Genomic DNA, 54925 nt, shown 5'->3' with positions numbered 1-54925 from the left:
GAAGGTCTCGACGCCCTTGAGGTTGCGCTTGGCGATGCCGGTGAGCACGCCGGCCGGCGGCAGCTCGAGGACCCCGGTCACGCCGAGGCCACGCATGGTCTCCATGCACAGGTCCCAGCGCACCGGGTTGGCGATCTGGCCGACGATCCGCTCGAGGACCTCGGCGCCGTCCCGCACGACCTCGCCGTCACGGTTCGAGATCACCGGGATGGCCGGGGACTGCGTCGCCATGCCGGAGGCGAGCTTCTCGAGGTGACCGACGGCCGGTGCCATGTGCTCGGTGTGGAAGGCGCCGGCGACGCTGAGCGGGGTGAGCCGGGCCTTGGCCGGCGGGTCGCCGGCGAGGGCCTCGAGCTGCTCGCGGGTGCCGGCGGCGACGATCTGTCCCGGCCCGTTGTCGTTCGCGGGGGTCAGGCCGTGCCGCTGGAGCGTGGCGAGGACGTCGTCACGGTCGCCGCCGAGGACGGCGGTCATGCCGGTGGGGGTGGCAGCGGCGGCCTCGGCCATCGCGTTGCCGCGCTCGCGGACCAGCACCATGGCCTCGTCCGCGGTGACGGCCCCGGCGATCGCCGCGGCGGCGAGCTCGCCGACGCTGTGGCCGGACACGGCCCCGACGCCGTCGGCCGGGGCGAGCACGTCGAAGGCGGCCAGGCCGGTGGCGACCAGCAGCGGCTGGGCCACCCGGGTGTCCCGGATGGTCTCCGCGTCGGCCTCGGTGCCGAAGTGGACGAGGTCCAGCTCGGCGGCGGCGGAGAGCGGCTGGAACCGCGAGGCGAAGGTGGCGTCCTCGAGCCAGGGCGTGAGGAAGCCTGGCGACTGGGCGCCCTGACCGGGAGCGACGATGACGAGCACGACATCAACTCTGCCGTGCCGGGGCCGCTGCATCGCCTCGGGCGCGCACGAATCTGCAGGGGGGTTCTTTGTAGGTTTCCTACAAATCAGGCGGAGGGGGTGGCGGGCTCCTCGCCGCGACCCGACTGGCGACCGAGGACCAGCGCGATCTCGAGGGTGAACGCGTCGCGGGGCTGGGCAGGCGAGTAGCCGGTGAGGTCGGCGACCTGGCGCAGCCGGTAGCGGACCGTGTTGGCGTGCACGAAGAGCGCTCGTGACGCCGCCTCGATGGAGGCGCCGTGGTGGAAGTAGGCGCCCAGGGTCTCGATCAGCGTGCCCCTGGCCCGCACCAGCGGCAGGTAGACCTCCTCGACGAGGTACCGGCGGGCGTGGCCGTCGCCGGCCAGCGCGCGCTCGGGCAGCAGCTCGCTGCTGCGCACCGGCCGGGGCGCCTCGGGCCAGCCGGCGGCGGAACGGTGGGCCGAGACGGCCGCCCGCGCCGAGATGTGGGCGTCACCGAGGTCGTCGGCCACCGGGCCGACCACGACCGGCCCCTCGCCGAACAGGTGCACGACCGACTCGGCGGCGGCGCGCGGGTCGGTGACGCCGCCGAGGAGGACGACCAGGCGCTCGCCCTGGACCGCGCAGAGGGCGTCCATGTCCGCCGACCGCGCGCTGCGGCGTACCTCGTCGAAGAGGTCGGTCTCCGTGCGCTGCGCGGGCACCGAGCCGAGCACGACGGTCACGTCGCCGCGGGCGGTCCACCCCAGGGCGCTGGCCCGGGAGAGCAGCGTCTCGTCCGCCTCCGAGCGCAGCACGGCGTCGACGACGAGCGCCTCGAGCCGGGCGTCCCACGCACCGCGGAGCTCGGCGGCCCGGGCATAGACCTCGGCCGTGGCGAAGGCGACCTCGCGGGCGTAGCGGAGCACCGCGGCGTGCACGTCGGGGGCGTCCTCGGGGTCCACGATCGAGTCGATGTTGCTCTCCACCACCTCGATCGAGAGCCGGACCAGGTCCACGGTCTGCCTCAGGTTGATCACGCCGGCGAGCGCCCGGGGCGCAGCGCCGAACACCGAGGCGGCCACGGCGGAGCCCCCGCCGTCGTCGGGCTGCCCGCTCTCGAGGCGGTACCAGTCCACGAAGCCCCGGATGCCGGCCTGCACGATCAGTCCCACCCAGGAGCGGTCCTCGGCGCTGAGCTCCCGGAACCACCGCATGTCGGCCTCCATCCGGGCCATGGCGGAGGTGCTCATCGCGCCCGTGGAGCGCTGGAGCGCATCGGCCGCGCGCCTGCTGGGTACGACGGGCGACGTGGAGGGCACGGTTCGAGGCTAGTCGAACAGCCGATCCACGTGACACCCCGGTGAAATAAGGGTTTCAGGGTCCCGAACTGCAACCAGTTCTGGTTGAATCCTTCATCGAGCCGGGTCGTTCCGGCATTTCAGGAGGGTCGGTGTCCAGCACGCCGCACGAAGTCCAGTACGTCACGCTCCACGGCCACCGGCGCGCGTTCGTCAAGGCCGGCCAGGGGCCCGTCGTGCTGCTCCTGCACGGCCTCGGCTGCGACCACACGACGTGGGAGCCGGTGATCGACTCGCTGGCCAGGCGCTACACCGTGATCGCGCCGGACCTGCTGGGGCACGGCCTCTCGGACAAGCCGCGTGCGGACTACAGCGTGGGCGGTTACGCCAACGGCATGCGCGACCTGCTGACGGTCCTCGGGATCGACAAGGCCACCGTGATCGGCCACAGCTTCGGCGGTGGTGTGGCGATGCAGTTCGCCTACCAGTTCCCCGAGCGCACCGAGCGGCTGATGCTGGTGGCCTCCGGCGGTCTCGGTCCCGAGGTGAGCCCGGCGATCCGCGCCATCACCACCCCCGGGTTCCACCAGGTGATGGGCCTGCTGACGCTGCCGGGGGTGCGGCACGCCGGCAAGGCGGGGCTGCGCACCCTGTCCCGCGCGCCGTGGAAGCACACCCGGGACCTCGACGAGGTCGCCGAGATCTTCGACTCCTTCAAGGACCCGCACGCGCGGCACGCCATCCGGCACGTCGTCCGTGCCGTGGTGGACTGGCGCGGCCAGATCGTGACCATGGCCGACCGCGCCTACCTCACCGAGGCGATGCCGATGGCCGTCGTGTGGGGCCGCGACGACCGGGTCATCCCGGTGCGGCACGCCAGCAACGCGGCCGCGCTCGCGCCCGCGGCCCGGGTCGAGGTGATCCCGAACGCCGGCCACTTCCCGCACAAGGACCACCCGCACCGCTTCGCCAAGATCGTCCACGAGTTCATCCGCTCGACCCAGCCGGCGGCGTACAGCCGGGTGCGGTTCCGCAACCTGCTCAGGAACGGCCACGCCAGCGCGCGTCCGACCGCCACGGTCACGGCGCTCCCCAGCGCCTGAAATCGCCGAGTCGGCGTTGCTCGACGCCCTCGAGGGGGTCGAAGCAACGCCGACTCGGCGTGCGCGGGTGACTCGCGTCAGGCGTCGCCGCCCTCCTGCTTCACGCCGGCGACCGCGGTCGGGTCGTCGATGCGGTACTGCGCGAAGGCCTTCTCGACCGTCTCCCGCTCGACCTCGCCGGCGTCGGCGAGCGCCTGCAGGGTCTGCACGACCACCGACTGGGCGTCGATGTGGAAGTAGCGACGGGCCGCCGGGCGGGTGTCGGCGAAGCCGAACCCGTCGGCGCCGAGGACGCGGTAGTCGCCCGGCACCCAGCGCGCGATCTGCAGCGGGACGGCCCGCATGTAGTCCGAGACCGCCACGACCGGTCCCTGGACCCCGGCCAGCTTGTCGGCGACGTAGGCCGTGCGCGGGGACTCGCCCGGGTGGAGGAGGTTCCACTCCTCGGCCGCGGCACCGTCGCGGGCCAGCTCGTTCCACGAGGTGACCGACCAGGTGTCGGCCTGCACGCCCCACTCCTCGGCCAGGATCCGCGCCGCCTCCTTCACCCACGGGAAGCCGACACCGGAGGCCAGCAGCTGGACGCGCGGGCCCTCGCCGTCGGCGGTGGAGACGCGGTGGATGCCCTTGAGGATGCCCTCCACGTCGACGCCCTCGGGCTCGGCCGGCTGCTGCACGGGCTCGTTGTAGACGGTGATGTAGAAGATGACGTCCTCGCCGTGCGGGCGCGCCTCGGTGGAGCCGTACATCCGCTCGAGGCCCGACTGCATGATGTGGCTGACCTCGTAGGCGAACGCCGGGTCGTAGTGCACGACCGCCGGGTTGGTCGCCGCGAGCAGCGGCGAGTGTCCGTCGGCGTGCTGCAGGCCCTCGCCGGTCAGCGTGGTGCGACCGGCCGTCGCGCCGATCAGGAACCCGCGGGCCAGCTGGTCGGCCATCGCCCAGATCGAGTCGCCGGTGCGCTGGAACCCGAACATCGAGTAGAAGATGTAGAACGGGATCATGTGCTCGCCGTGCGTGGAGTACGCCGAGCCCGCAGCGGTCGCGGAGGCCATCGCGCCGGCCTCGGAGATGCCCTCGTGCAGCATCTGGCCCTGCTGCGACTCCTTGTAGGAGAGCAACAACTTCCGGTCGACCGACTCGTACTTCTGCCCGGCGGGGTTGTAGACCTTGGCGCTCGGGAACATCGAGTCCATGCCGAACGTGCGGTACTCGTCCGGGGCGATCGGCACGATGCGCTTGCCGATCTCCGGGTCCTTCATCCAGTCCTTGAGCAGCCGGACGACCGCCATCGTGGTCGCGATGGAGTTCTTCCCCGACCCCTGCTTGAGCTCGGAGTAGACGCCGTCGCCGGGCAGCTGCAGGCTCTTGGCCCGCACCACCCGCCGCGGGACGGACCCGCCGAGGGCCTTGCGCCGCTCCATCATGTACTCGATCTCGGGGGCGTTCTCACCGGGGTGGAAGAACGGCGCCGCGCCGGTCTCCTCGTAGGAGCGCTCGAGGTCGCGGTCGGAGATCGGCAGGTAGAGACGGTCCCGGAACCTCTTGAGATCGTCCTGGGTCAGCTTCTTCATCTGGTGGGTGGCGTTCTTGCCCTCGAGGGCGTCGATCGTCCAGCCCTTGATGGTCTTGGCCAGGATCACCGTCGGCTGGCCGACGTGCTTGCTCGCCGCGTCGAACGCGGCGTACACCTTGCGGTAGTCGTGGCCGCCGCGGGGGAGCTTGCGGATCTGCTCGTCGCTCATGTGCTCGACCATCTTGCGCAGCCGCGGGTCACCGCCGAAGAAGCTGTCGCGGATGTACTCGCCGCTCTCGACCGAGTAGGTCTGGAACGCGCCGTCCGGGGTGTTGTTCATCCGGTTGACGAGCACGCCGTCGACGTCGCGGGCGAGCAGCTGGTCCCACTCGCGGCCCCAGACGACCTTGATGACGTTCCAGCCGGCGCCGCGGAAGTTGGCCTCCAGCTCCTGGATGATCTTGCCGTTGCCGGTGACCGGGCCGTCGAGCTGCTGCAGGTTGCAGTTGATGACCCAGGTGAGGTTGTCGAGCTCCTCGCGGGCCGCGATCCGGATGGCGCCCAGCGACTCGGGCTCGGCCATCTCGCCGTCGCCGAGGAAGGCCCACACGTGCTGCTCGCTGGTGTCCTTGACGCCGCGGTTGTGCAGGTAGCGGTTGAACCGCGCCTGGTAGATCGAGTTGATGCCGGTCAGGCCCATCGAGACCGTCGGGAACTCCCAGAAGTCCGACATCAGCCGGGGGTGGGGGTACGACGGGAGGCCGGCGCCGGGTCCGTGCTGGACCTCCTGGCGGAACCGGTAGAGCTGCTCCTCGTCGAGGCGGCCCTCGAGGAACGCGCGGGAGTAGACGCCGGGGGAGGCGTGGCCCTGGATGTAGATCTGGTCGCCGCCGCCCGGGGCGTCCTTGCCCTTGAAGAAGTGGTTGAAGCCGACCTCGTAGAGGCTGGCCGAGGACTGGTAGGTGGCGATGTGGCCGCCGACCTCGAGGCCCTTGCGGTTGGCGCTGGACACCATGACGGCGGCGTTCCAGCGGATGAAGGCGCGGATCCGCCGCTCGATCTCCTCGTCGCCGGGGAACCACGGCTCGCGCTCGGGCGGGATCGTGTTGATGTAGTCGGTGCTGCGCAGCGCAGGCACGCCCACCTGGGTCTCCCGGGCGCGCTCGAGCAGCCGCAGCATGACGTAGCGGGCACGCTCGCGGCCGCGCTCGTCGACGAGGGAGTCGAAGGAGTCGATCCAGTCCTGCGTCTCGTCGGGGTCGATGTCGGGCAGCTGGGTGGGCAGACCCTCGTGGATCACCGAGGGGATGGAGCCGCTCCGCTGGGTGTCGGAGCCCGTGCCAGGACCAGTGCCTGAACCAGTGGTGGAGTCTTCGGTCACCGTCTCATCGTTGCACGCGTGCCGAGCACACGAAATTTACCCGGCGGTAGGTCCGTCAGGCGGGCGGCGTGCACGCCTGAGACGGGGGTCGGGACGGCTCCCGCGGTGTTTTGGTCCCCAACATCCTGCGGACACGGGTTGCGCCGGGGCACCACTTCCGCTGGACTACTCCACACCTTGCGACAACGCCACCCGGGAGCCGGGTGGCTGATCCGACGCGACTGGAGGATTCAGTGAGTTCGACCGCGGGTGGCGGGTCCACCCAGACTGATGGACCTGCTGCCGGTCCTGCGGACCGGCTGGGCTTCAAGCCCGGCATGGTCATCCAGGAGCTGGGCTGGGACAACGACACCGACGACGGGCTCCGCGTCGCGATCGAGGACCACATCGACGCCGACATGGTCGACGGCGACTACGGCAACGTCGTGGACGCGGTGCTCCTCTGGTGGCGCGCCGAGGACGGCGACCTGGTCGACGGCCTCGTCGACGCGCTGACCGACCTGGTGGGTGGGGGCGCCATCTGGCTGCTCACCCCCAAGGTGGGCCGCCCCAACTCCGTGGACGCCGCCGACATCGCCGAGGCCGCGCCGATCGCGGGCCTGTCCCAGACCACGACGGCGGCCGTCAGCAAGGACTGGCAGGCCACCCGCCTGGTGGCCCCGAAGACGCCCGCCTGACCTCGCGGCTCGTAACGCCGGGGGGCTCGCGCAGTTAGGAGCAGCGTGATCCGACAAGTCCTCGGCAGGGCGGCCGCCGCCGGCACCAGCCTCAAGGTCCTCACCGAAGCCGGGATCATCCGGCCCTACTCGCCGGTCGTGCTGGCCGGGATGGCGCGCGCCCTGCGCCAGTGGGGGACCGGCCCGGCGGGCGGCTTCACCGCGCTCGCGATCCGGGCTCCCCACCAGGAGGGCCTCGTCGACGAGCTGGGCTCGTTGACGTTCGGGGAGCTGCACCGGCGCTCCAACAGCCTGGCCCGGGCCCTGGCCGAGCGCGGCGTCTCGGAGGGCGACGGGGTCGCGGTCATGTGCCGCAACCACCGCGGCTTCGTCGACGCCAGCGTCGCCGCTGCGAAGCTCGGCGCCGACATCCTCTACCTCAACACCGCGTTCGCCGGGCCCCAGCTGGTCGACGTCCTGGAGCGGGAGAAGCCCACCGCGGTGATCCACGACCAGGAGTTCACCGAGCTCCTCGCCGGTGCGGACATGCAGCACCGGATCGTGGCCTGGACCGACGGCGAGGTCGACGCCGAGACGCTCGAGGACCTGATCGACGCGCACCCCGGCGACGACCTCGAACCGCCCGAGCGGCACTCCCGCATCGTGATCCTCACCTCCGGCACCACCGGCACCCCCAAGGGCGCGCCGCGCAACGAGGCCGGCATCGACGCGGCCGTCTCCCTGCTCTCGCGAATGCCGCTGCGCCACGGCTGGCGCACCCACATCGCCGCCCCGCTGTTCCACACCTGGGGGTTCGCCCACCTCGCGATGGCCATGCTGCTCGGATCCACGGTGGTGCTGCGGCGCCGCTTCGACCCCGAGGAGTGCCTGCGGGTCACCGAGGCGGAGCGGTGCGACTCGCTCGCCGTGATCCCCGTGATGCTGCAGCGCATCATGGCGCTGCCGGAGGAGACGCTGGCGAAGCACGACCTCTCCACGGTCAAGGTCGTCGCGGCGTCCGGCTCAGCGCTGCCCGGCGACCTCGCCCTGGACTGGATGGACCACTTCGGCGACAACCTCTACAACATCTACGGCTCGACCGAGGTCGCCTACGCCTCGATCGCCACCCCGGTCGACCTGCGGGAGGCCCCGTCGTCCGCCGGCCGGCCGCCGTGGGCGACGACGGTCAAGATCCTCGACCCCGACGGCAAGGAGCTGCCGCACGGCGAGGCCGGCCGGATCTTCGTCGGCAACGGGCTGCTCTTCGAGGGCTACACCGGCGGCGGGCACAAGGAGGTCGTCGACGGGCTGATGTCCAGCGGCGACGTCGGCCGGATCGGCGACGACGGCCGGCTCTACGTCGAGGGCCGCGACGACGAGATGATCGTCTCCGGCGGGGAGAACGTCTTCCCCAAGGAGGTCGAGGACTGCCTGGCCCGGCACGAGGCGGTGGCCGAGGTGGCCGCGATCGGGGTCGACGACGACGACTACGGCAAGCGGCTGCGCGCGTTCGTCTCGCTCAAGGACGGCAGCTCGGCGACCGAGGACGACCTCAAGGCGTGGGTGAAGAAGAACCTCGCCCGCTACAAGGTGCCGCGCGACATCGTCTTCCTGGACGAGCTGCCCCGCAACGCGACCGGCAAGGTGCTCAAGAAGGACCTGGTGCAGCACGACTGAGCGCCGTACCGCCCGATCGGCGGCCTCCGGCGTGGGTCTGTCGGGGGCGGGTGCAAGGATGGCGGCATCATGAGTGAGCTCTCCCCGGGCGGTCCGGCGCCCGACTTCACCCTGCGCGACCAGTTCGGGCAGGACGTGTCGCTGTCCTCGTTCCGCGGCCGCAAGGCGGTCGCCCTCGTGTTCTACCCCTACGCCTTCTCCGGGGTCTGCCAGGGCGAGATGGCCCAGATCCGGGACCGGCTCGCCGAGTTCATGACCTTCGACACCGAGATCCTCGGCATCTCGTGCGACCCCGTCTACTCGTTGCGTGCCTTCGCCGACCAGGACGGGCTCAACTTCCCGCTCCTCTCGGACTTCTGGCCGCACGGCGAGGTCTGCCGGGCCTATGGGGTCTTCGACGAGAAGAAGGGTTGCGCCCGGAGGTCGTCCTACGTCATCGACAAGGAGGGCGTGGTCCGCTGGGCGGTGCACAACGCCATGCCCGAGGGACGCGACCTCGACGAGCACCTCAAGCAGCTGCTGGCGGCCGCGTAGCCCGTCGCGCCGGTCTGGACAAGGTACGGCGACCTTCAACGACTTCTCCGGATTTCGCTGACAGGGCTTGGGTGGCACCCGTAGTCTTGTCCTCGTCGAACCGCTGGTGACCCGAGACGCCAGCGGTTCGACTCATTTCGGCACCTGGTCCCGTGTTCGCGGGCAGGGCTCTCGCTCGCTACTCTGTGCGGGCTTCGAGGGCGTATAGCTCAGCGGTAGAGCGGTCGGCTTACACCCGGCTGGTCGGGGGTTCGATCCCCTCTGCGCCCACTCCTGCGCGGCCACCGGTGCTGCGTCTCATGCACGGCGGACGATCCGCCGGCACGGCCCGACGGCGTACCTTCCGGGGATCTCATCGGCCGAGGAGGGCGTCATGACCGCATTCACCGTGTGGAAGTTCGAGAGTCCCGAGGGTGCGCAGCACGCGGAGTCGTTGCTCGAGGGCGCTCAGGCCGACCACCTGGTCAGGATCGTCGACCATGCCGTCATCTCGTGGCCGCTCGGCGCCAAGCACCCCACGATGCAGCACGGCCGCGAGGAGACCAAGCGCGGAGCAGGCTGGGGTGCGCTCTGGGGACTGCTGGTCGGAGCGCTCTTCACGGTGCCCGTGCTCGGTGTCGCTGCCGGAGCCGCGTTGGGAGCCTTCAGCAAGGCGACCCAGGGGCTCGGCATCACCGAGGAGCAGCTCGAGCTGATCCGCGGCGAGGTGGTCGAGGGGACCTCGGCGCTGTTCGTGGTCACCGAGGAAGGGAACCTCGACCGGGTCGCGGAGCGCTTCCGAGGCGTGCACACCAAGCTCGTGGACTCCAACCTGACCGAGGCCGAGCGGGCCAGGCTGCTCGAAGCGTTCGGCGAGTGAGGAGAGCGGCCACCGCGGCCGCTCGTCGTCGTACCGCCACTACTCTGCGCGGGTGGACGCAGCCGACCTCACCCTCGTCGCCGCGGTCCGGCAGGCGCTGGCCGGCGCCGGGGACCCCGAGCGGGCGGTGGCGCAGCAGCGGTACATGAAGTCCGAGATGCCGTTCCACGGGATCAGCTCGCCCCAGCTCAAGGCACTGCTCAGGCCGCTGCTGGCGACGTACGCACCCGCGTCGCGTGCCGAGTGGGAGGCGACGGTGCGGACGCTGTGGGACGGGGCCACGCACCGTGAGGAGAGGTACGCCGCGCTGGCGCTGGCCGAGCACCGCCGGGCCCGCGCGTGGCGCGACCCCGCGCTGGTGCCGCTCGTGGAGCACCTCGTGAGGACCGGCGCCTGGTGGGACCTCGTCGACGACGTGGCTGTGCACCTCGCCGGCGCCGTGCTCGCCGGGCACCCGGACGAGATGGGCCCGGTGGTGCGGGCCTGGGCGAACGCGGACGACCTGTGGCTGCGGCGCACGGCCGTCATCTGCCAGCTGGGGCGCCGCGACGCGACCGACCTCGACCTGCTGCGGCACGCGGTCGAGGCGAACGTCGACGACACGTCGTTCTGGCTGCGCAAGGCCATCGGCTGGGCGCTGCGCGACCTCGCCCGGACCGACCCGGACTGGGTGCGCGCCGAGGTGGACCGGCTCGACGGCCGGCTCTCGGGCCTGTCCCGGCGCGAGGCGCTCAAGCACCTGTCCTGAGGTGGTGAGAGGGCTCTCATCGCGGGCTCACGGCCGGCTCACCGCCACCCGGCACCGTCCTTCTCGACAGCACACGAGGGCCTCGGCCCGGACGAGAGGACACACCATGAACAAGCTGCTGACCATCGCGTCGACGGGCATCGCCGGGCTCCTCACCGCGGGGGTGGTCGGCACCGCGGTTCCGACGGCGTTCGCCCACGGGGGCGACGACTCGTCCACGGTCACGCGGACCGCCGACGACCGGGGCCGTGACCACGCCGAGGACGGGGCCCATCACGGCGGCCGGCACCACGAGGCCGGCGACGACCACGGGCGCCACCACGGTGGGCGCCACCACGGTGGGCGCCACCACGGTGGCGACGACGGTCGGCGGGACGACCGCGGTCGTGACCACGCCGAGGACGGGGCCCACCACGGCGGCCGGCACCACGAGGCGGGTGACGACCACGGTGGCCACCACGAGGGCGGGGACGACCACGGCGGGGGTGGCCACGGCTCCGACGACTGAGCCGCCGACGACCCCACCCGACGAGGGCACCGCGACGACCGCGGTGCCCTCGTCGGGGCGCCCGGCGGCGGGGATCAGGTGGTGAAGCGGTAGCCCATGCCGCGGACCGTCTCGATCGCCGCGGCCCCGAACTTGCGACGCAGGTAGCCGACGTACACGTCCACGACGTTCGAGCCGGGGTCGAAGTCGAAGCCCCACACCTGGTCGAGCAGCTGTTCGCGGGAGAGGACCTGGCCGGCGTTGAGCATGAAGATCTCCGCGAGCGCGAACTCGCGGGCCGAGAGGTCGACCTGCCGCCCGTCGACCGTTGCGCGGCGGGTGCGCAGGTCCAGCCGCACGCCGCCGGCGTCGAGGGCGTCGTCGCGGGGTACGCCGTCGGCCGTCCCCGGCGTGCGCAGCCGCAGCCGGACCCGGGCCAGCAGCTCGGCGAACCGGAAGGGCTTGGGCATGTAGTCGTCGGCGCCGCCCTCGAGCGCCGAGACCGTGTCGGTCACCGAGTCGCGGGCGGTCAGCACGACCACCGGCACCGTCGAGCCCTGGGCGCGCAGGTGCTCCAGCACCTCGAACCCGTCCATGCCCGGGAGCCCGATGTCGAGGACCACGAGGTCGTGGTTGCCGCTGAGGGCCTCGTCGAGGCCCTCACGGCCGTCGGCGACGACCGTCGCGAGGTGTCCGTCGGCGCGCAGGCCCTTGGCGACGAACGACGCGATCCGCGCCTCGTCCTCGACGATCAGGATGCGTGCCACGGGGCCTCCTCGCTGTCCGGGCCGGCCACGGGCAGCGTGACCACGAACCGTGCGCCGTGGGGGGCCTCGTCCTCGACCCGGACCGTGCCGCCGTGCGCGGCGACGATGGCCGAGACGATCGACAGCCCGAGGCCGAAGCCCTCGTCACCGTCGGGCACCGCGCTGCGGCCGAACCGCTCGAAGATCCGCTCCCGGTCCGCCGCGGGCACCCCGGGTCCGCTGTCGCGCACCCAGATCCGGGCGGTGCCGCCGTCGTACGACGAGCCGATGGCGACCACGTCGCCCGGTGCGGTGTGCTTCACGGCGTTGTCGGCGAGCTGGAGCACCGCCTGGGTGATCCGTTGCTCGTCGACGACGACCTTGACGTCGGCGACGCCGTCGAGCTGCCAGCGCCGGTCGCCGAGCCCGCGCGCCTTGGCGAGGAGGTCCTCGGTGAGCCGGGACAGGTCCGCCGGGCGGGTGGTCACGAAGTCCGGGCGGTCGCTCTTGGCGAGCAGGATCAGGTCTCCGACCAGCCGCGACATCCGGTCGACCTCCTCGAGCAGCAGCTCCCGGGTCTCCGCCACGTCGGCGGCGTTGGCGGTGTCGAGCAGCTCGAGGTGGCCGCGCAGCACGGTCAGCGGAGTCTTGAGCTCGTGCCCGGCGTCGTCGAGGAACTCGCGCTGACCGACGAACGCGGCCTCGAGCCGCTCCAGCATGCCGTTGACGGTGCGGGTGAGCGCGGTGATGTCGTCGTTGCCCCGTACCGGCAGGCGCCGGGACAGGTCGGTCTCGCCGATCTCCTCGGTCGTCTCGCGCAGCGTGCGCAGCGGGGCGAGCAGCCGACCCGAGAGCCAGCCCGCGAACGCGGTGACGAGGAGCAGCGAGAGCAGGGCGACGATCGCGTAGGTGCGCATCGTCGCCATCAGGTCGGCCTGGGCCTTCTCGAGGTAGGTCACCACGACCAGCGCCCCGGTCGACCCGGGGTCGGCCACCGTCTGGACGGTGACCAGCGCGTCGCCGTACGACGGGACCTGCACGTGCACCGTGTCGTTGCGGCCTACCAGGGGAGCGACGGTGTCGCGGAAGGCCCGGCTCTCCAGGTAGGCCTCGCCGGTGCCGGAGGCGCTGACGTAGCGGGGCTCGCCACCCAGCCAGGCGACCAGGATCTCGTTCTCGTCGGGGACCTTGCTCTCGAGGAAGCCACGCAGCAGCGGCTTCACGCCGGCGTACGGCTGCTGGGTCGCGGGGTCGACCCCGGTCTCCTGGAGGGCGGTGAGCTCGGCGATCTCGTGGTCGACCTGGGCGTACATTCGCTCGTCGATGCGCCGGGACTCGATCACGTAGACGATCGCCCCCGCGGCGGTCAGCGTGATCAGCACGAGCAGGGCGACGGCGGCGGTGATCCGGGTGCGCACCGAGACGCCCGACCGTGCCGGTCGGGCGTCGGGACGAGGTGGGGGCGGCTCAGCCGTGGCCACCACCGCCGGAGTCGTCGGAGCCGCCGCTGGAGACGCTGTCGTCGCCGCGCCCCTCGCCGTCGTCGCGACCGTGTCCGCTGGTGTGGTCGTCCCGGCCGCTGTCGTCGCTGCCGTGGCCCCCACCGTCGCCGGCGCGGTCGCCCCCGTGGTCGTCGCCGAGGTCGTCGAGGCTGGGGGTCACGACCTCCGGGCCGTCGTGGTGGGTCTCGCGCGAGGGGCGCGAGGACGGGCTCCGGTCGTCGTGCGGTGAGGCGGAGCGGGTGGGGGAGTCGCGGATGACGATGGTCTCCCGTGGGCCGGGGTCCTCGGCGCCGGACGCGGCGAGCGACCCGGCCACGAAGGCTCCCAGCGGGAGGACGAGGCCGAGCGTGACCAGGATCTTCGCCAGCGTGCTCATGCCAGCCACGATCCTGCCCCATCGTGGGTCCGGCGTGAGAGCTCGATGAGAGGACTCTCATCGAGATGAGGCAGGTCAGGTGGGGCTCCGGCGGCCAACCTCGGACCGACGTTGCCGTGGCTAGAGTGGCGGCGATCACGTCCGGACGCAGGAGGCAGCATGATCGTCCCGTTCAGTGTTTCCGACTTCATCGACCGTGCCGTGCAGGTCTACGGCGAGCGGGTCGGGGTCGTCGACGAGCCCGCCCAGCCGGCCGCGCCCCTCGGCGGCGGCGAGCTGACCTACGCCGAGATCGGGGCGCTGGCCCGCCGGCAGGCGGCGAAGCTCGACGAGCTGGGCATCGGGTTCGGCGACCGGGTCGCGATCGTGAGCCACAACAGTGCACGGCTGCTGACCTCGTTCTTCGGGGTCACCGGCTTCGGCCGGGTGCTGGTGCCCGTGAACTTCCGGCTGCGTCCCGACGAGGTGCGCTACATCGTCCAGCACTCCGGCGCCCGGGTGCTGCTGGTCGACCCCGAGCTGGACGAGGAGCTGGCCGACGTCACGGCCGAGCACCGCTTCGTGCTGGGCCAGGACGACGACCTCTTCGCCCCCGAGGGCAGCGAGCCGCGGCCGTGGGAGCCGGACGAGAACGCGACGGCCTGCATCAACTACACGTCGGGGACCACCGCACGCCCCAAGGGCGTGCAGATCACCCACCGCAACATCTGGGTCAACGCCGTGACCTTCGGGCTGCACGCCGGTGTCACCGATCGGGACGTCTACCTGCACACGCTGCCGATGTTCCACGCGAACGGGTGGGGGATGCCGTTCACGATGACCGGCCTGGGCGCCAGGCAGGTCGTCATCCGCAAGATCGACGGCGCCGAGATCCTGCGGCGCGTCGAGCAGCACGGGGTGACGGTGATGTGCGCGGCCCCGGCCGTGGCCGCCGCCGTGCTCGAGGCCGCCCAGACCTGGGAGGGCGAGATCCCCGGGCGCGACCGGGTCCGCATCATCATGGCCGGAGCGCCCCCGCCGACGAAGACCGTGGCGAGGGTCGAGGAGGAGCTCGGCTGGGAGTTCATCCAGATCTACGGCTTGACCGAGACCTCGCCGCTGCTCACGGTCAACCGGACGCGGGCGGAGTGGGACCACCTCTCCGCCGAGGAGCGCGCCGGCCGGCTCACCCGCGCCGGCGTCCCGGCGATCGGCGTACGCCTCGACATCGGTGGGCCCGGCGAGCACGAGGGCGAGGTGCTGGCCCGGTCGAACGTCGTGCTCGAGGGCTACTGGGACCAGCCCGAGGAGTCGGCTCGCGCGCTCGAGGGCGGCTGGTTCCACACCGGCGACGGAGGTGTCATCGGCGACGACGGCTACCTGACCATCCAGGACCGCAAGAAGGACGTCATCATCACCGGTGGCGAGAACGTCTCGTCGATCGAGGTGGAGGACACGCTGTTCTCGCACCCCGACGTCGCCGAGGTGGCCGTGATCGGGGTCCCGAGCGAGAAGTGGGGCGAGACCATCAAGGCGCTCGTCGTGCTCGCCGAGGGTTCCACCGTCACCGAGGCCGAGCTGATCGCGTGGTGCAAGCAGAGGGCGGCCGGCTACAAGGCGCCGACGTCGATCGAGTTCCGCGAGGTGCTGGCCCGCACCGCCACCGGCAAGCTGCAGAAGTTCAAGCTGCGGGCGCCGTACTGGGAGGGCCGCGACCGGCAGGTCAACTAGCGGCGTCCCGTCCGGGCTGCACGTCGAGGACGACTTCGAACTCCAGCAGGTCCGCGCCGGAGGCGACCGGCTTCGCGCGCTCGCCGGCGTGGGCCTGGCGGGCGTCGCCGTCGCGCCAGGCGAGGAACGACGCCTCGTCCTCCCAGTGCGTGACGACGAAGTAGCGCTCGTCGCCCTTGACCGGCCGGAGCAGCTGGAACCCGAGGAAGCCCGCGGCCTCGTCGATCGTGTGCGCCCGGGCGGCGAAGCGGCGCTCGAGCTCCTCGTGGGCCTGCGGCGGGACGGAGATGGCATTGATCTTCACGACGGACATGCCTCGACCCTAGGCCGGGGCGGTGAAACTGCGACGGGTCGGTGTCGTACGGCGTGAAGTTGCGACGGGTCGGCGTCGTACGGCGTGAAGCTGCGACGGGTCGGCGTCGTACGGCGTGAAGCTGCGACGGGTCGGCGATAGCCTCGCCGCATGCCGAAGATCAGCGACGTCGTCGACCTGCTCCACGGGTGGTACCCGCCTGCGACGGCGGACGGGTGGGACGCGGTGGGGCTCGTGTACGGCGACCCGGGCGCGGACGTCGGCAAGGTGATGTTCGCCGTCGACCCTGCCCTCGAGGTGGCGCGGGAGGCGGCTGCGTGGGGTGCCGACCTGCTGGTGGTCCACCACCCGCTGTTCCTCAAGCCGGTGCACGGGTTCGCCGCGACCACGCCCAAGGGACGCACCCTCGCGACGCTCGCCGGCGCCGGGTGCGCGCTGCTCACCGCACACACCAACGCCGACCGGGCGGTCGGCGGCGTCTCCGAGGCGATGGCCACCGCGCTCGGGCTGACCGACCTCGCCCCGTTGGTGGCCGGCGGGGACGGCCCGCAGGACAAGCTGACGGTCTACGTCCCGGTCGCTGACGCAGACCGGGTCCGGGCCGCTCTCGCCGACGCCGGCGCGGGCCGGATCGGCGACTACGACCAGGCGTCGTTCTCCACCCCCGGCGAGGGCCGGTTCCGTCCCCTCGAGGGGGCCGCGCCCTCGATCGGGTCCGTGGGCACCGCCGAGGTCGTCGACGAGGTGCGGGTCGAGGTGGTGCTGCCGCGCGGGCGGCGCACGGCGGTGGTGGCTGCGATGCTGACCGTCCACCCGTACGAGGAGCCGGCGTACGACGTCGTGGAGCTCGCCGACCCCGGCACCGCCCCGACCGGCGCAGGACGGATCGGGAGCGTCGCGGAGACGACCCTGCGGGGCTTCGCCGAGACCGTGGCCGGGGCGCTGCCCGCCACCGCCCACGGGGTGCGGGTGGCCGGGGACCCCGACCGGGTCGTCCGGCGGGTCGCGGTGTGCGGCGGAGCCGGCGACTTCCTGCTCGACACGGTGCTGCGGACGGACGCGGACGTCTACGTCACCAGCGACCTGCGGCACCACCCGGCGGGGGAGTTCCTCGAGAAGGACGGCCCCGCCCTGGTCGACGTCCCGCACTGGGCCGCCGAGTGGACCTGGCTGCCGGTGGTCCGGACGCGGCTCGCCGAGGCGCTGGGCGATACGGTGGAGACCCGGGTCAGCACGGAGTGCACCGACCCGTGGACCTTCCGCACCTGACCGACCCCGACCGAGGAGCCCACGCTGAAAGCCGACCCCTTCGCCCAACTGAAGCTGCTCGACGTCCAGGGCCTCGACCTGCGCGCCGACCAGCTGCGCCACCAGCGGGCGAACCTGCCGGAGCTCGCCGAGATGGCCACGCTCCAGGCGAGCCGCACGACCCTGGACAACCAGGCGCGCGACGCCCGGATCGAGGTGGACGACCTGACCGCCGAGCAGAAGAAGGTCGACGCCGACGTCGAGCAGGTCAAGGCGCGCCGGGTGCGGGACCGCGACCGCATGGACAAGGGGCTGATCACCAACCCCAAGGACCTCGAGCGGATGCAGCACGAGCTCGTCTCGCTGGAGCGGCGCATCTCCTCGCTCGAGGACGACGAGCTCGAGGTGATGGCCCGTCTCGAGGACGCCCAGCGCTCGCTCGACGAGCTGGCCGAGCAGGTCGACGCCGCCGATGCCCGGCTCGCCACGCTCGCTGCGACCCGGGACGAGAAGCTGGCCGAGATCGACGCCGCGCTGACGCAGGTGGCCGCCGAGCGCGCCACCGCCGTCGAGGGGATGCCGGCGGACCTGATGGCCCTCTATGAGAAGCTGCGCACCCAGAAGGGCGGCGTCGGCGCGGCCGCGCTGCACCAGCGCCGCTGCACCGGCTGCCAGCTCGGGATCGACACCGCGGAGCTCGCCGTCATCAAGAAGGCGCCCAGCGACGAGGTGGTCCGCTGCGAGGAGTGCTCGCGGATCCTGGTCCGCACCCCCGAGTCGGGGCTGTGAGGGGACCGACGCAGTGACCCGTCGCGCCGTCCTCATCGAGGCCGACGGCGGCTCGCGCGGCAACCCCGGCCCCGCGGCGTACGGCGTGGTGCTCAAGGACGCCGACACCGGCGAGGTGATCGCCGAGGAGGGCACCACGATCGGGGTCGCGACCAACAACGTCGCGGAGTACTCCGGCCTGATCGCCGGGCTGCGGCTGGCGCAGGAGCACGCCCCCGAGGCCGAGGTCGAGGTCCGGATGGACTCCAAGCTCGTCGTCGAGCAGATGTCGGGTCGCTGGCAGGTCAAGCACCCGGACATGAAGCCGCTGGCCAGGGAGGCGAGCCGGCTGGCGCCGTTCGGCACGACGTACACCTGGGTGCCGCGGGCGCAGAACTCCCACGCCGACCGGCTCGCCAACGAGGCCCTCGACGGGATCCGCAGCGGCGTCACCGTCGTGGGCGAGAACCCCTCCGCGGAGTCGTTGATCGAGGAGATCGAGAACCCCGAGGAGACGCCGACGCGCGGCTGGTCGGCGCCGTCGGGGGAGCCGACGACGGTGATCCTGGTGCGCCACGGCGTCACCGCCCACACCGTCGAGAAGCGGTTCTCCGGTGGACTGGCGAGCGCCAACCCCGGGCTCAGCGACGAGGGCCGTGACCAGGCCCGTGCGGTCGCCGACTGGCTGGCCCCGCTGGCCGAGGCGGTCGACGCGGTCATCTCCTCGCCGGTCCGGCGCACGCTCGAGACCGCGGAGATCGTGGCCGAGCGGCTCGGTCGCACGGTGGAGGTCGAGCACGGCTTCGCGGAGATGGAGTTCGGCGCCTGGGACGGCAAGACGTTCGCCGAGGTCGCCGAGCAGCACCCCGACGCGCTCGACGCCTGGCTCGGGTCACTGGACGTCGCGCCCGGGGGAGGCGAGTCGTTCCGCGTGGTGGAGAAGCGGGTGCTGGACGGGCTGCAGCGGCTGCTCGACCAGCACGGGAGCAAGACGGTGGTCGTGGTCAGCCACGTGACGCCGATCAAGACGCTCGTCGCGCACACGGTCGACGCTCCGTTGTCGTCGGTGTTCCGGATGGAGCTCTCGCCGGCGTCGGTGACGGTGCTGTCGTTCTTCCGCGGCGGCCGGGACGGGTCCGAGGAGCGCGCGTCGCTGCGGATGTACAACGCGCTGCCGCCGGGGAACGACGTGTTCGGCGCGGGCGGTCGCTGGTAGGAGCGCCCGGGTGCGCGCGCCCGGGTCGGTCCGGCTGGCGGTGAGCTGGGCACCTTTTCCGGGTCGGAAACGGTGGCTGGCTGACCGCCCGGGTGTGGGCGGGTGGGCTGGCGGTGAGTTGGGCACCGTTTTCGGGTCGGATTCGGTGGCTGGTTCACCGCCTGGGTGTGGGTGGGTGGGCTGGCGGTGAGCTGGGCACCGTTTTCGGGTCGGATTCGGTGGCTGGTTCACCGCCCGGGTGTGGGCGGGTGGGCTGACGGTGAGTGGCGCACCGTTCTCGTGTCGGAAACGGTGGCTGGCTCACCGCCCGGCCTCGGGCGGATCAGATCTCGCTGACCACCACGTCGAGCTGCGTGCCCTTGCGGGTCGGCTCACCGGGCTCGACCTTCCAGCCGAGCTCACCGAGGAGGTCGGCCAGTTCGCCCGGCGTGCGCGGGCTGCCGCCGTGCTCGAGCACCGCCCGCACGATGCGGCCCTTGGTCGCCTTGTTGAAGTGGCTGACCACCTGCCGCTTGCCGTTGGCCTCGTGCAGGACCCGGACCGTCGCCACCCGAGGCGCCAGGTCGGCCGGCGGCCGCCAGAACGCGGCGTACGTGCTGGACCGCAGGTCGACGAGCAGGCCGGCGCCGAGGCTGTCGGTGACCGCCGGGCCGAGGGCATCGCGCCAGGTCCCGGCGATCGCGCCCAGACCCGGGAGGGTCGTGTCGCCCGAGAGGCGGTACGCCGGGATCCGGTCGGCCGGGCGGACCAGGCCGAAGAGCGACGACGTCACGGCCAGCCGGGAGCCGGCGCGCCGCTTGGCGGCCGCCGACAGGGTGGCGACGTCGAGCGCGTCGTACAGCACACCGGAGTAGATCCGGTCCGCCCGGGCGGTCGGCGCGGTGCGCAGCCCGGCGTTCAGCTCGACCAGCTCGGCCTGCGTCCCACCGAGCCCGAGCGTGCGCGCGGCGTCCGCGGGGTCGCCGGAGCACAGGTCGACCAGCGCCGCCAGCACCGCCTCGCGGGCCGGGGTCAGCGACGGGAAGGACAGGGTGTCGAGGTCGAGCGGCTTGCCGCGCGACGGCGCGGACTTGCCCTCGCTCGGGGGGAGCACGATGAGCACGGACCAAGGCTAGGGTGCCTGCCATGCCGAGCAACCGAGTGGTGCGAGTCCGGTCCGCCGACGAGGGCGTGGCGGCGCAGAGCCTGCGCTCCGGGATCCGCCACATCCAGGACGAGCTGGGGGTCTCGCCCCGCTTCCCCGACGAGGTCGAGCGGGCCGCGGCCCGCGCCGCGGACCGCCCGCGGATGCCCGACCTCGACCGGACCGACATCCCGTTCGTGACCATCGACCCGCCGGGCTCGTTGGACCTCGACCAGGCACTGCACCTCGAGCGCGACGGCGACGGCTACGTCGTGCACTACGCGATCGCCGACGTGGCCGCGTTCGTGACGCCCGGGGACCCGGTCGACGTCGAGGCGCACCGCCGCGGCGAGACGTTGTACGGCGCGGACTCGCGCGTCGCCCTGCACCCGCCGGTGCTCTCCGAGGACGCCGCATCGCTGCTGCCCGACCAGGTGCGGCCGGCGCTGCTGTGGACGCTCCGGGTGGACGCAGCGGGGGAGTGCACGGGGGTGAGCGTGGAGCGCGCCCGGGTCCGTTCCACCGCGCGGCTGGACTACGAGGGTGCGCAGCGGCTGATCGACGAGGGGAACGCCGACGGGTCCCTGGCGCTGCTGGCCGAGGTCGGCCCGCTTCGTCTCGCGCGGGAGGCCGCGCGCGGCGGGGTCTCGTTGCCGCTGCCCGAGCAGGAGGTGGACGTCACCGACGACGTGTGGCGACTGGAGTACCGCACACTGCTCCCGGTCGAGGAGTGGAACGCCCAGCTCTCGCTGCTGACCGGCTTCGGGGCGGCGTCGCTGATGGTGCAGGCACGGGTCGGCCTGCTGCGGACGCTGCCGACCCCGGATCCTCGTGACGTGCAGCGGCTGCACCGGACCGCGCGGGCGCTGGGCCTGGACTGGCCGGCCGAGCAGGACTACCCCGAGTTCATCCGGTCCCTCGACCCCGGGAAGCCGCTGCACGCGGCCATGGTCACGGCCTGCACCCGGCTGCTGCGCGGGAGCGGGTACGTCGGCTTCGACGGCGAGGTGCCGGCCGCTCCGCGGCATGCCGCACTCGCGGCGGAGTACGCCCACGTGACCGCGCCGCTGCGTCGTCTCGGCGACCGGTACGCCGGCGAGATCTGCGTGTCCCTCTGTGCCGGTGAGCCGGTGCCGACGTGGGTGCTCGAGGAGCTGGACCTGCTGCCCGGCCTGCTGCAGGACTCAGGACGGCGGGCCCACCAGTACGAAGCGGCCGTCCTCGACCTGGTCGAGGCCGGGGTCCTCAAGGACCGTGTCGGTCAGCTCTTCGAGGGGGTGGTCGTCGACGTCGCCGAGAAGGACGGCACCCGGGGCGTGGTCACCGTCCAGGACCCCGCGATCGAGGCGCCGGTCACCTCGCCGGCACCGTTGCCGCTCGGCGAGCAGGTGTCGGTGCGGCTGGCCGAGGCCGACGTCGCCAACCGTCGCGTGGCCTTCACCCTCGGGGGCTGAGGCCCGGCTCGCCCGTCGCGGCCGCCACCCGTCGCAGCGCATCGAGGCTGCGCTCGACGTCCTCGTCGGTCGTGGACCAGTTGCTGACCGAGATCCGCACGATCGCCCGGTCGCGCCAGCGGGACCCGCTCATCCACGACGTACCGTCCTCGAGCACGCCGCGGACCACGGCGTGGGTCCGCTCGTCGCTGCCGAACGCGACGCAGACCTGCGTGAAGACCACGTCGTTGAGCACCTCGGCGCCGTCGATGGAGGCGACTCCCGCGGCGAAGTCGCAGGCGTGGCGGCAGAACCCGTCGACCAGCTCGGACACACCGGCGCGCCCGAGGGCGCGCAGCACCGCCCACACCGGCACCGCCCGGGCCCGGCGCGACGTCTCGGGCACCTTCTCGAACGGATCGCCCTCGGCGTCCTGGATCAGGTAGTCGCCGTGCATGCCCATCGCCGCCCGCAGCGAGGCCGCGTCGCGGACGATCGCGATCCCGCAGTCGTAGGGGACGTTGAGGGTCTTGTGGGCGTCGGTGGTCCAGGAGTCGGCGGCGTCGTACCCCTCGACGAGGTGGCGGTACCGCGCGGAGGCGGCCGCGAACAGGCCGAAGGCGCCGTCGACGTGCACCCACGCGCCGTGCTCGTGCGCGGCGGCGATCGTCGGGCCGAAGGGGTCGAAGGCGCCCGAGTGCACGTTGCCGGCCTGCAGCACCACGATCGTGGGGCCGGCCGGACCACGGGCCAGCGCGGCGGCCAGGGCGTCGGGGTCGATCCGGCCCTGGTCGTCGGCGGGCACGACCTCCGGCACGCCCAGGCCGAGGTAGCGCAGCGCCACGTCGACCGTGTCGTGGCGCTCGGCACCCACGAGAACGCGGACCCCCGGCGAGCCGGTGAGGCCGTCGCGCGCCACGTCCCACCCGGCCCGGCGCAGCACCTCGTCGCGTGCCGCGGCCAGGCAGGTGAGGTTCGAGGTCGTGGCGCCGGTGACGAAGCCGACCGCGCTCTGCCCGGGGAGCCCGAGTAGGTCGAGCAGCCACGTGCTGGTCACGTCCTCGACGGCGGCGTACGCCGGGGTGGCGGCGCGCAGCACGGCGTTCTGGTCCCAGGCGCTGACCAGCCAGTCGGCGCCCAGCGCGGCCGGGTGCGAGCCGCCGATGACGAATCCGAAGAACCGGCCGGAGGGCATGGCGGTGAGGCCGGGCTCGCAGGCCCCGGCCAGCAGGTCGACCACCTGGTCGGCGTCGGTGGGGCCGTCAGGGAGCTCGGTGCCCAGCCGGGCGACGACCTCGGCCACGTCGGCCCGGGCTGCCACCGGACGGTCCCGAAGCGTGGCCAGCCAGGTCAGTGCGTGGTCCTCGGCCCGGGCCAGGGCGGCTTCGCGTTCGTCCACCTGCTCAGCATGCGCCCGGGCACCGGCCGGCACCAGCGGGACTTCGCCCAGACAGGCCATCGACACCACGGCCGGACCGGGCCGAGCATGGAGGGGTGGCCGGGAGGTCCCGAGCCGCCCGGCCCACTGGAGGCGTCATGTTCGTGCTCTTCACGCTGGCTGTGGCACTGCTGCTGCTCGGCTCCGCGCTGTGGGTGGACCGCAAGCGTCGGGGGACCTCGTTCCTCGGCGGGAGTGCCGGACACCCGGACGACCCGGAGTCGAAGCTCTTCAACCGGTACGACCGCACCTGACCCGCGAGGGCGTCGGGCCTCAGGGCGTCCGTGCCGGGGCCGTGCTCGTCTCGCGCGCCCCGAGGCTCCCGCGGTGGCCCAGGTGCTCGAGCCACCCGACGAGGAGCCGGTGCATCGCGTCCGCACCGACCACCATCGGACCGGGCGGCGGGAGCTCGGCCGGCCAGACGACCATGGCGCGGTCCTGCCACCCGCCGAGCCCGCCGTGGCAGCCGACCAGGCCCTCGAACGCCGCCACCTCCCCGAGGTCGTCGACCAGGCTGTTGACGTAGATGTCGGGCGCCTCGTCCATGCTCGCCGCGCGCAGCACGAACTCCGCGGCCTCCGGGCCGTACGCAGCCAGCGGGTCGTCGCCGACCACGACCCCCTCGCGGACCCGGTGCTCGCCGCGGGCCCCGAGGACCACGGGACCGTGGTCGGCGGTGTCCACGACGGCGAAGCCGATGCCCGGGTGCGTCACCAGGCCGGGCAGCAGCGCCGGGAAGCGCTCGGTCAGCTGGTCCAGGGTGAGCCGCTGCTTCTCGCCCGCGACGTAGACGAGCCCGAGGTTGCCCGAGCCGAAGACCACGAAGCCGTCCCCGTCCGGCTCGCTTCCGGCTGCGGGCTCGGCCCCGGCGGCGCCTTCCTTGCCCACGGCCGGCTGGTGCACCTCCAGCTTCCGCTCGGAGAGGCGGTCCGAGGCCCGGCTCAGGGCCCGACCGAGGACGGTGTCGGTGCCGCCGGTCGAGGCCATCACGGAGTTCAGCGACCCGCTCGCCTCGGCGTTCTCCTCGGCCCCGAGCACGTCGAGGGCGCTGAGGCGTCGCACCAGCGCAGCGAGGTCCTCGCCGTACCGCGACGCGAACACCTCGCCCTGCGACTGGCCGTGGTCGGAGAGCACCACGAAGTGGTAGGTGCGCGGGGCCACCGCCGCCACCCGCTCGAGCTGGCCGATCACCGCGTCGATCCCCTCGAGGGCGGCGAGGGACTCCGGCTGCATGAGGCCGGCATGGTGGGCCACCGCGTCGTAGTCGACGTAGTCCACGTAGACCGACCGCCGCCCCTGGAGCATCGAGTCGGCCACGAGGGTGGTGTTCAGGTCGCGCAGCACCCCGCTCAGCGCGGCCCGCTCGAACGCGAAGCCCCACGGCCGGGCCACCCGCGGGTGCACGTCCCGGCGCCGGGCGCGCGAGGACTGGAAGCGCTCGCGGACGATCTCGCTCACGGTGCGCGACAGGCTGCGCGCCATCCCGTCCGGCCGGGCCAGGAACGTGGAGAGGGCGAAGCGCGCGTGCTTGGTCTCGCGGGTGCGGTGGACCGCGCTCATCGTGGCGTACGCCGTGGGCGCGTCGCCGGTGAAGAGGTTGCTGACCGAGACCCCGTCGTCGGCCAGGAGGCCGAGGCCGTCGGAGTGCCGGGCCTCGATCACCGCGGCGTCCGCAGGCTTGTTCGCCACCAGCACCTGCCCGGTGCTGCGCTCCAGCCAGCGGAAGGCGGGGATCCCGTCGATGGTGCCGTGCAGGATGCCCATCTGGCTGGCCGGGGTCGTGGCGGGGAGCTTCGGGCGCCACTCGGCCATCCGGTGGCTCCCGCTGCGCACCCAGCGGGACAGCGTCGGCAGGGTCCCGGCCCGGACCCCCCACTCCAGCACCGGGAAGGGCACCCCGTCCGCCTGGATGAAGACGACCCCCGGCAGGTCCGGGTCGTCGAGCACGGGCGGCCGGGACCTCCGGGCGCGACGCAGGAGACCCGCGGTGACGGCGTCGTCGGTGCCGGCCGTGGCGACCCAGACCAGCGCGGTCGAGACGCCCGCGACGATCCACGAGGCGACGAACACGGACAGGAACGCCGGGTTGTCCTGCTCGCCCGAGAAGTCCCAGACCACCAGCCAGATCACGATCGCCTGGCCGGTGAGCCCGATGAGGATTGCACCCACCCAGCCGAGGAGGACGGCCAGGCGCACCAGGACCGGACGCAGGACCGCGCCCACGACGGCGATCAGCACCGCGCCGACCACCGCCCGCTCCACGCCGCCGATGTCGAAGTCGGGCACCACCCACGAGGCGATCCCCAGGCCGAGGGCCGAGCCCAGCAGCGCCGCGGCGCCGCGCCCGAGGTCGCCCCACCGCAGGTGCCACCAACGGCCGGTCTGCTGGTCCGCTCTCGCCATGCCGCCACGCTAGGTACGCCGCCGGGTGCGACACGTCCCCCAGCCGGGGTGAGGGCACGGCCGTCTCCCCAAGACCCCTGTCACAATCGGCTCATGCCGACGCCGGCAGGCTGACCTGTCAGGGCCATAGGTCCCTAGTCAATTGTGGGGACGACCCCGGATCGTGGGGGAGTGCCCTACGAGCTGCTGCGTGTCGTGCCCGACGCGGTGCCGGACGTTCGTCCGGTCATCCGCCGCCTCGACGAGGACCGGATCGGCCCGCTGTTCATCAGCTTCGGCGACGTCGACCTGATCTGCGGCGACTGCACCTTCCTGCTCGTCCGCGGGGCCCGAGGCGTGCAGGACATCGTCGACGCGGTCGTGGTCTGCCCGAACTGCGGGGCGGCCAACGAGGCGCACGAGGGGCCGGGCCTGTCGGCCTAGGCAGTCAGCTCCTGCGGGCTCCCCGCCCGCGCTGCAGCCCGTGCCGGACCAGCGCGGCGGACAGGGCCGCGACCTGGTGCGCCGGCACCAGGGCGGCCAACCGCTCGGGGTCCGTCGGCAGGCCGAGCTCGCGAGCGGAGTCCAGCGCCCGGCGGTCGAAGAAGGGGGCCACCTCGGGCCACACGGCCTGGACCTCGCGGCAGAAGATCGAGGCGCCGGTGGGACCGACCCTCGGGAAGCGCTGGAGCGCCTCGGCCAGGTCGGCCGTCGTCCCCGACCGGCCTCGCCGGAGCCCGCGCAGGTCGCCGCCATGCTCCTCGAGGACCATCGTGGCGCTGTCGTCGAGGTAGGTGGCGGTGCTCTCGTCGTAGCGCCGGTAGCCCCCGCGGCCGAGTGCGTCCACCCGCTGCTGCCAGGTGGAGGCGCGCATCCGCTCCGGCGTGCGCCAGCCGGCCCGGAACAGCTCGTGGGCCGCCTCGGCGGCCGTGTCGGCCGAGATCCGGATCGAGGACAGGGTGGTGAGCACCAGCAGCTGGTAGAGCGGTGCCGGCTTGTTCCGCAGGGTGATGCCCGCCTGCTCGGCGTACGTCGTGCCGTGCTCCCGGAGCAGCTCGTCGACCTCCACGAGGGGCAGGTACCCGCGACCGGTGACCACATGCCGGGAGAGGGCGTGGGTACGAGAGCGCGTCGGGTGGAGCATCGCGAGCGAGGTGGCCCTGGGCGAGGACCGTCCTGGCGCAGCACGGTGGGTGCCCGCGCGTCCGTCGCTGCGAGCCCTCACCGAGCCGATGCAGGAGTGCCGCGGCTGCGAGCTGCATCGAGGCGCCACGCAGGCGGTCATGGGCGTGGGACGTGCCGGTGCCGACCTGATGGTGGTGGGGGAGCAGCCCGGTGATCGGGAGGACGTCGAGGGCAGGCCGTTCGTGGGACCCGCCGGGCGGCTGCTGGACCGGGCGCTCGAGGATGCCGGGATCGAGCCCGACCGGGTCTTCCGCACCAACGTCGTCAAGCACTTCCGCTGGTCCGGCACGCGCGGCAAGCAGCGGATCCACACGTCACCCAGCCGGGTCCACGTCGCCGCCTGCGGTCCGTGGCTGGTCGCCGAGCTGTTCGGTGGTGCGACCGACGGGACTCGTCGTGCTGGGCGGCACCGCAGGACAGGCGTTGTACGGCTCGACGTTCCGGGTCGGTGAGGCGCGCGGCGAGCTCCGCCCGTGGCCCGGGGAGCTCCCCGGAGCCGGTGCGGTGGCGTCCGCGCCGGAGTGGGTGGTGGCCACGACCCACCGGTCGGCGGTGCTCCGGTCGCGGCAGCGGGAGCAGGACTACGCGGACTTCGTCGCGGACCTTCGCGTCGCTGCCGCAGCGCTCGCCAACGGCTAGGTGTGATGCCCAGCCAGGTCATCCACCGGACCGCGCAGGCGCCTGCGGTCGTCGGGCAGCCGCACCGTGCGTCCGGTCCGGTCGAGGTGGTCCAGGAGCGGGAGGACGACGCGCCTGCTGGTGCCGAGCGCCTGGCGGGCCTCGCTCGCGGTGAACGGCCGGGGGATGTCGGCGAGCAGCTCCGTGGCCCGGAGGTCGGCACCCGGCAGCAGCACCACGCCCTCGGCGAGGCGCAGGAGGTGGCCCGAGCGGTGCAGGGCGGCGACCGAGCGCGGGTCGAGGCCGAGCTCGGCGAGACGGTCGGCGGTGGGCGCGACGAACGGCGCGTCGGCCAGGTCCGCGCGCAGCGCGTCAACGGCGGCGGCCAGGGCGGGCGGCAGGTCGCTGACGGAGCGGTGGTGGACCCGCCCGTGCTCGATCCGCAGCGGCCGCTCCACGAGCGCGGCGACCAGCCCGGGATCGGGCAGTCCCAGCTCGCGCGCCAGGGCCCGCTCCGGGACGCCGGGCTGCAGTGGGGTCGCCAGCCGCTCGACCGCGGTGACCAGCTCGCGGCGCAGCCGGTCGGCGCCGGCCGGGGAGACGAGCCAGTCGCCGGTGGCCACGGTCCCGCTCGGCAGGGTCGCGTCGTCCACGCCGATGCGCCGCAGCAGGCTGCGGCGCTCCAGGTCGCGGGTGGCGAACCGGCCGGCCGCCGTGCCGTCGTACGTCGCGAGCTCGGCGGCGCGGGCGGCCGCGGCACCGCGCCGCCCCAGGGCTGGAGGGACCGGGTCCAGCACCCGCACGCCCCACACGGTCCTGCTCCCCGGGTCGCGCAGGATCGCCCGGTCGCCGACCCGCAGCGGCAGGGGTTGCTCGAGGGCCAGGCGGGCGTGGTGCGCGCCCAGCGGCCGGGCCCGGACGGCGGTCCTCGCCGCGCCCACGTGCAGCACCGGCCGCTCCGGCAGCCGCGCGTCGCCACCGCCCCGCAGCTCGACGTCGACCAGGCTGGTCTGCTCGAAGGCGTCCGGGGTGGTGAGGACCGAACCGCGCGTCAGCGCCTCCGGCGCGCGACCACCGAGGTCCAGCGCGACCCGGGCGACGCCGCTGGCCCGCTGCACCGGCCGGCCGAGCGACTCGAGTCCGCGCACCCGCACAGGCCGGTCACCCACGGCCAGCACGTCGCCGACGGCGACGGTGCCGGCGGTCAGGGTGCCGGTGACGACGGTCCCGGTGCCGTGCACCGTGAACCGGCGGTCCACCCACAGCCGGACGTCGGCCCCGGGATCCGGGGAAGGTACGCCGGCCAGCACCTCGGCGAGCACGGCGCGCAACCGGTCGAGCCCGGCGCCCGTGCGGCCGCTCACGACGACCGCGGGTGCTTCGCGCAGGCTGGTGCGAGCGAGCTCCTCGCGGGCCCGGGCCAGCGCGGGCGCAGGGTCGGCGAGGTCGCAGCGGGTGACGGCCAGGACGCCGTGGCTGACGCCGAGTGCGTCGAGAGCGGCCAGGTGCTCGGCGGCCTGGGGCATCCAGGGGTCGTCGGCCGCGACCACGAACAGCGCGACCGGCACCGGGCCCACGCCGGCGAGCGCGGTGGAGACGAAGCGCTGGTGCCCCGGCACGTCGACGAACGCGACGTCGACGGGCGGGCGACCGTCGGCGCCGGGCAGAGCCGTCCACGCGTAGCCGAGCTCGATCGAGAGCCCGCGCCGGCGTTCCTCCTCGAGCCGGTCCGGGTCGCTGCCGGTGAGCGCCCGGACGAGCGTGGACTTGCCGTGGTCGACGTGGCCCGCGGTCGCGACGACGTGCACGTCAGGCCGTCCGTCCGGGGGTGTCCCGCCCTCCGGTGTCCGGATCGGCCTGCTCGAGCACGCGTCGCACGGCCTCCAGCACGATCTCGTCCTGCTGGTCCGGCACAGCGAGCAGGTCGAGGAGCAGCCGGCCCTCGCGGACCCGGCCGACCACCGGCGTGGGCCCCAGCCGCAGCGGCTCGGCGAGCCGGGCCGGCAGCGCCACGGCGGCGCTGGGCAGGACGACCCCGGGGGCGCCGCCGCCGCCCACCGCCCCCTCGGACGGCACCGCCTCGGCCGCCGCGCCGAGCGCGAGCGCCAGTCGCCGGGCCCGGGCCATCAGCGCGTCGGGGCGTCGGTCGAGGACCTCGACGACCGGAGGAGCCGGGCCGGTGAGCGTGGCCTCCAGCGCGGCGAGGGTGAGCTTGTCGACTCGCAGGGCACGGGCGAGGGGGTGCCGCCGCAGGCGCTGTACGAGGTCGGCGCGGCCGAGCAGGAGCCCGCACTGCGGCCCGCCCAGCAGCTTGTCGCCCGAGGCGGTGACCAGGTCGGCGCCGGCGGCCAGGCAGGAGGCAGCGTCGGGCTCGTCGGGAAGGCGCGGGTGCGAGGCCAGCAGTCCCGAGCCGATGTCGACCACGAGGGGGACGCCACGCTCGCCGGCCAGCCGCGCCAGCTCGGCCACGGGGACGCTGGAGGTGAACCCCTCGACACGGAAGTTGGACGGGTGGACCTTGAGCACGAAGGCGGTCCGGTCGTCGACCGCGGCGGCGTAGTCCTGGAGATGGACCCGGTTGGTGGTGCCGACCTCGCGCAGGCGGGCGCCCACCGACTCGAGCAGCTCGGGGATCCTGAACCCGTCGCCGATCTCGACCATCTCGCCGCGGGTCACGACGACCTCGCGTCGCGGACCGTCCGACTCTGCCGTCAGGGCGCAGGTCACGAGGGCGAGGGCCGCGGCACCGTTGTTGACCACGTGGACGCCGCCCGCGGCCGGCACGACCGCCGCCAGCGCGGCGAGGGCGGCGGCACCGCGCGACCCGCGTCGTCCGGTTGCGAGGTCGAGCTCGACGTCGGTCGTCCCGGCGGCGGTCGTCAGGGCCTCGACCGCCGCCGCGGAGAGCGGCGCCCGGCCGAGGTTGGTGTGCACGACGACGCCGGTGGCGTTGACAACCGGGCGCAGGGACGCGTTGCTCCGGGGCAGCGCTGCCAACGCCTCGGCCACGACGTCCTCGGGCTGCACGCGGCCCTGGCGGCAGGCCTCGAGGGCCTCGACGACGGCGGCCTTGACCCGGGCCCGACCCAGCCGAGCCGTTGCCGCCTCGACACGGGCGTCGGTGAGCACGCTGTCGGTGCGCGGCGTACGACGTCTCGGGTCTGGCACAGCCGGGTCTCCTCCCACGACAAGGCACCTTATGCCCCGCGCGAACGCCCGCGTCCGGGTCGACGACGTGCGGGGGGACCGGGTCTAGGTGCTGCGGGCCCGCACGCGCTCGACGACCTCGTCGAAGCGCTCGACCAGGTCCCGGGGCGTGGCCAGGACCTCGGCCGCGCCCGCCTCGCGCAGCTCGTCGGCGGAGAAGCCACCGGTGAGCAGACCGACGCAGGGGACGCCTGCCTTCCGCGCGGACTCCACGTCCCAGACCGCGTCGCCCACCACCAGGGCGCTGTCGGCGCCCACTCGTTCGAGAGCCACCTCGATCAGGTCGGGGGCGGGCTTGCTGCTCTCCGCCTCTGATCCCGACACCCGCTCGTGGAGGAGGTCGGCGTTGCCGACCAGCTCGAGCAGCCGGTCGGTCTGCTCCTGCTCGCCGGAGCTGGCCACCACGACCGTCGTGCCCCGCTCCCGCAGCAGCTGCAGGAGATCGGCGGCCCCGTCCAGGGCCGTCACCTGGCCGAACCGCTCCTCGAAGTGGTGACCGTGTCGCTCGCGCACGGCGTCTCCCACGGCACGCTCGGTCGCCGCGCCGGCCACCTCACCGACCAGCCGGTCTCCACCCATGCCGATCGCCCGGTGGATCCGGTAGGTCGGCACGTCGACGCCCACCTCGGCGAACGCGGCCCGCCACGCGGCCACGTGCACGTAGACCGAGTCGACCAGGGTGCCGTCGACGTCGAGCACCACCGTGTCCAGATTCATGAAGCCATTCCCTCCACACAGTCTTCGCGGCCGAGGGGCCGCGGTGTCCTGTGCCGGTACCCGCTTCAGGGGCGACCCATGTCGGCCCTCGCGTCACGCGGATGCTGCTGGGGGATGCCGTGCTGGACGCACCACAGGACCGCCTGGGCACGGTTGTTGACGCCGATCTTGCGGTAGGCGCTGCGGATGTAGGTCTTGACCGAGTTCACGCTCAGGTAGAAGCGCTCAGCGATCTCGCTGTTGCGCAGGTCCTCGCTGATGCACACGAGCATCTCGAGCTCGCGGGCGGACAGGTTGACACCCGAGGGGAGGCGCATGGCGGACCGGGGCGCCGGCACGGCGGACACCTCGTCGGGACCACCGGCCGCGGCCGACTCGACGGCCTGCAGCAGCTCGTCGCTGCTCGCCTCCAGGGACACCCAGGCGTCAGCCCCGCGGGCCAGCGCACAGGCGGTGAGGTCCGGCCTGGGTTCCCGGGCGAGCACCAGCACCGCCGCCGACGTCTCCTTGACGAGGAGGTCGAAGTCGTGGCCGTCACCGGTGTGCAGGTGCACCACGTCGTACAGGACTACGTCCGGGTCGGCGCCCTCGGGGTCCGGCGGGTACGGCACGAGCCGCACCCGGCCGGGGAACTCTGCGACGAGCGCGGCGACACCCCTCGAGACGATGTCGTTGGCCCCGACGACGGCCAGCCGCACCGGACCGACGGTCATCAGTCGCTCCTCCTACGTCCGTGCCTGACACCCAGTGTCCCTCTTCACGGACGAACTTCCCTGTCCGACAAGCACTGAAACACCGACGGGGAACTTCGGGACCTCTGGGGTACGGCTCGGGGGTCTCGAGGGGTGCCGTGTCAGGCAGCCCCGCCCACGTGCTCGGACTCCAGGCGCTCACGGAGGCGGGCGAGCAACCGGCTGAGCAGCCGCGAGACCTGCATCTGCGTCACCCCTATGTCGGCGCCGATCTCGGCCTGCGTACAGCCGCCGAAGAACCGCATCTCCAGCAACCGGCGCTCGCGGGGGGTGAGGTCGGTCAGCAGGCTCTTGAGCACGACTCGCGCCTCGACGTTGTCGAAGCCGGGATCGGCGCCACCCATTCGGCTGCCCGGGGCCTCACCGTCGGTGCCGACGCTGTCGAGGGACGAGGGGGTGAAGCAGCCGTTCGCGGCCAACGCCTCACGGACCACGTCCGGCTCGATCCCCAGGTGCCGGGCGATCTCGCTCGGCCGCGGCGAGCGTCCCAGCTGCTGGTAGAGGGCTCCTTCCGCGTCCGCGATCCGGGTCTGGATCTCCTGCACCACCCGCGGCGGGCGGATCGTCCACCCGCAGTCGCGGAAGTAGCGACGGACCTCCCCGCGCACGGTGGGGACGGCGTAGCTGAGGAAGTCGTTGCCCCGGGAGGGGTCGAAACCGTGCACGGCCTTGACCAGTCCCAGGTTCGCCACTTGGTCGATGTCGTCGTCGGGAATGCCGCGCCCGTGGTAGCGACGGGCGATGTCACCGGCGACGTCCAGGTTGAGCCGGATCGCCTCGTCGAGCAGTCTCGCCCGCTCCGATGCGGAGTCGGTGCTCGAGGCCTCCTTGAGCAGCTTGACCGTGTCGGCTCGCCGTGTGGCGCGTCGCGATCCCTGGTCGTGTCGTCGTTGAGCGTGGAGCTCGGTATCGGGGGTCTGCACCGAGAAACACCTCCCACTGCTGGGAATGCGTCCGGTGGCGCGATGTTTCGACCACTGTCGGAGTCGACTTCATCGTGGCCCGCGAGGTGGTCCCACAAACCACCCGCGGGGGTGAATCACCGATGACGACTCAGTCGGTGGAGCCGCCCTGCGCCAGTCCCAGCAGGGCCTCCGCGAGCTGCACCTCGTCGATGCCCGCCCGACGCGCGGCCCGGGACAGGAGGCGCCGGGCGTGCTCGACCGTGATGTCGAGGTACCCCGCCAGGAGCCCGACGGCGGCGGCCAGCCTCGCCTCGGCTCGCAGTCGCGACGGTGCCTCGCGCGCCTGCCCCAGCGCGGCGAAGGAGAGGTCCGCGTTGCTGACGGCGCCGGGCGCCCAGGCCGAGAAGACCTCGGCCAGCTGCTCGTGGTGGCCGTCGAAGGCGTGCACCGAACCGCCGTACAGGTTGACGCTGCCGGTCACGGTCCCGGCGTCCACGATGGGCAGGGTCAGGGTGGTGGCCACACCGCTGGCGGCGGTGGCCCGGCCGCCGAGCCACCACGTGTGCTCGTCGAGGGGGTCAGCGGTGTCGGGCACGACCTCCGGGGCGGGGCTGCCCGGCTGCTGCTGGAAGGCGTCGAGGACGGCGATCTCGGTCCGGGAGGCGAGAAGCAGGAACGTCACGCCGTGCTGGCGGGTGGCGAGGCTGACCCCGAGGCAGTCGGGCACGATCTCACGGACCCGGCTCCCCATGCTGCACAGCCGGCTCAGCACGTCGTCGTCGGCGAGAGGCTCGAGCTCCTCGATCGCCTGACAGGTCTCCGGTATCGGCTCCAGCACCACGCGGCTCCCCCTGAGTCGTTTGCGGGAATGGCTGCGTACCTCCGTGCACATCTTAGGAAGGACACCCTCGGTCCCCCGTCTTCAAGAGGGACAGGTCCTCCGTACCCCCGGCGGGGACCGTCATGTACGCCGCGGCACCCTCTCGTCCACCGCCGCGCAGGTCACCCGATCGGGCGGTTTCTTCCTGTGCTCGTCATGGAGACCGATGGCAGGGGTACCAGCCGGCCATGACCACAGTTCCGGCCCGGGCGCCGCGGGCCGCCGCCGGCGCGCCCTCCGTCGTCGTCGCCTCCGTGCCTGCCAACCACGTCTATGTCCGACACCTCGCACCGGAGGTCGGCCCGGGCCCGCGTCGCCTGGCCGATCCCGACCCGGACCTCCCGTCGCGGTCGGCCGTCGAGAAGTGGTGGCCGCCGGTGATGCTCGACCCCCGGTGGGTGCGGGAGGCCGACTTCGACGTCTTCCACCTGCAATTCGGCTTCGACGCCCGTTCGCCGGAGGACCTGCGGCACCTCACCGGCGAACTGGTGGCCAAGGGGACGCCGTTCGTCTACACCGTGCACGACCTCCGCAACCCGCACCACGAGTCGCGCCACCTTCACGACGCGCAGCTCGACGTGCTGGTCCCTGCCGCCGATGCCCTGGTCACCCTGACCGAGGGCGCGGCCGCCGAGATCCGGCGTCGCTGGGGCCGGGAAGCCCTGGTGCTGCCCCACCCGCACGTCGTGGACCTCCGGACCATGGCCATCGCGCACGACTGCCGCGCCCGTCGACGAGCACCTCGGCTCCGGGTGGGCCTGCACGTGAAGTCGCTGCGGGCGAGCATGGACCCGATGCGCATCCTGCCCACGCTGGTGGACACGGTGCGGGGGCTCCCGGGGGCCGTGCTCCAGGTCAATGCGCACCGGGATGTCCTCGAGGACGACGGGGCCCGGCGAGACGCCCGGCTGGCCGCGTTCCTGAGCAGGCACGAGGCATCCGGCGACCTCGAGCTGCACGTCCACGACTTCCTGCCGGACCGTGAGCTCTGGAACTACCTGGCCTCGCTGGACGTGTCGGTGCTGCCCTACCGGTTCGGCACCCACTCCGGCTGGCTCGAGGCCTGCCGGGACCTCGGGACCACCGTCGTCGCCCCCACCTGCGGCTACTTCGCCGAGCAGGGGCCGGTGCTGAGCTACCGGCACGACGAGGACGGCTTCGACCCCGCGAGCCTGGCGGCGGCCCTGGTCACGGCGTACGACGAGCGGCCCCGGTTCGGCGCGACGATCGATGAGCGACGCGACCAGCGGGCCGCGGTGGCCGAGGCCCACGGCCGCCTCTACGACGACCTGCTCGGTGGGTGAACGCGTGCGCATCTGCCTGGTCGCCGCCAGCTCGTTCCCGGTCCGCGAGCCGTTCGCTGGAGGGCTCGAGGCGATGACGCACGCCCTCGCCCGCGGGCTGGTCGCCCGGGGGCACGAGGTGTCGCTCTTCGCGGGTGCCGGCTCGGACCCGGCACTACCCGTGGCCGTGCTGCCGTGCCCCGTGTTCGAGCCGAGCGAGCAGTCGCTCTCGGACGTCAACGCCCCGCCCCGGCGCTGGATCGAGGAGCACCACGCCTACCTGGGGCTGATGCTCGAGCTCGCGCGGTCGGCCGGCGACCGGTTCGACGTGGTGCACAACAACAGCCTCCACCACTTGCCGGTGGCCATGGCCTCGACGTTGCCGGTGCCCGTGGTCACCAGCCTGCACACCCCGCCCCTGCCGTGGCTGGAGTCCGCGGTGGCCCTGAGCCCGGGCGTATCCCGGTTCGCGGCCGTCAGCCGGGCCACGGCACGGGCGTGGTCCCACGTCGTGGCCAGCACGCCCATCCTCAACGGCATCCCCGTGGACGCCTGGAGCCTCGGACGGGGTGACGGACCCGCCGTGTGGTCGGGTCGGATCGTCCCCGAGAAGGCACCGCACGAGGCCATGGACGCCTGTCGGCTGGCGGGCCTGCCCCTCGTGCTGGCCGGGCCGGTGGGGGACCCGCTGTACTACGAACGGGAGGTGGTCCCGCGGCTCGGACGCAGTGCCGTGCACGTGGGCCACCTGGACCACCGCGCCCTCGACCGGCTGCTCGGCCAGGCGACGGTCGCGCTGGTGACACCCGCCTGGGACGAGCCCTACGGCCTGGTCGCCGCCGAGGCGATGGCCTGCGGGACCCCGGTGGCGGGGTACCGGCGCGGCGCCCTCCCCGAGGTGGTCCCCGACGAGGTGGGGGTGCTGGTCGACCCCGGGGACGTCGACGCCCTGGCCGCGGCCGTGGGGGACGCGGCAGGGCGGTCTCGCACCACCACCAGGCGGCACGCCCTCGAGCATTGCTGTCTGGACCGGATGCTGGACGACTACGAGAAGCTCTACGTCTCGACGGTGTCCGGGGCGGACGCCGCGTGATCGGCTACTACGTCCACCACCAGGGCAGCGGTCACCTGCACCGGGCCGCCGCTCTGGCGACTGCCCTGGACATCCCCGTCACGGGGCTCTCGTCGCTGCCCAGGCCCAGGGAGTGGCCCGGGTCGTGGGTCGACCTGGCTCGCGACGACGACGGACCGCTCCACCAGGACCTCACCGCCGGGGGCCGGCTGCACTGGGCGCCGGTCCGGCACCCGGGCCTGGCCTTCCGGATGGCCGAGATCGCCTCCTGGATCCATCACGTCTCGCCCGAGCTGATGGTCGTCGACGTGTCGGTGGAGGTGGCGCTGCTGGCGCGTCTGCTCGGGATCCCGGTCGTCCTCGTCGTGCTGCCGGGGTCCCGAGGGGACGCCCCCCACCGCCTCGCCTTCGACACCGCCGAGCAGCTGGTGGCGCTGTGGCCCGACCAGGCGCCCGGCATGCTGCGCGACGTCCCGGCCGAGGTCGAGGAGCGCCTGCGCCCGATCGGTGCGCTGTCGCGGTTCCCGGTGCGACCCGGACCGGTCCGACGTGACCGACCCGAGGGGTCCGGAAGGGTCACCGTCCTGCTCGGCAGCGGAGGGGACTCGGTGACCCCGGAGCAGCTGGCGGCGGCCCGAGGTCAGACCCCGGGCTGGACCTGGACCGTGCTCGGTGGCGCGGAGGGGATCTGGGAAGAGGACCCCGAGTCGGCGATCGCCGACGCCGACGTCGTCGTCACCCACGCCGGGCAGAACGCCGTGGCCGAGGTCGCGGCGCTGCGCCGTCCCGCGATAGTCGTGCCGCAGCCCCGTCCCCACGACGAGCAGGTCACGACGGCCGCGGCGCTGCGGCGCGGACCATGGCCCGTGCTCGTCGAGGACGATCTCCCGGTCGAGGGCTGGGCCGAGCGGCTGGAGAGGGCTACGGCCCTCGACGGCGACGGCTGGTCCTCGTGGTGCGACGGTGCCGCGGCGCGACGCTTCGCCGGGATCGTGGAGTCCGTGCTGGGTGGCCGACGGTGAGCCGGGTCGGGGTGGTCACCCTGGCGCGAGGCAGGCACCGTCACCTCGAGGCCCAGCACGTCTCCCTCGCTCGGCAGCAACGTCGGCCCGACGACTACGTCGTCGTGGCCATGGGCGACCCGACGATCGAGGAACGGACGGTGGCGGGGCTGCGCCGTCGCGTCGTCCGGCTGCCGGCGGACCCCCGCGCGCTGCCGCTGGCCGCCGCGCGCAACCAGGGCGTCGCGTCCGTGCTCGAGCGGGGCGCCGACGTCGTCCTCCTCCTCGACGTGGACTGCCTGGCGGGCGAGGCACTGACCAGCTCCTACGCCGGCGCGGTCGCGGCGCGTCCGGGCACCGTGTGGTCCGGGCCGGTCACCTACCTCGCCCCGACGGCAGGGGACACCGCGCTCGACCACCTGCACGAGCTCGACGACCCGCACCCGGCGCGGCCGGCGCCGGTGCCGGGTGAGCTGGTCGAGGGCGCGGACCCGCGCCTGTTCTGGTCACTCTCCTTCGCGCTCTCCGCCGAGGCCTGGGCCCGCTCCGGCGGGTTCTGCGGGCTCTACACCGGCTACGGCGGCGAGGACACCGACTTCGCCTTCCAGCTGGCCGGCCGCGGGCTCGCGATGGGCTGGGTGGGTTCGGCCCGCGCCTACCACCAGCACCACCCGGTGGAGGACCCGCCGGTCCGGCACCTCGACGACATCCTCCGCAACGGCGCGCTCTTCCACGCCCGGTGGGGGGAGTGGCCGATGGAGGGGTGGCTCGAGGCGTTCGAGCGTCGGGGCCTCGTCACGCGGGACGGTGTCGGCTGGCGTCGGGTGGACGCGGCTCCGGCGGTGGGCCGTCAGGGTCGGCCGGAGGTGCTGCGCAGCTCGGGCAGGACCTCTCGGCCGTAGGCGGAGATCATGGCGAGGTAGTGCGGACCCATGTTGGCGACGTACACCTCGTCGTACCCCGCCTCCACGTAGGACCGCAGCTGCTGCACGTGCTCGGCGACGTCGGGGCCGGCGACGACGCTGTCCGCCGTGGACTCCCGCGTGACGAGCTGCGAGGCCTGCTCGAAGTGCTTGGGGGATGGGAGCACCTGCGCGAGCTCGCCGGGCAGGCCGGCGTTCGACCACAGCCGGTGCGCGTGCCCCACCCCCTCGTCCGCGGTGCCGGCCCACGCGACCTTGACGCCGCCCTGGGCGGGCTTGCCGCCGGACTTCTCCTTGAAGGCTGCGACCATGTCGGCGTCGTCGGTGGTGTTGATGAACCCGTCACCGATGCGTGCTGCCGTCTCCAGGGCCTTGGGGCCGAACGCCGAGACGTACACGGGCGGCGGCTCGTCGGGCAGCGTGTAGATCCGGGCGGTGTCGACCCGGTAGTGCTTGCCTTCCCGGGTGACGACCTCGCCGCTCCAGAGCTGCCGAATCAGGTCGACGGCCTCCTCGAGCATCTCGAGGCGTACGTCGAGCGACGGCCAAGGGCCGCCGAGGACGTGCTCGTTGAGAGCCTCACCGGTGCCGACGCCCAGGATGAACCGGCCACCCAGCATCCGTGCCGACGTCGCGGCGGCCTGCGCGACGACGACGGGATGCGTGCGCACGGTGGGACAGGTGACCGCCGTGGTCACGGGGAGCGAGACCGCCTGCGACAGTGCCCCGATCACCGACCACACGAACGGGCTCTGTCCCTGCTCGTCGTTCCACGGGTGGAAGTGGTCGCTGATCCACAGCGCGTCGAAGCCCGCTGCCTCGGCAGCGACGGCCTGCTCGACGAGCTGCTCGGGGGTGTACTCCTCGCAGGAGAGGAAGTATCCGAAGCGCACGTGTCCTCCTGGGTCCGGTCGGCGGCGCGCCGCTCGCGCCCTCGGGGAGTCGTACCCCCGCGGACGTGGTGGATGCGGCTGCGCGCGGCAGCCCCGGCATGGCGCCCGCCGGCGGCGGGTACCCGCGAAGGAGGCCGTCCCCGACGTCCCGCCAGGAGGGAACCATGAACGATCTGAGCGCCGTGGTCCTCGACTGCACCCTCAAGAGGTCACCGGAGGAGTCCAGCTCCATGCTGCTGGCCGGACAGGTGCTGGCCGCCCTGGACAGCTTCGGGGTGACGGGGGAGACAGTCCGGGTAGTCGACCACGACATCCGCTTCGGCGTGTCCACCGACGAGGGCGATGGCGACGAGTGGCCGTCGGTGCGCCGTCGTGTGCTCGACGCGGACATCGTGGTGATCTCGACGCCCATCTGGATGGGCCAGCCGTCGGTCTGCAAGATGGTGCTGGAGAGGCTCGACGGTGAGCTCGGCGAGGCCGACGACGACGGCCACTACCCCACGACCGGCAAGGTGGCGGCCGTCGCGGTGGTCGGCAACGAGGACGGCGCGCACCACGTGGTCGCCGAGTGCCTGCAGGCACTCAACGACGTCGGCTTCTCCCTCCCCGCCAACGCGAGCACCTACTGGGTGGGCGAGGCCATGCAGGGCACCGACTACAACGACCTCGACGAGTCGCCGGACGCCACCTCCGCCGCGACCCGCACCCTCGCTGCCAACGCCACCCATCTCGCTCGGCTGCTGCAGGGCGACGGCTACCCGCCCGCCTCCTGACGCCGGCTCCAGTCGTCGCGGGCCGGGATCACATCGACGCCGAGTTGCTTGCGATCTCGTCGCCCCGCGCGCCCTGCTCGGACGTCTCCGGAGGTCCCTCGGTCTCCGCCTCGTCCTCGTCGGTGGCCGACATGATACGGACGATCTCGGCCCGGTCCGCGGCCGAGGGCAGCCCCCAGCCCGGCCGGTAGTGGTAGATCTCGTCGAGGAGACGACCGTCCGCGAGGGTGTCGAGGACCTCCACCGAAGCCGGCCCGATCAGCGCGGGGTGCTCGACCCCGCACGTCTCCGACACCTTGAGCAGGTCACGTCGCAGGGTCTTCACGTAGTTGGCCACCCGCTCGCTCTTGGTGTCCGGGTCGAGTCCGTGCGCGAGCCAGGGGTTCTGGGTGGCGACGCCCGTGGGGCAGTCCCCGGTGTGGCAGCGCTGCGCCTGGATGCACCCCACGGCGAGCATCGCCTCCCGGGCGACGTTGACCATGTCGACGCCGAGGGCGAACGCGACGACGGCGTTGTCGGGTAGTCCGAGCTTGCCGGCCCCGATGAACGTGATGTCCTCGTGCAGGCCGCGCTGCGCGAACTCGGCGTACACCCGGGCGAAGCCGAGCCGGAACGGCAGCGAGACCGCGTCGGTGAAGATCAGGGGCGAGGCGCCGGTGCCGCCCTCGCCGCCGTCGACGGTGATGAAGTCGACGCCGCGGTCCTCGCGCTCCATCGCCTCGGCGAGGTCGCGCCAGAAGCCGAGGTCGCCGACCGCCGACTTGATGCCCACGGGCAGGCCGGTCTCGGCGGCCAGCAGCTCGACGAAGTCGAGCATCGAGTCGACGTCGTCGAACTCGGAGTGACGTGAGGGGCTCAGGCAGTCCACCCCCATCGGCACCCCCCGCGTGTCGGCGATCTCGCGCGAGACCTTGGGTGCCGGCAGCACGCCGCCCAGGCCCGGCTTCGCACCCTGGCTGAGCTTGATCTCCAGCGCCCGCACGGGCGCCCCCTGCACCAGCTCCTTGAGCCTCGGCAGGCTGAAGCGGCCGTCCTCGTCGCGGCAGCCGAAGTAGGCGGTCCCGATCTGGAAGACGAGGTCGCCACCCTTGCGGTGGTACGGCGAGATCGCGCCCTCACCGGTGTTGTGCAGGCACCCCGCTTCCGCGGCCCCCCGGTTGATCGCCTCGATCGCGTTGCCCGACAGCGACCCGAAGCTCATCCCCGAGATGTTGACCACCGACTGCGGCCGGAAGGCGTGGCGACGTCCCCGGGGTCCGCCGAGGACCTTCGCCGAGGGAAGGCTGGCGTGCTGGCCCACCGAGCCGTGGGTCGGGTAGGCGCGACCGAACGTGGTGTGGTGGACGATCACGTTGCCCGTGCCGTGCTCGAGGTCGTTGTCGGTGCCGAAGCCGAAGTAGTTGTTCTGCAGCTTGGCCGACGCGTAGACCCAGCGACGCTGGTCCCGGCTGAACGGCCGCTCCTCGTCGTTGCCGGCCACGATGTACTGCCGCAGCTCGGGGCCGACCGCCTCCAGCCAGTACCGCGCGTGCCCCACCACCGGGAAGTTGCGCAGGATCGCGTGGCGCCGCTGCGCCAGGTCGTGTGCCGCGACCGCGCCGACTGCCGCGATCGGGGCTGCTGCCGCCCAGAGCTTCTTCATGCGGGGTCCGTACCCACCGATCGCCGGGGCAGTGCCCGTCACCCACAGGGGAGGCCGGCACGGGGGAGGTCCGGCGCGGGGGAGGTCCGGCGCGGGGGAGCAGATGGCGGAGGCGGACGGGAATCGAACCCGCCTGACCGGGATGCCCGGCCACTACGGTTTTGAGGACCGCGCCCGTCACCAGACGAGAAACGCCTCCGCAGGAGAACCTAGCGGGTGATGGTTTGCGGACGAGCGATGTGGTTACGTGGAAGCCGGAGCCCGGCGCACTGCCCGGGCCGACGGCGGGAGGTGCGGGGTCGTGGGTGCGAAGACCTTCATCGGGTCCTGGCCGCTGCTGCGCCAGGCCCGCGGCGACGACCGGCTGGGCCGGGGCGCGGCCGCCATGTCGCCTCGCAGCGAGCACCTCGAGCCCCGGACCGTCGAGGCCGACCGGGTCGTCGACTCCGTCTGTCCCTTCTGCGCCGTGGGCTGCGCGCAGAAGGTCTACGTCAAGGACGAGAAGGTCAGCCAGATCGAGGGCAACCCCGCCAGTCCGATCTCGCGGGGCCGCCTGTGCCCCAAGGGCAGTGCCAGCAAGCAGCTGGTGACCTCGCCCGGCCGCGTCACCAAGGTGCGCTACCGGCGCCCCCACGGCACCGAGTGGGAGGACCTCGACCTCGACACCGCGATGGACATGATCGCGGACCGGGTGATCAGGACCCGCAAGCAGTTCTGGGAGTGGGAGGACGACCAGGGGCGTCGTACCCGCCGCACCCTCGGCATCGCGAGCCTCGGAGGAGCGACCCTCGACAACGAGGAGAACTACCTCATGAAGAAGCTCTACACCGCCCTGGGCGCGATCCAGATCGAGAACCAGGCCCGTATTTGACACTCCTCCACGGTTCCCGGTCTGGGAACCTCGTTCGGCCGTGGTGGCGCAACAACCTTCCTGCAGGACCTCTCCAACGCTGACTGCATCCTCATCGAGGGGTCGAACATGGCGGAGGCGCACCCGGTGGGCTTCCAGTGGGTGATGGAGGCGAAGCGTCGCGGCGCGAAGGTCATCCACGTCGACCCGCGGTTCACGCGCACCTCGGCGGTCTCCGACCTGCACGTGCCGATCCGCGCGGGCTCGGACATCGCCTTCCTCGGAGCGCTGGTCAACCACGTGCTGAGCAACGAGCTCGACTTCCGCGAGTACGTCGTCGCCTACACCAACGCGGCCAACATCATCGACGAGCGCTTCCAGGACACCGAGGACCTCGACGGGCTGTTCTCCGGGTTCGACCCCGAGGCCGGCCACTACGACCCGATCACCTGGCGCTACGAGGCGCCGGAGAACCCCGACGAGGACGAGCGTCGTCGTCTCGAGCAGCTCGAGGCCGAGGAGAGCGGCGGCGCGGGTGCCAAGGAGTCGCACAAGGCCGCGCAGTCCGAGGCCCACGGCTCCGGCGGTGCCCCGGTCAGCTGGAAGGGACGGCGCGACGAGACACTCCAGGACCCGCAGTGCGTCTACCAGATCCTCAAGCGACACTTCGCCCGCTACACCCCGGAGATGGTGCAGCAGGTCTGCGGCATCACCCCGGAGCAGTTCCGTGAGGTGGCCGACGCGCTGACCGCCAACAGCGGGCGCGAGCGCACCACCGCGTTCTGCTACGCCGTGGGCTGGACCCACCACAGCGTCGGGGCGCAGATGATCCGCACGGCCTCGATCCTCCAGCTGCTGCTCGGCAACATCGGGCGGCCGGGCGGCGGGATCATGGCGCTGCGCGGCCACGCCAGCATCCAGGGGTCGACCGACATCCCGACCCTGTTCAACATCCTCCCGGGCTACCTCCCGATGCCGCACGCCGGCCAGCACCAGAGCATGGACGAGTGGGTCGCGGACGACGAGGGCAAGGCGGGCTTCTGGGGCAACATCAGGTCGTACGCCGTCAGCCTGATGAAGTCCTACTGGGGCGACGCCGCCACCGCGGACAACGACTTCTGCTTCGACCACCTGCCGCGCGTGACGGGCGACCACTCGACGTACAACACCGTGAAGTCGATGATCGACGGCGGCTGCAAGGGCTACTTCCTCGTCGGTGAGAACCCCGCGGTCGGCTCGGCGAACGGCAAGATGCAGCGGCTCGGCATGGCCAACCTCGACTGGCTGGTGGTGCGCGACCTGCAGATGATCGAGTCGGCGACGTTCTGGCAGGACGGCCCGGAGATCGAGACCGGCGAGCTGGTCACCGAGGAGATCGGCACCGAGATCTTCTTCCTCCCGGCCGCCTCGCACGTCGAGAAGTCCGGCTCGTTCACCCAGACCCAGCGGATGCTGCAGTGGCGCGACAAGGCCGTGGACCCGCCGGGTGACTGCCGCAGCGAGCTCGACTTCTACTTCGACCTCGGCAACCGCATCCGGGCGAAGCTGGCGGACTCGACCGACGAGATGGACCGGCCGCTGCTCGACCTGGCCTGGGACTACCCGCTCAACGACGAGGGCGAGCCCGACCCCGAGTCGGTGCTGCGCGAGATCAACGGCACCGGACCCGACGGGAAGGCGCTGAGCGCCTACACCCAGCTCGCGGCCGACGGCTCGACCGCGTGCGGCTGTTGGATCTACTGCGGCGTCTACGCCGACGAGGTCAACCAGGCGCGGCGCCGCAAGCCGCACTGGGAGCAGGACCAGGTCGCCTCCGAGTGGGGCTGGGTGTGGCCGGCGAACCGTCGCATCCTCTACAACCGCGCCTCGGCGGCCCCGGACGGCACGCCGTGGAGCGAGCGCAAGCGCTACGTCTGGTGGGACGCCGAGAAGGGCAGGTGGACCGGCTCCGACGTCCCGGACTTCATCCCGGACCGGGCGCCCGACCACGTCCCCGACCAGGGCGCCAAGGGACCCGACGCGATCGGTGGCCGGGACCCGTTCATCATGCAGACCGACGGCAAGGCCTGGTTGTACGCACCGCTCGGCCTCGCCGACGGGCCACTGCCGACGCACTACGAGCCGCCCGAGTCGCCGATGCGCAACCCGCTGTACGGCCAGCAGAACAACCCGTCGCGCCGCAAGCTCGCGGACTCCTCGAACCCGATCAACCCCAGCTACAGCGAGGTCTTCCCCTACGTCTTCACCAGCTACCGGCTCACCGAGCACCACACGGCCGGCGCCATGAGCCGGACGCTGCCCTACCTCACCGAGCTGCAGCCCGAGCCGTTCTGCGAGGTCTCGCCGCGGCTCGCCGCCGAGCGCGGGCTGGAGCACCTCGGCTGGGCCACGATCGTCACCGCGCGCACCGCCATCGAGGCGCGCGTGCTGGTCACCGACCGGCTGCGCTCGCTGCGCTTGGGCGACCGGTGGGTCGAGCAGGTCGGGCTGCCCTACCACTGGGGACGCAACGGCATCACCCAGGGCGACTCGCCCAACGACCTGGTCAACGTGACGATGGATCCCAACGTCTACATCCAGGACAAGGTCGGCACCTGCGACATCCGGCCGGGCCGGCGGCCGCGCGGTCCGGCCCTGACGTCGTACGTCGAGGACTACCGTCGACGGGCCGGCGTGGACCCGGACGACCCCACGGACGGGAGGACGGAGTAGATGGGCAGCAACTCTCTGTACGGACCGCTGGACGACGTCCAGCGGGACGCGGGGTACGACGCCACGCACCCGCCGCGGATGGGCTTCTTCACCGACACCTCCGTGTGCATCGGCTGCAAGGCCTGCGAGGTCGCCTGCAAGGAGTGGAACGAGGTGCCGGACGACGGCTACGAGCTGTCCGGCATGTCCTACGACAACACCCAGGCGCTGGGCGCGAGCACCTGGCGGCACGTGGCCTTCGTCGAGAAGCCGACGACCACGAAGCCGCTCACCACGACCGACCTCGGCCTGCCCGGCATGGGCCCGCCGGGAGCGGTGGAGAGTGGCGCGATGGCGAGCGACCACCAGGGAGCCGCCTCCGGTGACGCCGGGGTGCGGTGGCTGATGTCCTCCGACGTGTGCAAGCACTGCACGCACGCCGCCTGCCTCGACGTGTGTCCCACCGGCGCGCTGTTCCGCACCGAGTTCGGCACCGTCGTGGTGCAGCCCGACGTCTGCAACGGCTGTGGCTACTGCGTGCCCGCCTGCCCCTACGGCGTGATCGACCTACGCAAGGAGGACGGTCGGGCCTTCAAGTGCACGCTCTGCTACGACCGGCTCAAGGTCGACGAGACGCCGGCCTGCGCCAAGGCGTGCCCCACCGAGTCGATCCAGTTCGGCGAGCTCTCCGAGCTGCGGGAGCGCGCCGCCCGCCGGGTCGAGGAGCTGCACGAGCGCGGCGTGGACGTCGCCCGCCTGTACGGCGCGGACCCCGACGACGGCGTCGGTGGCGACGGCGCGTTCTTCCTGCTGCTCGACGAGCCCGAGGTCTACGGCCTGCCGCCGGACCCGGTCGTGACGACGCGTGACCTCGGCTCGATCTGGAAGCACGTCGGCGCCGCCGCGGCCGCGCTGACCGGCCTCGGGGTCGCCTCGTTCCTGGGACGGCGTCGATGAGCCCGAAGGGTGGCGGGCAGGGCGACCGCCCGATGGTGCCGGAGGTGGAGTTCGAGTCCTACTACGGCAAGCAGATCATCAAGACGCCGACCTGGAAGACGCCCGACGTCCCGCTCTACCTGTTCCTCGGGGGCATGGCCGGCGGGTCGGCGCTGCTGGCCGAGGGGGCGGCGCTGGCGGACCTGCCCGCGCTGGAGACGGTGGCGCGCGGAGCGGCGGCCGCGGGCGCCGGCGTAGGGACGGTGTTCCTCGTCCACGACCTCGGTCGCCCCGAGCGCTTCCTCAACATGCTCCGTGTCTTCAAGCCGACCTCGCCCCTGTCGGTCGGCTCGTTCATCCTGGCGCCGTTCTCGGCCTTCTCCGCCGCCGCGTTCGGCGCCCGGGTCACGGGACGGTTGCCCCGGCTGGGCCGGCTCGCCGGGGTCGGCGCAGCCGCGTTCGGGCCACCGCTCGCCACCTACACCGCGGCCCTGTTCGCAAACACCGCGGTGCCCGCGTGGCACGAGGCGCACCGTGAGCTGCCGTTCGTCTTCGCCGGCTCCGGCGCCACGGCGGCCGGCGGGCTGGCCATGCTGCTCACTCCTGTCGACCAGGCCGGTCCGGCCCGCCGGATGGCGGTCGCGGGAGCCGTGATGGAGATCGCGGCGGCCGAGTCGCTCGTCCACCGGCTCGGCTTGGTGGCCGAGCCCTACCAGCAGGGCCGGCCCGGGACGTTGATGCGCGTGGCCCGGCGGATGACGACCGTGGCCGCCGGTGCGACCCTGTTCGCAGGGAGACGCTCCCGCCTGCTGTCGGCCGCCGCCGGGGCGACGTGCGTGGCCGCCTCGGTGATCACCCGCTTCGGCGTCTTCGAGGCGGGCCTCGCCTCCGCGCGCGACCCGAAGTACACGGTAGTGCCGCAGAAGGAGCGCCTCGCGCGTCGTCAGGCTGCGTCGGCCAAGATGGGTGGATGACCGCCCTCTCGGAGATCCGGTTGACCCAGTTCGCCTCGGGTGGCGGCTGCGCCTGCAAGGTGCCGCCCGGGGAGCTGGAGCGGGTGCTGGCCGGGCTCGGGGGCGGCGGCCCCTCGGCCGACGACCTGCTCGTGGGGCTCGAGAACGGTGACGACGGCGCCGTCGTGCGCATCCAGGACGACCGGGCCGTCGTGGTCACGGCCGACTTCTTCACCCCGGTCGTCGACGACCCCTTCGACTGGGGCCGGATCGCCGCCGCCAACGCGCTCTCCGACGTCTACGCGATGGGTGGCGACCCGCTGGTCGGGGTCAACCTGCTCGCCTGGCCGCGGGACAGGATCCCGTTCGAGCTGGCCGCCGAGGTGCTGCGCGGAGGAGCAGCGGTCTGTGCCGAGGCCGGCTGCCACCTGGCCGGCGGCCACAGCATCGACGACCCCGAGCCGAAGTACGGCCTCGCGGTCACCGGGCTCGCCGACCCGTCCCGGTTGCTGCGCAACGACGCCGGCCGGCCGGGCACGCCGCTGACGCTGACCAAGCCCTTGGGGCTCGGCATCCTCAACAACCGGCACAAGGCCACGGGCGAGGTCTTCCCGGACGCCGTCTCCACCATGACCTCGCTCAACCGGGAGGCGTCGCGGGCGGCCCGCGACGCGGGGCACGCCTGCGCCACCGACGTGACGGGGTTCGGGCTTCTCGGACACCTGTACAAGATGTGCCGCGCCAGTGGCGTGAGCGCCGTCCTCGACGCGGCCGCGGTGCCCTACCTCGAGGCGGCGCGCTCTTCCCTGGCGGCGGGGTTCGTGCCGGGTGGGAGCCGTCGCAACCTCGACTGGGTCCGACCGCACGTGTCGTCGTCGGTCTCCGAGGACGAGCTGCTGCTGCTGGCCGACGCGCAGACCTCGGGTGGGCTGCTCGTCGCCGGCGAGCTGCCGGGTCATCCGGTCGTGGGCGAGCTCGTCGAGCAGGAGGAGTGGGCAGTCCTGGTGCGATGACCCCCGAACGAGCCGGACGGGGTGCTTGACCCCGCCGACCACGGGTACCGCCCAGGTGTGAGCGAGGCCCAGGAGATGTGCGTCTTCCCGTCGTGCTCGAGGCTCGCCGCGGTGACGCTGCGGATGGTGGTCGAGGGGCACGACTCGGTGCTGCCCGCGTGCGCCCCGCACGCACGCCAGGTGGGTGCGTACGCCGCGGAGGAGGCCCTGGTGCGGATCGTCGACACCTTCGGTGAGGGGCTCACGGGCGTCTCCTGAGCCGGATGCATGGCGTCGCCGGTCGTGGGAACCGGGACAGTGCCGGGCGCCGCCCACGGGCCGGGCGACCGGCCGACCGATGACGGGACCATCCGTCCCGGGGAAGGCAGCGATGAAGTCCGAGAAGCGCACCAGCAAGTCCGCCAAGATCCTCTACCGCCCCTGGGGGCTGGTCGCCAGCCTGCTCGGGGGACTCGTGGCCGGTCAGATCTTCCAGCAGCTCTGGAAGCGGCTGGACCCCGACAGCTCCGAGGACCCGCCCAAGCCGCTGGAGTCGGAGTACCGGCTCCGCAAGATCCTGGTCGCCGCGCTCATCCAAGGCGCCATCTTCTCCGTGGTGCGCGCGCTCATCAACCGCGGCGGCGCACGGGTCTTCGAGCGCTGGACCGGCGAGTGGCCGGGGGACTGAGCACCACGGCGGACATCACGTGTGCCGGCACCCTGCCGGCCGAAGGAGGGAGAGAACCATAACAACGGCTCGAGACATCATGACCGGTGGCGTCGAGTGCGCCCGGACCACCGAGACACTGGTGGAGGCGGCGCGGAAGATGCGCGACCTCGACGTGGGCGCCCTGCCGATCTGCGGCGAGGACGACCGCCTGGCCGGGATGCTGACCGACCGGGACATCGTGCTGCGCTGCGTCGCCGACGGCGCCAACCCCTCGACGGTGAGGGTGGCGGACTACGCCGGCGACGAGACCGTCACCATCGGCGCCGACGACTCCGTCGAGGAGGCGCTGCGCACCATGACCGACCACGGCGTCCGCCGGCTGCCGGTCATCGACGGACACGACCTGGTGGGCGTCGTCTCGCAGGCCGACGTGGCTCGCCATCTCCCCGACGGCCAGGTCGCGCGGCTCGTGGAGGCCATCTCGGCGGCCCCCGCCAACAACTAGGGAAGGCCCGGCTCAGTGGTCCTCGGGGTGGTCGGCGTCGGCCAGGGAGGTCTCGACCGGCGGGTCGTCGTACTGCGCCCGCTCGGCAGGGTCGAAGTCGGGCTGGTCCGGCCGGTTGAGGTGCTCCTCGGGCGCGGTGTCGACGGCTCTGGCCCCGACATCGGTCTGCTCGAGGTCCTCCTCGTCCGGAACGGCGTCGGCCGACACCGGACGGGTCTCCTCGACGGGCTGCTTCGTGTGCTCTCTGTCTGCCATGCGGGGGAGTACCCCCACGTCGGCGCCGCATGCAGCCGGGCCCCGACAACTCCAGCCCCCACGCGGAAGGAGACGCGCCATGATCAGAGCCAGCAGTCGGAACGTGGGTGCCGTGATGATCGCGGCCATCGTCGTCGTCCTCGTCGTCTTCCTGCTCATCACCTGGCTCCAGGGCGACAGCACCGACCACCTCGAGGAACACCAGCCCTCTCCGTCCCCGGCCGAGTCCTCGGCCCCGGCCCTCGGATGGGTGGTCTCATGACGGACCCGTGCATCGGGTTGCTCGGCGACGGCTGCACGGCGATCGAGCGCGACGGCTACGTCCCGGCGTCCCGGGGCCACGGGCCCGACGGCAGGTCGGCGTCCACGTCGAGGTCGCGGACGATGTGCTCGACCTTGCGGCGTACCGCCTCGTCGTGGCCCGCGGCGACCGCGGTGGCGCGCACGTCGTAGGCGTCCGGCAGGTCGTCACCTCCCTCGATGCGGTTTCGCCACTTGCCGTCCGCGTGGTAGGTCTCGACGTCGCCCGTGGCCATGGGTGTCCCTCCTGGTGGATCCGCGCGCCGTGGCTTCGACCCCTCGATCGTCTCCCTACCGCTGCGTGGCGTCCAGAGGGTCGAGGAGCCCGGCGGGGAGCCACTCCTCGACGACGACCCAGCCGCCGTCCTCGTCGGCCGGCACCGCGTGGACGACGCGGCCGTTCCACCCGTCGGGCCGTCGCCGCCACTCGAGGAGGAGCCCCGGGAGCCGACCGGCGCTGGTGGTCACCCAGCAGTGCTTGAGCGGCGGTGGCTCGGGGACGCGCGGGTGCGGGTCCGCGGGTGCCTGGGTGCGCGCGACGCGGTCGGCCATGGCGCCGTAGCTGCCCCGCTTGTTCATCCCGCCCGCCATGGGTCCATCATGCCGCATGGTCGAACAGGTGTTCGAGAGACGGTCGAGGTCGTCCTCGGCAAACAGGGGAGCGAGCCCCGTTGAAGGACCTTGAACACTGACCCGCCCGCCTGTTCGCGCGAACAGTGGTGGGAGAGGCCTGCCGGGCAGTGCGGAGCTCGCCCCGGCCGGCCGGACGGGAGAGGCGGAGCGATGACGTCCACGACAGACGCACGAGCCGGAAGCGGTACGCAGCAGGGGCGACCGACCAGCTTCCTGACCCTGCCCCAGCTCTGGGGGGCCGTCGCCATCGCGTTCATGTGGCTCGCGGTCCTGTTCGACGGCGTCTACGGGGACGACGTCGTCAGCATGACCCCCGGGAGCACGTCGACGACCATCCCGTCCGCGGTGTTCGTCGCGCTCTTCGCTTTCCTGGCGACGGCGTCCGTCGCCAAGCGCGCGTTCAGGTGACGACGAGCGCTCCGTGACCATCGGCCCTGGGATGCGGCGGACCCGAGAGGGGATCGTGCGGTCTCCCGGAGCCGAGGAGCCGTGACCGGCAGCTCCCCGATGAGGGCCACACCGGTCAGCCAACGCGCCACGGGAGAACTCCCCCGCAGCCCCCGGTGCAGCCTTCCGGCACGCCGGAACCGCCAGGTCACAGGACCCAGGAGGGGGCCCGGTCCAGGAGTCGATCGGCGACTCACCCTTCCGGGGGAGCGATGGGCACGCAAGACGGAGTCGCTGCCATCGTGGGCGCCGTGATCGACGAGGAGCGGGAGCAGCCCCTGACGCTGAGCCAGGCGCTGGAGCAGATCGGGCACCTGGAGCGGGCGCTCGAGACCCGGTCGGTGATCTGTCGCGCCGAGGGCATCGTCATGGAGCGCTTCGGGATCGACGAGGCGTCGGCCTGGCGGATGCTGGTCCGCATCTCCACCGACTCGAACGTGAAGCTGCACGACGTCGCGGCCGGCATCGTGGCGACCCGGACGATCCCGGGTCGAGGGGGCCCGGGCGGAGGCCCGACCTCCCGCTGAGCGGCCGCACGGCCTCCCGGTCTCGGGTGTGGTGCGGACGGGCTGGCCTGTAGGCCGGGTTCTGTCCCGGGGGCCCTTGCGGGCGTCCCGGGGGCGACCATCCATCTACGGCTGCCGTTGCCGACAGCCTCCAGCGGTCTACCCGCGCACTCGGGCGGGCAGCCCTCGAACGTGCGCGCACCCGGTGTCCGAGGACGCCGGGCTTCTTGACCTTGCTCCAGGTGGGGTTTACCGAGCCGCTCCGGTCGCCCGGAGCGCTGGTGGTCTCTTGCACCACCGTTTCACCCTTACCGCTGCCGCCGGAGCGACAGTGGCGGTCTGTTTTCTGTGGCACTGTCCCGCGAGTCACCTCGGGTGGGTGTTACCCACCACCTCGCCCTGTGGAGCCCGGACCTTCCTCGGCGCCCCCCGTGAAGGAGGCGACGCGGTCGCCCGGCCAGCCCATCCGCGGTCCAAGGATAGGGGACTCCCACGCCGTGAACGCACGTGATCGGCGCACTACGCTGGCCGGGTGCTTCCGCAGGGCTACGAGTTCCGTCCGTTGACCGTGGACGACGCGGCGGCGCTGGCCGCGGCGTACGTCCTGAACTGGCCGCACCTGGCGGCGTGGGAGCCGCCGCGCGACGAGGCGTTCTTCACCGAGGCCGGCCAGCGCGCCACGATCGAGGCGAAGCTGGAGCAGGTCCGTTCCGGGCAGCTGGAGACCTGGCTGGTCGTGCACGGTGAGGAGGTCGTGGGGCGGATCAGCCTCGACAACATCGTGCGCGGCCCGCTGCAGAGCGCGTCGGTCGGCTACTGGATCGCCGCCGCGCACACGCGGCGGGGGTTGGCGACCGCGGCGGTGGAGCTCGCGGTCCAGCGCGCCCGCGAGATCGGGCTGCACCGGGTCGAGGCCGGGACCCGGCTGGACAACGAGCCCTCCCAGGCGGTGCTGAAGCGCAGCGGCTTCGAGCAGTACGGCCTGGCCGAGAAGTTCCTCTTCATCGACGGCGAGTGGCGCGACCACATCCTCTTCCAGCGGATCCTGCACGACGACCCGCTCGGGACGCCCACGCCGGCGCCGACGACGCGGGAGGAGCCGGTGGAGCTCGACCTGCAGGCACCACCCCTGGTCTTCCCGGGGCGCGGCCCGGAGACGGCGTACCGCACCGCCCACGACCTGCTCTCGCGACGGGCGCCGCGCGAGGCGCTCGAGGTGATCGAGCCCGCCCTGGAGCAGGAGCCCGGCAACACCGGGCTGCGCTCGCTGCGCGCGTGGGCCTACCTGCTGCGCGCCCAGCTGCAGAGGGCCGAGCAGGAGCTCGCGGCACTGGTCGAGGAGCGGCCGGACGACGACTGGGCCCGGCACGCCCTCGGCCGCAGCCTCGAGCGGCAGGCGCGGCTGGCCGAGGCGCTCCCGCACCTGCGCCTGGCGGCCGCGATGAGCGGCGACCCCGAGCACGAGCTGGCGGTGCTGCGGGTCGAGCGGCGGCTCGCCGAGACCGGCCAGACGTCGTACGACGACCTCACCTGAGGTCGTCGGCAGGCCCGACGGTCAGGGGTTCGTGAGCACCTCGGCGCCGCTCGGCGTGACGAGGAGGGTGTGCTCGAACTGGGCGCTGCGCTTGCCGTCGCGGGTCACGACCGTCCAGTCGTCGTCCCACATCTCCCACTCGTGGGTGCCGAGGTTGAGCATCGGCTCGATCGTGAAGGTCATGCCGACCTCGATCAGGTCGTCGTACTCGGGGGTGTCGTAGTGGGGGACGATCAGGCCGCTGTGGAACGCCGTGCCGATGCCGTGGCCGGTGAACTCGCGGACCACGCCGTACCCGAACCGGCGGGCGTAGGACTCGATGACCCGGCCGATCACGCTGATCCGGCGGCCCGGCTTCACGGCCTTGATGCCGCGGTCGAGCGCCTCGCGGGTCCGCTCCACCAGCAGCCGCGACTCCTCGTCGACGTCGCCGGCGAGGAAGGTCGCGTTCGTGTCGCCGTGCACGCCGTCGAGGTAGGCGGTGATGTCGATGTTGACGATGTCGCCGTCCTCGATGCGGCGGCTGTCCGGGATGCCGTGGCAGATGACCTCGTTCACGCTCGAGCACAGCGACTTGGGAAAGCCCCGGTAGCCGAGCGTCGAGGGGTAGGCGCCGTGGTCGCAGAGGAACTCGTGGCCGATACGGTCCAGCTCGTCGGTCGTGATGCCCGGCGCGACGTGCGACCCGACCAGCTCGCGGGCCTGCGCGGCCAGCCTCCCGGCGGCGCGCATCTTCTCGATCGTCTCGGCGTCCTTGACCTCGCTGCCGGTGAACCGCTCGGGCGTCGGCTTGTCGACGTACTCCGGTCGCGGGATGGAGGCGGGCACGGGACGTCGCGGCGAGATCGTTGCGGCAGCCAGGGGAGTCACGCCGACGAGTGTAGTTTCAGGCGACATGAGCTCCTTCTGGTACTGCGTCAAGCACCATCGGGTCGAGGACCCGGACGGCTGCCCGCCCATCGACCGCCTCGGCCCCTACGACACCCGCGAGGAGGCCGAGCACGCGCTGGAGAAGGCCGAGCAGCGCAACCAGGACTGGGAGAACGACCCCAACTGGAACGACGAGCCCTGATCGGTGGCGCGGACCCGACGTCGCAACCCGAATGCCGTCTCGCCCTGGCCGTTCGTCGGCATGGCCGGGATGGCGTGCGCGTTCTTCCTGTACGCCGCCTCCGGGCTGCTCGCGCCCTGGTGGGCGGTGGTGGTGCTGCTGCTGGTGTGGCTGCTCCTGCTCGTGGTCGCCACCCGCTGGTGGACCCCGCACCCGAAGCGGGTGCCGTTCGTCGCGGTCTTCGCGGTGGTGCTGTGGTTCGCGGCGATGAACGCCGGGGGTGCGTGGTTGGGGTGGACCGCGTGACCGGGCTGCCGGCGGCGGGCTCCCTGACCATCGCCCCGCTGACCCACGAGCACGCCGTCGACATCTGCACCTGGAGCTACCCCGCGCCGTACGACTGCTACGACATGACGGGTGCGGACCCCGACACGCTGCTGGACCCCGGGACCGGCTTCCACGCCCTGCTGGCGCAGGGGCGATTGGTCGGCTTCCGGTCGTTCGGCGCCGATGGCCGGGTGCCGGGGTGGGAGTACGACGACCGGGCGCTCGACACCGGCGGCGGACTGCGGCCCGACCTGGTCGGACGGGGGCTGGGCAGGGCGGCGGTCGCGACCGGGCTGGCCTTCGGCCGGGCGAGGTTCGCGCCGCCGGCGTTCCGGGTGACCGTCGCGTCGTTCAACGCGCGGGCGCTGCGCACCGTGGAGTCGCTGGGGTTCGGGCGGGTCGGACGGTTCGACGCCGCCCGCGACGGCCGCAGCTTCGAGGTGCTGGTGCGGCCCGAGGGCTGACCCCCGGGCCGTCGGGCCGCAGGGCTCAGCGGGGGCTGACCCGCAGGATCACGTCGTTGCCGCCGCCGTTGTCGGTGGTGACGAGCAGGTCGTTGTTCGGGGCGACCGTCACCGAGCGCAGCCGGCCGTGCTGGCGCAGTGCCTTCGGGGCGCGGGTCCGCTGCAGGTGGCCGGTGCGGTCGAGGGTCAGGAACACGACCTTGGCCGCCTTGAGGGCTGCGACCGCCAGGGTGTCCTCGAGCGCGCCCCACTTCCTGCCCCGCACGAACGTGCCGCCGCTGGTCGCCAGCGTCGGGTCGCCCGAGCGCCACCGGGCCACCACCTGCTTCCCGGGCAGCGACCGGTCGGTCATCGGGACGGACTCGTTGTAGCCGGGGACGGGGTTGTAGCCGTAGTCGCCGCCCTTCACGAGCCGGTTGACCTCGTCGTCGCGGTAGGTGCCCTGCTCGACCGACCAGAGGCTGCCGTCGCGACGCTGGGCCAGGCCCTGGACGTTGCGGTGCCCGTAGGTGTGCACGTAGCGCTTCTTGCGGTTGGCCGCGTTGATGAACGGGTTGGTGGGCCACGGCCTGCCGGTCGCCGGGTCCAGCCGCAACGTCTTGCCGCCGAGGG

General features: G+C 72.8%; 59 protein-coding genes, 2 tRNA genes and 1 other RNA gene (2 of these 62 running past the window's edge). 36 read left to right on the top strand and 26 right to left on the bottom strand.

The features are described 5' to 3' along the window. A protein-coding gene (locus ACFO9I_RS18805; RefSeq protein WP_379183633.1) for an ACP S-malonyltransferase crosses the window boundary here: on the bottom strand, positions 1 to 852 show its 5' portion. 72 nt of this gene lie to the left of the window's left edge; only the first 852 of its 924 coding nucleotides appear in the window; it begins with the start codon at positions 850 to 852; the stop codon falls past the left edge of the window. An 86-nt stretch (positions 853 to 938) separates the two neighbouring features. Next, positions 939 to 2153: a PucR family transcriptional regulator gene (locus tag ACFO9I_RS18800; protein WP_379183631.1), complete on the bottom strand. Its 1215-nt coding sequence runs from the start codon at positions 2151 to 2153 to the stop codon at positions 939 to 941. Between the two features lie 131 nt (positions 2154 to 2284). On the opposite strand from ACFO9I_RS18800, the gene ACFO9I_RS18795 reads away from it, so the two are divergent. Further along, positions 2285 to 3235, top strand: coding sequence for an alpha/beta hydrolase family protein (locus tag ACFO9I_RS18795; protein ID WP_379183629.1), 951 nt, complete (start codon positions 2285 to 2287; stop codon positions 3233 to 3235). A 77-nt stretch (positions 3236 to 3312) separates the two neighbouring features. Here the strand turns inward: ACFO9I_RS18795 and aceE are convergent, their stop codons facing one another. After that, complete coding sequence (aceE, locus tag ACFO9I_RS18790; protein ID WP_379183669.1) at positions 3313 to 6060, bottom strand: pyruvate dehydrogenase (acetyl-transferring), homodimeric type; 2748 nt, start codon at positions 6058 to 6060, stop codon at positions 3313 to 3315. A 305-nt stretch (positions 6061 to 6365) separates the two neighbouring features. Between aceE and ACFO9I_RS18785 the strand changes: the two genes are divergently transcribed. From ACFO9I_RS18785 to ACFO9I_RS18755, 7 genes are all read left to right on the top strand, one after another. After that, the gene (locus ACFO9I_RS18785) at positions 6366 to 6809 is read left to right on the top strand and encodes a DUF3052 domain-containing protein (protein WP_379183627.1); all 444 of its coding nucleotides are present in this window, start codon (positions 6366 to 6368) and stop codon (positions 6807 to 6809) included. A 45-nt stretch (positions 6810 to 6854) separates the two neighbouring features. Beyond that, the gene (locus ACFO9I_RS18780; RefSeq protein ID WP_379183625.1) at positions 6855 to 8465 is read left to right on the top strand and encodes an AMP-binding protein; all 1611 of its coding nucleotides are present in this window, start codon (positions 6855 to 6857) and stop codon (positions 8463 to 8465) included. Between the two features lie 69 nt (positions 8466 to 8534). Further along, positions 8535 to 8999: a peroxiredoxin gene (locus ACFO9I_RS18775; protein WP_379183623.1), complete on the top strand. Its 465-nt coding sequence runs from the start codon at positions 8535 to 8537 to the stop codon at positions 8997 to 8999. 198 nt (positions 9000 to 9197) lie between these two features. Next, positions 9198 to 9269 (top strand) — tRNA-Val (locus tag ACFO9I_RS18770). Between the two features lie 103 nt (positions 9270 to 9372). Beyond that, positions 9373 to 9858, top strand: coding sequence for a DUF1269 domain-containing protein (locus ACFO9I_RS18765; protein ID WP_379183621.1), 486 nt, complete (start codon positions 9373 to 9375; stop codon positions 9856 to 9858). A gap of 52 nt (positions 9859 to 9910) precedes the next feature. After that, complete coding sequence (locus ACFO9I_RS18760; protein WP_379183619.1) at positions 9911 to 10606, top strand: DNA alkylation repair protein; 696 nt, start codon at positions 9911 to 9913, stop codon at positions 10604 to 10606. 106 nt (positions 10607 to 10712) lie between these two features. Continuing rightward, positions 10713 to 11114 (top strand): hypothetical protein, encoded by a 402-nt coding sequence (locus tag ACFO9I_RS18755; RefSeq protein WP_379183617.1) that lies wholly within the window; start codon positions 10713 to 10715, stop codon positions 11112 to 11114. A 74-nt stretch (positions 11115 to 11188) separates the two neighbouring features. Here ACFO9I_RS18755 and ACFO9I_RS18750 read toward each other — a convergent pair whose 3' ends face one another. From ACFO9I_RS18750 to ACFO9I_RS18740, 3 genes are read right to left on the bottom strand one after another with little or no spacing between them, the layout of a single operon-like run. Beyond that, positions 11189 to 11860, bottom strand: coding sequence for a response regulator transcription factor (locus ACFO9I_RS18750; protein WP_379183615.1), 672 nt, complete (start codon positions 11858 to 11860; stop codon positions 11189 to 11191). Further along, positions 11845 to 13257, bottom strand: a complete 1413-nt coding sequence (locus tag ACFO9I_RS18745; RefSeq protein WP_379183613.1) for a sensor histidine kinase — start codon at positions 13255 to 13257, stop codon at positions 11845 to 11847. Before ACFO9I_RS18745 ends, ACFO9I_RS18750 begins: the two co-directional genes overlap by 16 nt. Positions 13258 to 13306: 49 nt before the next feature. After that, positions 13307 to 13717, bottom strand: coding sequence for a hypothetical protein (locus tag ACFO9I_RS18740; protein WP_379183611.1), 411 nt, complete (start codon positions 13715 to 13717; stop codon positions 13307 to 13309). A gap of 159 nt (positions 13718 to 13876) precedes the next feature. Between ACFO9I_RS18740 and ACFO9I_RS18735 the strand changes: the two genes are divergently transcribed. Next, entirely contained in the window at positions 13877 to 15427 is a 1551-nt protein-coding gene (locus tag ACFO9I_RS18735) for an AMP-binding protein (RefSeq protein WP_379183609.1), read from the top strand. On the opposite strand, the gene ACFO9I_RS18730 is transcribed toward ACFO9I_RS18735, so the two are convergent. Continuing rightward, on the bottom strand, positions 15420 to 15740 hold the full coding sequence (locus tag ACFO9I_RS18730; protein WP_379183607.1) for an antibiotic biosynthesis monooxygenase family protein: 321 nt from the start codon (positions 15738 to 15740) through the stop codon (positions 15420 to 15422). The two genes, ACFO9I_RS18735 and ACFO9I_RS18730, sit on opposite strands and share 8 nt — an antisense overlap. 150 nt (positions 15741 to 15890) lie before the next feature. Here ACFO9I_RS18730 and ACFO9I_RS18725 point away from each other — a divergent pair, with 150 nt between their 5' ends. From ACFO9I_RS18725 to ACFO9I_RS18715, 3 genes are all read left to right on the top strand, one after another. Further along, a complete protein-coding gene (locus ACFO9I_RS18725) occupies positions 15891 to 17009 on the top strand; it encodes a Nif3-like dinuclear metal center hexameric protein (protein ID WP_379183605.1) in 1119 nt (372 codons plus the stop codon). Between the two features lie 132 nt (positions 17010 to 17141). Further along, the gene (locus tag ACFO9I_RS18720; protein WP_379183603.1) at positions 17142 to 17777 is read left to right on the top strand and encodes a zinc ribbon domain-containing protein; all 636 of its coding nucleotides are present in this window, start codon (positions 17142 to 17144) and stop codon (positions 17775 to 17777) included. A 13-nt stretch (positions 17778 to 17790) separates the two neighbouring features. Next, the gene (locus ACFO9I_RS18715) at positions 17791 to 18972 is read left to right on the top strand and encodes a bifunctional RNase H/acid phosphatase (protein ID WP_379183601.1); all 1182 of its coding nucleotides are present in this window, start codon (positions 17791 to 17793) and stop codon (positions 18970 to 18972) included. Positions 18973 to 19294: 322 nt separating this feature from the next. Here ACFO9I_RS18715 and yaaA read toward each other — a convergent pair whose 3' ends face one another. Then, positions 19295 to 20074, bottom strand: a complete 780-nt coding sequence (gene yaaA, locus ACFO9I_RS18710; protein WP_379183599.1) for a peroxide stress protein YaaA — start codon at positions 20072 to 20074, stop codon at positions 19295 to 19297. 23 nt (positions 20075 to 20097) lie between these two features. Here yaaA and ACFO9I_RS18705 point away from each other — a divergent pair, with 23 nt between their 5' ends. Then, entirely contained in the window at positions 20098 to 21549 is a 1452-nt protein-coding gene (locus ACFO9I_RS18705; RefSeq protein WP_379183597.1) for an RNB domain-containing ribonuclease, read from the top strand. Here the strand turns inward: ACFO9I_RS18705 and ACFO9I_RS18700 are convergent. Further along, positions 21533 to 22927 carry a pyridoxal phosphate-dependent decarboxylase family protein gene (locus ACFO9I_RS18700; RefSeq protein ID WP_379183595.1) on the bottom strand — a complete coding sequence of 465 codons (1395 nt, stop codon included), beginning with the start codon at positions 22925 to 22927 and terminating at the stop codon, positions 21533 to 21535. The genes ACFO9I_RS18705 and ACFO9I_RS18700 overlap by 17 nt on opposite strands. 137 nt (positions 22928 to 23064) lie before the next feature. On the opposite strand from ACFO9I_RS18700, the gene ACFO9I_RS18695 reads away from it, so the two are divergent. Then, the gene (locus ACFO9I_RS18695) at positions 23065 to 23220 is read left to right on the top strand and encodes a hypothetical protein (protein ID WP_379183593.1); all 156 of its coding nucleotides are present in this window, start codon (positions 23065 to 23067) and stop codon (positions 23218 to 23220) included. A 19-nt stretch (positions 23221 to 23239) separates the two neighbouring features. Here the strand turns inward: ACFO9I_RS18695 and ACFO9I_RS18690 are convergent, their stop codons facing one another. Then, positions 23240 to 25369: a phage holin family protein gene (locus ACFO9I_RS18690; RefSeq protein WP_379183591.1), complete on the bottom strand. Its 2130-nt coding sequence runs from the start codon at positions 25367 to 25369 to the stop codon at positions 23240 to 23242. A 171-nt stretch (positions 25370 to 25540) separates the two neighbouring features. On the opposite strand from ACFO9I_RS18690, the gene ACFO9I_RS18685 reads away from it, so the two are divergent. Next, positions 25541 to 25792: a hypothetical protein gene (locus tag ACFO9I_RS18685; protein WP_379183589.1), complete on the top strand. Its 252-nt coding sequence runs from the start codon at positions 25541 to 25543 to the stop codon at positions 25790 to 25792. Between the two features lie 4 nt (positions 25793 to 25796). Here ACFO9I_RS18685 and ACFO9I_RS18680 read toward each other — a convergent pair whose 3' ends face one another. Further along, positions 25797 to 26492 carry an endonuclease gene (locus ACFO9I_RS18680; RefSeq protein ID WP_379183587.1) on the bottom strand — a complete coding sequence of 232 codons (696 nt, stop codon included), beginning with the start codon at positions 26490 to 26492 and terminating at the stop codon, positions 25797 to 25799. 49 nt (positions 26493 to 26541) lie between these two features. Between ACFO9I_RS18680 and ACFO9I_RS18675 the strand changes: the two genes are divergently transcribed. Both ACFO9I_RS18675 and ACFO9I_RS18670 read left to right on the top strand, forming a co-directional pair. Then, positions 26542 to 26985 (top strand): uracil-DNA glycosylase family protein, encoded by a 444-nt coding sequence (locus ACFO9I_RS18675; protein WP_379183586.1) that lies wholly within the window; start codon positions 26542 to 26544, stop codon positions 26983 to 26985. Then, positions 26957 to 27172, top strand: coding sequence for a hypothetical protein (locus tag ACFO9I_RS18670; RefSeq protein WP_379183584.1), 216 nt, complete (start codon positions 26957 to 26959; stop codon positions 27170 to 27172). Before ACFO9I_RS18675 ends, ACFO9I_RS18670 begins: the two co-directional genes overlap by 29 nt. On the opposite strand, the gene ACFO9I_RS18665 is transcribed toward ACFO9I_RS18670, so the two are convergent. From ACFO9I_RS18665 to ACFO9I_RS18640, 6 genes are all read right to left on the bottom strand, one after another. Continuing rightward, positions 27169 to 28959, bottom strand: a complete 1791-nt coding sequence (locus ACFO9I_RS18665) for a SelB C-terminal domain-containing protein (RefSeq protein WP_379183582.1) — start codon at positions 28957 to 28959, stop codon at positions 27169 to 27171. The genes ACFO9I_RS18670 and ACFO9I_RS18665 overlap by 4 nt on opposite strands. Before the next feature lies 1 nt (position 28960). Further along, complete coding sequence (gene selA, locus ACFO9I_RS18660; RefSeq protein ID WP_379183581.1) at positions 28961 to 30319, bottom strand: L-seryl-tRNA(Sec) selenium transferase; 1359 nt, start codon at positions 30317 to 30319, stop codon at positions 28961 to 28963. 84 nt (positions 30320 to 30403) lie between these two features. Beyond that, positions 30404 to 31075: an HAD family hydrolase gene (locus tag ACFO9I_RS18655; RefSeq protein ID WP_379183579.1), complete on the bottom strand. Its 672-nt coding sequence runs from the start codon at positions 31073 to 31075 to the stop codon at positions 30404 to 30406. 65 nt (positions 31076 to 31140) lie between these two features. Next, entirely contained in the window at positions 31141 to 31788 is a 648-nt protein-coding gene (locus tag ACFO9I_RS18650; RefSeq protein ID WP_379183577.1) for a helix-turn-helix transcriptional regulator, read from the bottom strand. Positions 31789 to 31928: 140 nt separating this feature from the next. Beyond that, a complete protein-coding gene (locus tag ACFO9I_RS18645; protein ID WP_379183575.1) occupies positions 31929 to 32750 on the bottom strand; it encodes a sigma-70 family RNA polymerase sigma factor in 822 nt (273 codons plus the stop codon). A gap of 130 nt (positions 32751 to 32880) precedes the next feature. Further along, positions 32881 to 33573: a hypothetical protein gene (locus ACFO9I_RS18640; RefSeq protein WP_379183573.1), complete on the bottom strand. Its 693-nt coding sequence runs from the start codon at positions 33571 to 33573 to the stop codon at positions 32881 to 32883. 227 nt (positions 33574 to 33800) lie between these two features. Here ACFO9I_RS18640 and ACFO9I_RS18635 point away from each other — a divergent pair, with 227 nt between their 5' ends. Genes ACFO9I_RS18635 through ACFO9I_RS18620 form a run of 4 tightly spaced genes read left to right on the top strand, consistent with a single transcriptional unit; the run spans position 33801 to position 37870 of the window. Then, complete coding sequence (locus tag ACFO9I_RS18635; protein WP_379183571.1) at positions 33801 to 34916, top strand: glycosyltransferase family 1 protein; 1116 nt, start codon at positions 33801 to 33803, stop codon at positions 34914 to 34916. After that, positions 34909 to 35988 (top strand): glycosyltransferase, encoded by a 1080-nt coding sequence (locus tag ACFO9I_RS18630; RefSeq protein WP_379183569.1) that lies wholly within the window; start codon positions 34909 to 34911, stop codon positions 35986 to 35988. The genes ACFO9I_RS18635 and ACFO9I_RS18630 overlap by 8 nt, the downstream gene beginning before the upstream one ends. Then, complete coding sequence (locus ACFO9I_RS18625; protein WP_379183567.1) at positions 35985 to 36989, top strand: glycosyltransferase; 1005 nt, start codon at positions 35985 to 35987, stop codon at positions 36987 to 36989. The genes ACFO9I_RS18630 and ACFO9I_RS18625 overlap by 4 nt, the downstream gene beginning before the upstream one ends. Continuing rightward, positions 36986 to 37870: a glycosyltransferase family 2 protein gene (locus tag ACFO9I_RS18620; RefSeq protein WP_379183565.1), complete on the top strand. Its 885-nt coding sequence runs from the start codon at positions 36986 to 36988 to the stop codon at positions 37868 to 37870. Before ACFO9I_RS18625 ends, ACFO9I_RS18620 begins: the two co-directional genes overlap by 4 nt. On the opposite strand, the gene ACFO9I_RS18615 is transcribed toward ACFO9I_RS18620, so the two are convergent. Further along, entirely contained in the window at positions 37819 to 38784 is a 966-nt protein-coding gene (locus ACFO9I_RS18615) for a TIGR03557 family F420-dependent LLM class oxidoreductase (RefSeq protein ID WP_379183563.1), read from the bottom strand. The genes ACFO9I_RS18620 and ACFO9I_RS18615 overlap by 52 nt on opposite strands. Positions 38785 to 38948: 164 nt before the next feature. On the opposite strand from ACFO9I_RS18615, the gene ACFO9I_RS18610 reads away from it, so the two are divergent. Beyond that, a complete protein-coding gene (locus tag ACFO9I_RS18610) occupies positions 38949 to 39557 on the top strand; it encodes a flavodoxin family protein (protein WP_379183561.1) in 609 nt (202 codons plus the stop codon). Positions 39558 to 39585: 28 nt separating this feature from the next. Here ACFO9I_RS18610 and ACFO9I_RS18605 read toward each other — a convergent pair whose 3' ends face one another. Beyond that, the gene (locus ACFO9I_RS18605; RefSeq protein WP_379183559.1) at positions 39586 to 41199 is read right to left on the bottom strand and encodes an FMN-binding glutamate synthase family protein; all 1614 of its coding nucleotides are present in this window, start codon (positions 41197 to 41199) and stop codon (positions 39586 to 39588) included. 104 nt (positions 41200 to 41303) lie between these two features. Continuing rightward, positions 41304 to 41398: transfer RNA gene (locus ACFO9I_RS18600), tRNA-Sec, on the bottom strand. Positions 41399 to 41500: 102 nt separating this feature from the next. Here ACFO9I_RS18600 and fdh point away from each other — a divergent pair. From fdh to ACFO9I_RS18565, 7 genes are all read left to right on the top strand, one after another. Then, complete coding sequence (fdh, locus tag ACFO9I_RS18595; RefSeq protein ID WP_379183557.1) at positions 41501 to 44761, top strand: formate dehydrogenase; 3261 nt, start codon at positions 41501 to 41503, stop codon at positions 44759 to 44761. After that, positions 44762 to 45697, top strand: a complete 936-nt coding sequence (locus tag ACFO9I_RS18590; protein WP_379183555.1) for a 4Fe-4S dicluster domain-containing protein — start codon at positions 44762 to 44764, stop codon at positions 45695 to 45697. Beyond that, on the top strand, positions 45694 to 46650 hold the full coding sequence (gene nrfD, locus ACFO9I_RS18585; protein WP_379183553.1) for an NrfD/PsrC family molybdoenzyme membrane anchor subunit: 957 nt from the start codon (positions 45694 to 45696) through the stop codon (positions 46648 to 46650). The genes ACFO9I_RS18590 and nrfD overlap by 4 nt, the downstream gene beginning before the upstream one ends. Further along, complete coding sequence (gene selD, locus ACFO9I_RS18580) at positions 46647 to 47642, top strand: selenide, water dikinase SelD (protein WP_379183551.1); 996 nt, start codon at positions 46647 to 46649, stop codon at positions 47640 to 47642. The genes nrfD and selD overlap by 4 nt, the downstream gene beginning before the upstream one ends. Before the next feature lie 57 nt (positions 47643 to 47699). Further along, positions 47700 to 47900 carry a hypothetical protein gene (locus tag ACFO9I_RS18575; protein ID WP_379183549.1) on the top strand — a complete coding sequence of 67 codons (201 nt, stop codon included), beginning with the start codon at positions 47700 to 47702 and terminating at the stop codon, positions 47898 to 47900. A gap of 112 nt (positions 47901 to 48012) precedes the next feature. After that, a complete protein-coding gene (locus ACFO9I_RS18570) occupies positions 48013 to 48309 on the top strand; it encodes a DUF4235 domain-containing protein (protein ID WP_379183547.1) in 297 nt (98 codons plus the stop codon). 79 nt (positions 48310 to 48388) lie between these two features. Further along, positions 48389 to 48796 (top strand): CBS domain-containing protein, encoded by a 408-nt coding sequence (locus ACFO9I_RS18565; protein WP_379183545.1) that lies wholly within the window; start codon positions 48389 to 48391, stop codon positions 48794 to 48796. Between the two features lie 12 nt (positions 48797 to 48808). Here the strand turns inward: ACFO9I_RS18565 and ACFO9I_RS18560 are convergent, their stop codons facing one another. Then, the gene (locus ACFO9I_RS18560) at positions 48809 to 49051 is read right to left on the bottom strand and encodes a hypothetical protein (protein WP_379183543.1); all 243 of its coding nucleotides are present in this window, start codon (positions 49049 to 49051) and stop codon (positions 48809 to 48811) included. Between the two features lie 79 nt (positions 49052 to 49130). Here ACFO9I_RS18560 and ACFO9I_RS18555 point away from each other — a divergent pair, with 79 nt between their 5' ends. After that, positions 49131 to 49313, top strand: coding sequence for a hypothetical protein (locus ACFO9I_RS18555; protein ID WP_379183541.1), 183 nt, complete (start codon positions 49131 to 49133; stop codon positions 49311 to 49313). Between the two features lie 55 nt (positions 49314 to 49368). Here the strand turns inward: ACFO9I_RS18555 and ACFO9I_RS18550 are convergent, their stop codons facing one another. Together ACFO9I_RS18550 and ACFO9I_RS18545 are read right to left on the bottom strand one after the other, a co-directional pair. Continuing rightward, the gene (locus tag ACFO9I_RS18550) at positions 49369 to 49587 is read right to left on the bottom strand and encodes a DUF2188 domain-containing protein (protein ID WP_379183539.1); all 219 of its coding nucleotides are present in this window, start codon (positions 49585 to 49587) and stop codon (positions 49369 to 49371) included. A 55-nt stretch (positions 49588 to 49642) separates the two neighbouring features. Continuing rightward, the gene (locus ACFO9I_RS18545) at positions 49643 to 49942 is read right to left on the bottom strand and encodes a hypothetical protein (protein ID WP_379183537.1); all 300 of its coding nucleotides are present in this window, start codon (positions 49940 to 49942) and stop codon (positions 49643 to 49645) included. A 192-nt stretch (positions 49943 to 50134) separates the two neighbouring features. On the opposite strand from ACFO9I_RS18545, the gene ACFO9I_RS18540 reads away from it, so the two are divergent. Next, complete coding sequence (locus tag ACFO9I_RS18540) at positions 50135 to 50392, top strand: hypothetical protein (protein ID WP_379183535.1); 258 nt, start codon at positions 50135 to 50137, stop codon at positions 50390 to 50392. Between the two features lie 251 nt (positions 50393 to 50643). Next, positions 50644 to 50958, top strand: a complete 315-nt coding sequence (locus tag ACFO9I_RS18535) for an ANTAR domain-containing protein (RefSeq protein WP_379183533.1) — start codon at positions 50644 to 50646, stop codon at positions 50956 to 50958. A 34-nt stretch (positions 50959 to 50992) separates the two neighbouring features. Here ACFO9I_RS18535 and rnpB read toward each other — a convergent pair. After that, positions 50993 to 51402: RNase P RNA component class A (rnpB, locus tag ACFO9I_RS18530), an RNA gene on the bottom strand. Between the two features lie 67 nt (positions 51403 to 51469). Between rnpB and ACFO9I_RS18525 the strand changes: the two genes are divergently transcribed. After that, the gene (locus ACFO9I_RS18525) at positions 51470 to 52471 is read left to right on the top strand and encodes a GNAT family N-acetyltransferase (RefSeq protein WP_379183531.1); all 1002 of its coding nucleotides are present in this window, start codon (positions 51470 to 51472) and stop codon (positions 52469 to 52471) included. Positions 52472 to 52492: 21 nt separating this feature from the next. On the opposite strand, the gene map is transcribed toward ACFO9I_RS18525, so the two are convergent. Further along, positions 52493 to 53368, bottom strand: a complete 876-nt coding sequence (gene map, locus ACFO9I_RS18520) for a type I methionyl aminopeptidase (protein WP_379183529.1) — start codon at positions 53366 to 53368, stop codon at positions 52493 to 52495. On the opposite strand from map, the gene ACFO9I_RS18515 reads away from it, so the two are divergent. Genes ACFO9I_RS18515 through ACFO9I_RS18505 form a run of 3 tightly spaced genes read left to right on the top strand, consistent with a single transcriptional unit; the run spans position 53367 to position 54313 of the window. Next, positions 53367 to 53543, top strand: coding sequence for a hypothetical protein (locus ACFO9I_RS18515; protein ID WP_379183527.1), 177 nt, complete (start codon positions 53367 to 53369; stop codon positions 53541 to 53543). The genes map and ACFO9I_RS18515 overlap by 2 nt on opposite strands. A gap of 3 nt (positions 53544 to 53546) precedes the next feature. Further along, positions 53547 to 53828, top strand: coding sequence for a hypothetical protein (locus tag ACFO9I_RS18510; RefSeq protein WP_379183525.1), 282 nt, complete (start codon positions 53547 to 53549; stop codon positions 53826 to 53828). Continuing rightward, positions 53825 to 54313: a GNAT family N-acetyltransferase gene (locus tag ACFO9I_RS18505; protein WP_379183523.1), complete on the top strand. Its 489-nt coding sequence runs from the start codon at positions 53825 to 53827 to the stop codon at positions 54311 to 54313. The genes ACFO9I_RS18510 and ACFO9I_RS18505 overlap by 4 nt, the downstream gene beginning before the upstream one ends. A gap of 25 nt (positions 54314 to 54338) precedes the next feature. Here ACFO9I_RS18505 and ACFO9I_RS18500 read toward each other — a convergent pair whose 3' ends face one another. Continuing rightward, positions 54339 to 54925 carry the 3' portion of a PQQ-dependent sugar dehydrogenase gene (locus ACFO9I_RS18500; RefSeq protein WP_379183521.1) on the bottom strand. Its footprint extends 574 nt past the window's final position, so the window shows 587 of its 1161 coding nt (coding positions 575-1161); the start codon falls outside the window, past its right edge; the stop codon is at positions 54339 to 54341.

This window comes from Nocardioides sp. GCM10023255, from assembly GCF_042653125.1.
GTDB lineage: Bacteria > Actinomycetota > Actinomycetes > Propionibacteriales > Nocardioidaceae > Nocardioides.
This window is presented reverse-complemented; position numbering and strand designations above follow the sequence as displayed.

Coding starts and splice junctions, on each gene's coding strand:
- ACFO9I_RS18650 (WP_379183577.1), bottom strand. CDS start 31,788: ATGACCGTCGGTCCGGTGCGGCTGGCCGTCGTCGGGGCCAACGACATC.
- ACFO9I_RS18680 (WP_379183587.1), bottom strand. CDS start 26,492: ATGCTCCACCCGACGCGCTCTCGTACCCACGCCCTCTCCCGGCATGTG.
- ACFO9I_RS18550 (WP_379183539.1), bottom strand. CDS start 49,587: ATGGCCACGGGCGACGTCGAGACCTACCACGCGGACGGCAAGTGGCGA.
- ACFO9I_RS18730 (WP_379183607.1), bottom strand. CDS start 15,740: ATGTCCGTCGTGAAGATCAATGCCATCTCCGTCCCGCCGCAGGCCCAC.
- ACFO9I_RS18565 (WP_379183545.1), top strand. CDS start 48,389: ATGACCGGTGGCGTCGAGTGCGCCCGGACCACCGAGACACTGGTGGAG.
- ACFO9I_RS18545 (WP_379183537.1), bottom strand. CDS start 49,942: ATGGCGGGCGGGATGAACAAGCGGGGCAGCTACGGCGCCATGGCCGAC.
- map (WP_379183529.1), bottom strand. CDS start 53,368: ATGTCGCCTGAAACTACACTCGTCGGCGTGACTCCCCTGGCTGCCGCA.
- ACFO9I_RS18610 (WP_379183561.1), top strand. CDS start 38,949: ATGAACGATCTGAGCGCCGTGGTCCTCGACTGCACCCTCAAGAGGTCA.
- ACFO9I_RS18555 (WP_379183541.1), top strand. CDS start 49,131: ATGATCAGAGCCAGCAGTCGGAACGTGGGTGCCGTGATGATCGCGGCC.
- ACFO9I_RS18515 (WP_379183527.1), top strand. CDS start 53,367: ATGAGCTCCTTCTGGTACTGCGTCAAGCACCATCGGGTCGAGGACCCG.
- ACFO9I_RS18755 (WP_379183617.1), top strand. CDS start 10,713: ATGAACAAGCTGCTGACCATCGCGTCGACGGGCATCGCCGGGCTCCTC.
- ACFO9I_RS18655 (WP_379183579.1), bottom strand. CDS start 31,075: ATGAATCTGGACACGGTGGTGCTCGACGTCGACGGCACCCTGGTCGAC.
- ACFO9I_RS18570 (WP_379183547.1), top strand. CDS start 48,013: ATGAAGTCCGAGAAGCGCACCAGCAAGTCCGCCAAGATCCTCTACCGC.
- ACFO9I_RS18705 (WP_379183597.1), top strand. CDS start 20,098: ATGCCGAGCAACCGAGTGGTGCGAGTCCGGTCCGCCGACGAGGGCGTG.
- ACFO9I_RS18540 (WP_379183535.1), top strand. CDS start 50,135: ATGACGTCCACGACAGACGCACGAGCCGGAAGCGGTACGCAGCAGGGG.
- ACFO9I_RS18535 (WP_379183533.1), top strand. CDS start 50,644: ATGGGCACGCAAGACGGAGTCGCTGCCATCGTGGGCGCCGTGATCGAC.
- ACFO9I_RS18590 (WP_379183555.1), top strand. CDS start 44,762: ATGGGCAGCAACTCTCTGTACGGACCGCTGGACGACGTCCAGCGGGAC.
- ACFO9I_RS18775 (WP_379183623.1), top strand. CDS start 8,535: ATGAGTGAGCTCTCCCCGGGCGGTCCGGCGCCCGACTTCACCCTGCGC.
- ACFO9I_RS18720 (WP_379183603.1), top strand. CDS start 17,142: ATGGCCACGCTCCAGGCGAGCCGCACGACCCTGGACAACCAGGCGCGC.
- ACFO9I_RS18690 (WP_379183591.1), bottom strand. CDS start 25,369: ATGGCGAGAGCGGACCAGCAGACCGGCCGTTGGTGGCACCTGCGGTGG.
- ACFO9I_RS18635 (WP_379183571.1), top strand. CDS start 33,801: ATGACCACAGTTCCGGCCCGGGCGCCGCGGGCCGCCGCCGGCGCGCCC.
- ACFO9I_RS18605 (WP_379183559.1), bottom strand. CDS start 41,199: ATGAAGAAGCTCTGGGCGGCAGCAGCCCCGATCGCGGCAGTCGGCGCG.
- ACFO9I_RS18765 (WP_379183621.1), top strand. CDS start 9,373: ATGACCGCATTCACCGTGTGGAAGTTCGAGAGTCCCGAGGGTGCGCAG.
- ACFO9I_RS18695 (WP_379183593.1), top strand. CDS start 23,065: ATGTTCGTGCTCTTCACGCTGGCTGTGGCACTGCTGCTGCTCGGCTCC.
- ACFO9I_RS18560 (WP_379183543.1), bottom strand. CDS start 49,051: ATGGCAGACAGAGAGCACACGAAGCAGCCCGTCGAGGAGACCCGTCCG.
- selD (WP_379183551.1), top strand. CDS start 46,647: ATGACCGCCCTCTCGGAGATCCGGTTGACCCAGTTCGCCTCGGGTGGC.
- nrfD (WP_379183553.1), top strand. CDS start 45,694: ATGAGCCCGAAGGGTGGCGGGCAGGGCGACCGCCCGATGGTGCCGGAG.
- ACFO9I_RS18735 (WP_379183609.1), top strand. CDS start 13,877: ATGATCGTCCCGTTCAGTGTTTCCGACTTCATCGACCGTGCCGTGCAG.
- ACFO9I_RS18725 (WP_379183605.1), top strand. CDS start 15,891: ATGCCGAAGATCAGCGACGTCGTCGACCTGCTCCACGGGTGGTACCCG.
- ACFO9I_RS18740 (WP_379183611.1), bottom strand. CDS start 13,717: ATGAGCACGCTGGCGAAGATCCTGGTCACGCTCGGCCTCGTCCTCCCG.